Origin of the sequence: Flavobacterium pectinovorum (assembly GCF_900142715.1) — a bacterium.
GTDB lineage: Bacteria > Bacteroidota > Bacteroidia > Flavobacteriales > Flavobacteriaceae > Flavobacterium > Flavobacterium pectinovorum.
Genome location: NZ_FRBX01000003.1, coordinates 288,358 through 346,028, shown reverse-complemented (window position 1 = coordinate 346,028; position 57,671 = coordinate 288,358). Strand labels below are relative to the sequence as shown.

The 57,671-nt window shown below is 32.9% G+C and carries 51 protein-coding genes and 1 tRNA gene (2 of these 52 only partly in view); 13 read left to right on the top strand and 39 right to left on the bottom strand.

The window, feature by feature from the left end:
- From BUE22_RS12145 to BUE22_RS12125, 5 genes are all read left to right on the top strand, one after another.
- A protein-coding gene (locus BUE22_RS12145; protein WP_073395264.1) for a TatD family hydrolase crosses the window boundary here: on the top strand, window positions 1-247 show its end. Its footprint begins 554 nt before the window's first position; only the last 247 of its 801 coding nucleotides appear in the window; its start codon lies off the left edge, out of view; its stop codon occupies window positions 245-247.
- 142 nt (window positions 248-389) lie between these two features.
- Window positions 390-1,136, top strand: a complete 747-nt coding sequence (locus tag BUE22_RS12140; RefSeq protein WP_073395263.1) for a nucleotidyltransferase domain-containing protein — start codon at window positions 390-392, stop codon at window positions 1,134-1,136.
- A gap of 4 nt (window positions 1,137-1,140) precedes the next feature.
- Window positions 1,141-3,012 (top strand): hypothetical protein, encoded by a 1,872-nt coding sequence (locus BUE22_RS12135; protein ID WP_073395262.1) that lies wholly within the window; start codon window positions 1,141-1,143, stop codon window positions 3,010-3,012.
- The gene (locus tag BUE22_RS12130) at window positions 3,012-4,733 is read left to right on the top strand and encodes a hypothetical protein (RefSeq protein WP_073395261.1); all 1,722 of its coding nucleotides are present in this window, start codon (window positions 3,012-3,014) and stop codon (window positions 4,731-4,733) included. The genes BUE22_RS12135 and BUE22_RS12130 overlap by 1 nt, the downstream gene beginning before the upstream one ends.
- 5 nt (window positions 4,734-4,738) lie before the next feature.
- Window positions 4,739-5,797 carry a nucleotidyltransferase domain-containing protein gene (locus tag BUE22_RS12125; RefSeq protein ID WP_073395260.1) on the top strand — a complete coding sequence of 353 codons (1,059 nt, stop codon included), beginning with the start codon at window positions 4,739-4,741 and terminating at the stop codon, window positions 5,795-5,797.
- 140 nt (window positions 5,798-5,937) lie between these two features.
- Here the strand turns inward: BUE22_RS12125 and BUE22_RS12120 are convergent, their stop codons facing one another.
- From BUE22_RS12120 to BUE22_RS12110, 3 genes are all read right to left on the bottom strand, one after another.
- Window positions 5,938-7,266 carry an SWIM zinc finger family protein gene (locus BUE22_RS12120; protein ID WP_073395259.1) on the bottom strand — a complete coding sequence of 443 codons (1,329 nt, stop codon included), beginning with the start codon at window positions 7,264-7,266 and terminating at the stop codon, window positions 5,938-5,940.
- A gap of 5 nt (window positions 7,267-7,271) precedes the next feature.
- Window positions 7,272-10,364, bottom strand: coding sequence for a DUF6493 family protein (locus BUE22_RS12115; protein ID WP_073395258.1), 3,093 nt, complete (start codon window positions 10,362-10,364; stop codon window positions 7,272-7,274).
- 603 nt (window positions 10,365-10,967) lie between these two features.
- Complete coding sequence (locus tag BUE22_RS12110) at window positions 10,968-11,855, bottom strand: toxin-antitoxin system YwqK family antitoxin (protein WP_073395257.1); 888 nt, start codon at window positions 11,853-11,855, stop codon at window positions 10,968-10,970.
- Between the two features lie 214 nt (window positions 11,856-12,069).
- On the opposite strand from BUE22_RS12110, the gene BUE22_RS12105 reads away from it, so the two are divergent.
- On the top strand, window positions 12,070-12,699 hold the full coding sequence (locus BUE22_RS12105; protein WP_073395256.1) for a putative polyvalent protein kinase domain-containing protein: 630 nt from the start codon (window positions 12,070-12,072) through the stop codon (window positions 12,697-12,699).
- Window positions 12,700-12,755: 56 nt separating this feature from the next.
- On the opposite strand, the gene BUE22_RS12100 is transcribed toward BUE22_RS12105, so the two are convergent.
- The 5 genes from BUE22_RS12100 to BUE22_RS12080 all read right to left on the bottom strand — a co-directional run bounded on the left by BUE22_RS12100 (window position 12,756) and on the right by BUE22_RS12080 (window position 23,606).
- Window positions 12,756-14,534: an AMP-dependent synthetase/ligase gene (locus BUE22_RS12100; RefSeq protein WP_073395255.1), complete on the bottom strand. Its 1,779-nt coding sequence runs from the start codon at window positions 14,532-14,534 to the stop codon at window positions 12,756-12,758.
- Window positions 14,535-14,702: 168 nt separating this feature from the next.
- Window positions 14,703-15,134, bottom strand: a complete 432-nt coding sequence (locus tag BUE22_RS12095; protein WP_042563085.1) for a hypothetical protein — start codon at window positions 15,132-15,134, stop codon at window positions 14,703-14,705.
- 793 nt (window positions 15,135-15,927) lie between these two features.
- A complete protein-coding gene (gene purL / locus BUE22_RS12090) occupies window positions 15,928-19,593 on the bottom strand; it encodes a phosphoribosylformylglycinamidine synthase (RefSeq protein ID WP_073395254.1) in 3,666 nt (1,221 codons plus the stop codon).
- Window positions 19,594-19,950: 357 nt separating this feature from the next.
- Complete coding sequence (locus BUE22_RS12085) at window positions 19,951-21,795, bottom strand: endonuclease (protein WP_073395253.1); 1,845 nt, start codon at window positions 21,793-21,795, stop codon at window positions 19,951-19,953.
- Between the two features lie 296 nt (window positions 21,796-22,091).
- Entirely contained in the window at window positions 22,092-23,606 is a 1,515-nt protein-coding gene (locus BUE22_RS12080; protein WP_073395252.1) for a hypothetical protein, read from the bottom strand.
- 221 nt (window positions 23,607-23,827) lie between these two features.
- Between BUE22_RS12080 and BUE22_RS12075 the strand changes: the two genes are divergently transcribed.
- The 4 genes from BUE22_RS12075 (at window position 23,828) to BUE22_RS12060 (ending at window position 26,353) form a co-directional block, all read left to right on the top strand.
- Window positions 23,828-24,256: a PaaI family thioesterase gene (locus BUE22_RS12075; protein WP_073395251.1), complete on the top strand. Its 429-nt coding sequence runs from the start codon at window positions 23,828-23,830 to the stop codon at window positions 24,254-24,256.
- 2 nt (window positions 24,257-24,258) lie between these two features.
- Window positions 24,259-25,341 (top strand): chorismate-binding protein, encoded by a 1,083-nt coding sequence (locus tag BUE22_RS12070; protein WP_073395250.1) that lies wholly within the window; start codon window positions 24,259-24,261, stop codon window positions 25,339-25,341.
- Window positions 25,342-25,486: 145 nt separating this feature from the next.
- Window positions 25,487-26,203 carry a bacillithiol biosynthesis deacetylase BshB1 gene (bshB1, locus tag BUE22_RS12065; protein ID WP_073395249.1) on the top strand — a complete coding sequence of 239 codons (717 nt, stop codon included), beginning with the start codon at window positions 25,487-25,489 and terminating at the stop codon, window positions 26,201-26,203.
- A 76-nt stretch (window positions 26,204-26,279) separates the two neighbouring features.
- Window positions 26,280-26,353, top strand: a tRNA-His gene (locus tag BUE22_RS12060).
- Between the two features lie 529 nt (window positions 26,354-26,882).
- On the opposite strand, the gene ypfJ is transcribed toward BUE22_RS12060, so the two are convergent.
- From ypfJ to BUE22_RS12020, 8 genes are all read right to left on the bottom strand, one after another.
- Window positions 26,883-27,731, bottom strand: coding sequence for a KPN_02809 family neutral zinc metallopeptidase (ypfJ, locus tag BUE22_RS12055; protein ID WP_073395248.1), 849 nt, complete (start codon window positions 27,729-27,731; stop codon window positions 26,883-26,885).
- 89 nt (window positions 27,732-27,820) lie between these two features.
- The gene (locus BUE22_RS12050) at window positions 27,821-31,504 is read right to left on the bottom strand and encodes a response regulator (protein ID WP_073395247.1); all 3,684 of its coding nucleotides are present in this window, start codon (window positions 31,502-31,504) and stop codon (window positions 27,821-27,823) included.
- Window positions 31,505-31,597: 93 nt separating this feature from the next.
- Entirely contained in the window at window positions 31,598-32,386 is a 789-nt protein-coding gene (locus BUE22_RS12045; RefSeq protein WP_073395246.1) for a hypothetical protein, read from the bottom strand.
- A gap of 119 nt (window positions 32,387-32,505) precedes the next feature.
- Window positions 32,506-33,834, bottom strand: coding sequence for an aldehyde dehydrogenase (locus BUE22_RS12040; protein ID WP_073395245.1), 1,329 nt, complete (start codon window positions 33,832-33,834; stop codon window positions 32,506-32,508).
- 76 nt (window positions 33,835-33,910) lie between these two features.
- Window positions 33,911-34,600 (bottom strand): RluA family pseudouridine synthase, encoded by a 690-nt coding sequence (locus tag BUE22_RS12035; protein ID WP_073395244.1) that lies wholly within the window; start codon window positions 34,598-34,600, stop codon window positions 33,911-33,913.
- A 226-nt stretch (window positions 34,601-34,826) separates the two neighbouring features.
- Window positions 34,827-35,645: a 3-methyl-2-oxobutanoate hydroxymethyltransferase gene (panB, locus tag BUE22_RS12030; protein ID WP_073395243.1), complete on the bottom strand. Its 819-nt coding sequence runs from the start codon at window positions 35,643-35,645 to the stop codon at window positions 34,827-34,829.
- Window positions 35,646-35,700: 55 nt separating this feature from the next.
- Window positions 35,701-36,900 (bottom strand): SH3 domain-containing protein, encoded by a 1,200-nt coding sequence (locus BUE22_RS12025; protein WP_073395242.1) that lies wholly within the window; start codon window positions 36,898-36,900, stop codon window positions 35,701-35,703.
- Window positions 36,901-36,957: 57 nt separating this feature from the next.
- Window positions 36,958-38,385, bottom strand: coding sequence for an L-serine ammonia-lyase (locus BUE22_RS12020; protein ID WP_073395241.1), 1,428 nt, complete (start codon window positions 38,383-38,385; stop codon window positions 36,958-36,960).
- A gap of 320 nt (window positions 38,386-38,705) precedes the next feature.
- Here BUE22_RS12020 and BUE22_RS12015 point away from each other — a divergent pair, with 320 nt between their 5' ends.
- From BUE22_RS12015 to BUE22_RS12005, 3 genes are read left to right on the top strand one after another with little or no spacing between them, the layout of a single operon-like run.
- On the top strand, window positions 38,706-40,853 hold the full coding sequence (locus BUE22_RS12015; protein WP_073395240.1) for a cation:proton antiporter: 2,148 nt from the start codon (window positions 38,706-38,708) through the stop codon (window positions 40,851-40,853).
- Between the two features lie 19 nt (window positions 40,854-40,872).
- Window positions 40,873-41,616: a DUF2625 domain-containing protein gene (locus BUE22_RS12010; RefSeq protein WP_208611230.1), complete on the top strand. Its 744-nt coding sequence runs from the start codon at window positions 40,873-40,875 to the stop codon at window positions 41,614-41,616.
- Between the two features lie 18 nt (window positions 41,617-41,634).
- Window positions 41,635-41,997 (top strand): VOC family protein, encoded by a 363-nt coding sequence (locus BUE22_RS12005; RefSeq protein WP_073395239.1) that lies wholly within the window; start codon window positions 41,635-41,637, stop codon window positions 41,995-41,997.
- Window positions 41,998-42,109: 112 nt separating this feature from the next.
- On the opposite strand, the gene BUE22_RS12000 is transcribed toward BUE22_RS12005, so the two are convergent.
- From BUE22_RS12000 to BUE22_RS11890, 23 genes are all read right to left on the bottom strand, one after another.
- On the bottom strand, window positions 42,110-42,790 hold the full coding sequence (locus BUE22_RS12000) for a 2'-5' RNA ligase family protein (protein ID WP_073395238.1): 681 nt from the start codon (window positions 42,788-42,790) through the stop codon (window positions 42,110-42,112).
- Window positions 42,791-42,796: 6 nt separating this feature from the next.
- Window positions 42,797-43,165, bottom strand: a complete 369-nt coding sequence (locus BUE22_RS11995) for an iron chaperone (RefSeq protein ID WP_073395237.1) — start codon at window positions 43,163-43,165, stop codon at window positions 42,797-42,799.
- Window positions 43,166-43,261: 96 nt separating this feature from the next.
- Complete coding sequence (locus BUE22_RS11990; protein ID WP_042563066.1) at window positions 43,262-43,729, bottom strand: SRPBCC family protein; 468 nt, start codon at window positions 43,727-43,729, stop codon at window positions 43,262-43,264.
- 125 nt (window positions 43,730-43,854) lie between these two features.
- A complete protein-coding gene (locus tag BUE22_RS11985; RefSeq protein WP_073395236.1) occupies window positions 43,855-44,436 on the bottom strand; it encodes an LOG family protein in 582 nt (193 codons plus the stop codon).
- Between the two features lie 89 nt (window positions 44,437-44,525).
- Window positions 44,526-45,050 (bottom strand): GNAT family N-acetyltransferase, encoded by a 525-nt coding sequence (locus BUE22_RS11980; protein ID WP_073395235.1) that lies wholly within the window; start codon window positions 45,048-45,050, stop codon window positions 44,526-44,528.
- A 241-nt stretch (window positions 45,051-45,291) separates the two neighbouring features.
- Window positions 45,292-46,416 (bottom strand): lactonase family protein, encoded by a 1,125-nt coding sequence (locus BUE22_RS11975; RefSeq protein ID WP_073395234.1) that lies wholly within the window; start codon window positions 46,414-46,416, stop codon window positions 45,292-45,294.
- Between the two features lie 286 nt (window positions 46,417-46,702).
- Entirely contained in the window at window positions 46,703-47,800 is a 1,098-nt protein-coding gene (locus tag BUE22_RS11970) for an MBL fold metallo-hydrolase (protein WP_073395233.1), read from the bottom strand.
- A gap of 5 nt (window positions 47,801-47,805) precedes the next feature.
- The gene (locus tag BUE22_RS11965) at window positions 47,806-48,228 is read right to left on the bottom strand and encodes a DUF1801 domain-containing protein (protein WP_073395232.1); all 423 of its coding nucleotides are present in this window, start codon (window positions 48,226-48,228) and stop codon (window positions 47,806-47,808) included.
- A gap of 6 nt (window positions 48,229-48,234) precedes the next feature.
- Window positions 48,235-49,281 carry a serine hydrolase domain-containing protein gene (locus BUE22_RS11960; RefSeq protein WP_073395231.1) on the bottom strand — a complete coding sequence of 349 codons (1,047 nt, stop codon included), beginning with the start codon at window positions 49,279-49,281 and terminating at the stop codon, window positions 48,235-48,237.
- Between the two features lie 112 nt (window positions 49,282-49,393).
- Window positions 49,394-49,762 carry a nuclear transport factor 2 family protein gene (locus BUE22_RS11955; RefSeq protein ID WP_073395230.1) on the bottom strand — a complete coding sequence of 123 codons (369 nt, stop codon included), beginning with the start codon at window positions 49,760-49,762 and terminating at the stop codon, window positions 49,394-49,396.
- Between the two features lie 83 nt (window positions 49,763-49,845).
- Window positions 49,846-50,526, bottom strand: coding sequence for an aspartate/glutamate racemase family protein (locus BUE22_RS11950; RefSeq protein WP_073395229.1), 681 nt, complete (start codon window positions 50,524-50,526; stop codon window positions 49,846-49,848).
- A gap of 265 nt (window positions 50,527-50,791) precedes the next feature.
- Entirely contained in the window at window positions 50,792-51,280 is a 489-nt protein-coding gene (locus BUE22_RS11945; protein ID WP_073395228.1) for an SRPBCC family protein, read from the bottom strand.
- 329 nt (window positions 51,281-51,609) lie between these two features.
- Window positions 51,610-51,951, bottom strand: a complete 342-nt coding sequence (locus tag BUE22_RS11940) for a nuclear transport factor 2 family protein (RefSeq protein ID WP_073395227.1) — start codon at window positions 51,949-51,951, stop codon at window positions 51,610-51,612.
- A gap of 9 nt (window positions 51,952-51,960) precedes the next feature.
- A complete protein-coding gene (locus BUE22_RS11935; RefSeq protein WP_073395226.1) occupies window positions 51,961-52,431 on the bottom strand; it encodes a hypothetical protein in 471 nt (156 codons plus the stop codon).
- Between the two features lie 14 nt (window positions 52,432-52,445).
- Window positions 52,446-52,853 (bottom strand): hypothetical protein, encoded by a 408-nt coding sequence (locus tag BUE22_RS11930; RefSeq protein WP_073395225.1) that lies wholly within the window; start codon window positions 52,851-52,853, stop codon window positions 52,446-52,448.
- A 171-nt stretch (window positions 52,854-53,024) separates the two neighbouring features.
- Window positions 53,025-53,384 (bottom strand): DUF4180 domain-containing protein, encoded by a 360-nt coding sequence (locus BUE22_RS11925; protein ID WP_073395224.1) that lies wholly within the window; start codon window positions 53,382-53,384, stop codon window positions 53,025-53,027.
- Window positions 53,381-53,980, bottom strand: a complete 600-nt coding sequence (locus BUE22_RS11920; protein WP_073395223.1) for an NAD(P)H-dependent oxidoreductase — start codon at window positions 53,978-53,980, stop codon at window positions 53,381-53,383. Before BUE22_RS11920 ends, BUE22_RS11925 begins: the two co-directional genes overlap by 4 nt.
- A gap of 9 nt (window positions 53,981-53,989) precedes the next feature.
- The gene (locus BUE22_RS11915) at window positions 53,990-54,535 is read right to left on the bottom strand and encodes a GNAT family N-acetyltransferase (protein WP_073395222.1); all 546 of its coding nucleotides are present in this window, start codon (window positions 54,533-54,535) and stop codon (window positions 53,990-53,992) included.
- Window positions 54,536-54,636: 101 nt separating this feature from the next.
- Window positions 54,637-55,137: an SRPBCC family protein gene (locus BUE22_RS11910; RefSeq protein ID WP_073395221.1), complete on the bottom strand. Its 501-nt coding sequence runs from the start codon at window positions 55,135-55,137 to the stop codon at window positions 54,637-54,639.
- Window positions 55,134-55,454, bottom strand: a complete 321-nt coding sequence (locus BUE22_RS11905; RefSeq protein ID WP_042563051.1) for an ArsR/SmtB family transcription factor — start codon at window positions 55,452-55,454, stop codon at window positions 55,134-55,136. The genes BUE22_RS11910 and BUE22_RS11905 overlap by 4 nt, the downstream gene beginning before the upstream one ends.
- A gap of 171 nt (window positions 55,455-55,625) precedes the next feature.
- Window positions 55,626-56,300 (bottom strand): carbonic anhydrase, encoded by a 675-nt coding sequence (locus tag BUE22_RS11900; protein ID WP_073395220.1) that lies wholly within the window; start codon window positions 56,298-56,300, stop codon window positions 55,626-55,628.
- 230 nt (window positions 56,301-56,530) lie between these two features.
- On the bottom strand, window positions 56,531-57,175 hold the full coding sequence (locus tag BUE22_RS11895) for a suppressor of fused domain protein (protein ID WP_042563161.1): 645 nt from the start codon (window positions 57,173-57,175) through the stop codon (window positions 56,531-56,533).
- A gap of 209 nt (window positions 57,176-57,384) precedes the next feature.
- Window positions 57,385-57,671: the 3' portion of a TPM domain-containing protein gene (locus BUE22_RS11890; RefSeq protein WP_073395219.1), read on the bottom strand. 223 nt of this gene lie beyond the right edge of the window; the window shows 287 of its 510 coding nt (coding positions 224-510); the start codon falls outside the window, past its right edge — the gene reads right to left on this strand; the stop codon is at window positions 57,385-57,387.

The window sequence follows — 57,671 nt, the reverse complement described above, 5'->3', positions numbered from 1 at the left end:
ACGTTTCAATCATTTAAAAGAAGTGATTCAGTACGTTCCGCTTGACCGAATGATGATCGAAACCGATGCGCCATTCATGCTCCCAAAAAATACTCCAAACAATCTCCTGAAAAAATACCACGAACGCCGTTGCGAACCTGCTTTTCTGCCTTTTGTTGCGGGAACTGTGGCGCAGTTTAAAGGAGTTTCGGGGATTGTGGTTGCGGAGGAAACTACGAAGAATGCTAAGGAGTTTTTTGGGATTTAAGGTTTTTGCCACGAAGACACAAAGGCACAAACTAAAAAAAACTTTGCGTCCTAGCGCCTTAGCGGCAAAAAAAGTTGGCTTTTAAATCAGGTGTTTTTACTTGGTTTAAAGCTTTTTTGTTTATTTACATTTGAAAACAATCATGAAAGAAAAAATACTAGAAAAATTAAAAGAAATAGAGAACAGTAAAAATGTAGAAATACTTTTTGCTGTAGAATCAGGAAGTCGTGCTTGGGGATTTGCTTCTCCGGATAGCGATTATGATATTCGTTTTATATACAAACATAAACCAGAGTATTATTTATCGCTTTGGGAAAAACCAGACGTAATCGAATTCATGACCGAAGACGATCTTGACGGTTCCGGTTGGGACTTACGGAAAACCGTAAAGTTATTAGCAAAATCTAACGCACCTTTAATCGAGTGGTTGTTTTCGCCAATAGTATATTTTAAGAATGATGATTTTGCAAAGCAAATGCAGGACTTAGCCGTAGCATGTTTCTCGCCAATAGCGGTTTTACATCACTATTTAGGAACAACAAAAAATTTTATGGATGTCTGCGAAATGGATGAAGTAAAACTAAAAAGTTATTTCTACGCCTTACGAACCGCATTAGCCGGAAAATGGATTATAGAAAACAATACTTTTCCGCCTGTTGCTTTTGCTGATTTATTGCCAATTGCACCGCAAAATATACAAGAGAAAATAGTAGAATTACTAAATATAAAAGCTAATCAAGAGGAAACGTATTTACACCCAAAAGAAGTTTTAATAACTGATTTTTTGTTGGAAACAGTACAATTTAATCAGGAAAATGCGAGTAAGTTGGGAAGCGGGAAGAAGTTGAGTGAGGAGTTGGATTTGTTTTTTTTTAACGTGATAAAATAAAATTATGAAACAATTAAAACAGTTAGAAAATTTATTCAAACATATATTTCAAACTAGAGAAACTTTAATTGATTCTCTTGATTTAAAAAAATATTCTGAATTAGAAAAAAATGGGATAATTAAAGACAATACTGATGGTAAATATAAAGTTGATTTATATTCAAAAGACATATATGATTATTTGAAAAAGCTAATTACTTCAAAATTAAATATTAACTTATCTAATGAAATCTCTGAATCTTTTAAAACTATTAATAAACTTGAAGAACTTATAAAAAACGAAAATAAATATGGTAATATAATAAATGCTTACTCTGAAATATTTAATGCGTTTAAAGTTAATTATTTAGTAGAATTAGACAGAGAAGGAATAAATATTATCTCTTATTATAATGAACTCAAAAAGCAAACAAATGTTATTTATGAGTTAAGAAATTTCAATGACTTATTTTTTAAATTTCTTGTTTTAAAAGGTATTGAAATAGAACAAATTACTGAATTTTTAGAAACAAATAATGATGAAAACAGTAGGTATTATTTAAATAATTATCTTCATCTAATTGTTGAAAAACATGAAGAGTTTTCAATTCGTTTGATACAAAACATTATAGATAAATACCAAGAAGAAACATCCCATTATTTAGTAATTCTAATTACTTCGATGATTAATAAAGGTAAAATAGAATATTTAGAAAAACTAAAAGAAAGATTAATAAATAACACAAAAGAAATACTATGGGCTTATTCATTATTAAATCTAAACTCTCAATTGGTTTATGATGAACTATTTGAAATCTTACTAAAAGATAATGATACTGAATATTTATTCCATAAAACGAGAATTATTGAAAGTTTAATGAACTCTCAATTTATTACTTCTGCAGATTCTGAAACGCTTTCAAACAAATTATTTGAGTTTTTTGAAAATTCTGATGATAATGAAATAAATAGCTATTTCAATACAATTACATATGGTTTTGAAAAGTTTGAAGAACTAAAATACGAACTGTTACACGCTTACTTAAACCGAACAAAAAATTTCAAAGCAATAAGTTCATATTTTTATAATTTTAAAGAACCTAAATACTTATTTCACTTGATTGCTGTTATTTATAATAGTGGCTGGAATAGAAACTATATTAGTATTTTTGAGCAACCATTATCACATTTTTGGTCAACTTCAAGAGAAAAAACAGAAGATTTTATTATATCATTAATATCGACCAAAAAAAAAACAGGATTATTACCTATTGAAATAATAATGACTGGAAGAGAAAATCCAATGCAAATTGATTTATTAAAACTTAAAGACGAAGAAGACCAAGTTCTAGCAATAGCAATGATTTGCAATTATCCACATTCTTTTGATAAACTGTTACCGATATTAATTAGACTAAAAGATTCAAAATTTCCCAAAGTATTTGAGAACCTTCAAATGCAGTTAAGTATATTAGTTTGTGAATGTTACAACGAAATTTTAATTGAATGGTTGGAAAACTTAATCCCTAAGTCAGGAAAAAAAATATCTTTCTTGAGACCTATAAAACAATCTCTTGAATTATATAAAGAGATTAAAGAGTTAAAACACAAGAATAATGACTTAAATCCATATTACAATGAAAAGTCTTATATAGATTTTTATTATAAATTAGAAAATGAGAATAATGCTAAAATGATGGAAAGCGTAAGAAATAATCCTTCTGGACTTTCAAGCTTATTCAAAAATACTTCAATTATTAGAGGTAACAGTTGGAAATTTGAACATGAGGATAATGTAATGCCATTAGGGAAAGTTGAAACTCAAATGTATATAGATACTAGAGTATATAAAAATCCAGAATTATACGAATATCAACTTGAAAGATTTAATAAATAATGAATATTAAACCAACAATAATAAAGGAATATTTACAATCTTTAAAAGAAGATAATGAATTAGATGTAATCTTTACAATTCTACTTCAAACACTAGAATATGAAATACTATCTACCCCAAAAGAATATAAAGGATTTTCACAATACGGTAAAGATATTGTTGCGGTAAAAATTGATCCAAAAGATGGTATTAAAAAGCGTTTCTATTTTGAATTAAAAGCAGGTGATATTGACTCTCAAAAATGGAATATGCCAGATAATGGGGTACGGGATACTCTTAGAATGACTATAGATGCCGATTTTAAAACTACTTACAAAGATTTTGATAAATTACCTATTAAAGTTGTATTAGTTTTCAATGGCATGGTTAGTGAGAAAATTAGAACCTCGCTCAATGGTTTTTCACAAAAAGAGTTTATTGAGAAGGGAATTGAGTTTGAAGAATGGAATATCTTTGATTTAGCGAAATTATTATCTGAAGAAATATTCAACAAATATCTTTTAATCAATGATGAAAACATAAGGCTATATAATAGGGTTTTAGTAAATCTTAATGCAAATGAAAATGTATCAAAAGACTTTGACGATTTATTAGATAATTTATTATTCAAAAATTCATTTTCTAAAAATAAAAGTAAGCTTAACCGAAAACAAAAGCTTATATTTCAATCTGTTAACTTAATAGCTTATATAATTTATACAGAATCAAAAAATTATAATAATTTATCAATAGCAAAAAAATATCTTACTCATTTAATCTTAAAATATTGGTTTTGGATTTTAAAAAACAAATTAGAAACAAATAAAGAAATTTTAAATTTATTCAATCAGTTTTACAGTTTCTATAATTCCACTATTGAAGAATATTTAGAAAGAAATATAAACCTCTTAGAGTTGAAAGATGGATTACATTATGAAAATGGTGGCAGATATGAGCAGATAGGTTATACGGTTAGAAGTTATGATTTTAATGTTATGCTAAATTGTTATATTATCTCATCTAAAGATAGAATTCAAAAAGACCAGTATAAAGGCTACATCGATAGAATTAACAACACCTTACAAAATATAAATGTTCTGTCAAGACCTTTACTCGATATTCACTCAATCCCAATAATTGATAATATTAATCTATTAATTTATTTTGGTGATATTGAATCAGCAAAGCAATACCTACTGAATATATTAGGTTATTTAAAGTTTCTTAAAAAGAAATATAACAAATTTCCTGATGCAGCTAACAACATTGAAAGTGTTATAAAATATACAGTTACCAGTGTAAAACCTGTTCATTATATTGATTCTGTTTCACCATTATTAGCAGTGATAATGGAATATATTGCAATTTTAGATTTAGAGGAAACATATTATGATACAAGAAAATTTATTGTTGAAAACGATATTACTTTGGGTTTATTTATCCCGCATCATAGTATTAATTCAAATTCAAAACATCTAATTGAAGACACCGAAAATGATTTAGAAGAACAATTATTTTCAAGGTCAGTTAATGATGGCTATCAGATTGAAACAAGTATGTTTTCAGAATTTGACAAAGAATTATTATTTGAAGATTTTAAAAAGAAACTTTCAAAAAGAAAGGAAGAATTTCAGTTTGAATATAGGACTGACAGATGTGGATTTTCTGCACTAAGAACTATTGCACACTATTATTATAAAACACCATATTTTCCTGATCATTGGCGTAATCATGTAAATTAATTAAAATGACCATCCAAACCCTAAAATCTCAAAACCTAATCCTTTTCGAAGTTATTTCGGGAAGTAAATCTTTTGGGTTAAATACGCCAACATCAGATACCGATATCAAAGGCGTTTATTATTTGCCAAAAGAAAAATTCTTTGGATTAGATTATATTCCGCAAATAAGTAATGAGACCAATGATGAGGTTTATTACGAAATTGGTCGTTTTGTAGAATTACTGCTTAAAAATAATCCTAATATTCTTGAGATTCTAGCTTCTCCGGAAGATTGTATTTTGTACAAACATCCGTTAATGGAACATTTGCAACTAGAAGATTTTCTATCTAAACTCTGTAAAGATTCTTTTGCGGGTTATGCAGTAACGCAAATCAAAAAAGCGAGAGGTTTAAACAAGAAAATTGTAAACCCAATGCCAAAGGAAAAGAAAAGCCTTTTGGATTTTTGTTATGTTTTAAAAGGTTATGAAACCATTGCTGCAAACAGTTTCTTGACAGAAAATAATTTGAATCAGGAACAATGCGGTTTGGTGAATTTGCCCAATTCAAAAGGAATGTTTGCGTTGTTTTATGATCTGGATAAAAGTTTAGGTTATAAAGGAATTATTCAAAAAGAAAGCTCAAATGAAGTTTCACTTTCATCAATTCCTAAAAACGAAAAGCTAATTGGTTATTTGTCCTGCAATCAGGACGGATATTCTAAATATTGCAAAGAATACACCGAATATTGGAGTTGGATTGATAAACGAAACGAAGATCGTTACAATACAAATCAACAACATGGAAAAAATTACGACAGCAAAAACATGATGCACACGATCAGACTTTTGCAAACCGCAGAACAAATTCTGTCAACCGAAAAATTAAATATTCGTGTTGCTAATCGCGACGAATTATTAGACATAAAAGCAGGAAATAAGGAATATGATGATTTGCTCGAAATGGCAGATAATTTAATTATTTCAATAGAAAAACATTACGAAACATCAACTCTTCCTGAAAAGCCAAACGAAGAGAAAGTAATTCAAACTTTAATTAAAATAAGAGAGGAATTGTATCGGTAATAAAGCGTATGAGAATTAGAGAAAAACACATTGTAAAAAAAATCCGTATAAATCAGCGTTTTCGCGAAAGCGAATCCGTATAATCTGCGTCTAAAATCGCCCCAACATCAGGGCGATTTTCTTTTATATAAAAACTAATATCAGGAAACCATCATCTTAACCCCCAAAATATGTTTACAAATTCCTCGTTTACCCTGATAAGCCGTAAACCAGTCGCAAGTACATCTTTGCGAATTATTGTCGATAATTACTTTGTGTACAACGCCGGAGCCTTTTACTTTGGCTTCGATATAATCGGCTCTTCGCTCGACGATTTCGATGTCTTCGTTAGCTAATAGTTTTTTGGCATTTTTAAGTCTTGGGTTGAGCGATAAAATACGTTCGGTTTTAAAAGGGAGACGACGGTAGAAATGCGTTTTTTCGCTTAAATCATAACCCAATAATCCCATTGAGGATAAATTAGAAGTCAGATTATCCATCGTGCCAAAATCAATATCATTTTCGATAGAAAGCATCGTTGGGTCAAAAGTTTCGTTGGATTTTAATAAACTGTTTAATCCGTAAACCCATTCTATCGGTAAGTTTTCGGTCATGGTTTCGAGTACATTTCCTTCGCCAGAAAATCCGCGGTACGAATCTGGAGAAAAAGCCATTAAAAGCTGCATTTTTCCAAATTCGGCGACTATGGCACACGTTTGTTTGTCTGACGATTCGTAGATGAAAATTTTATCTACAATGGCCAGAATTCCTTCTAACAAACGCAATCTTTGAACACCGCCAATTCTAACACTATCGGCTGTAGCCAAAGTCGAAAACATAAATTTTCCGGCTCTTTTGGTTATGAAAAAATCGCCTTTTACAGACCCTTTTGGTAAACTTTGAAACAGCTGAATCGTCTGAATTTTATTCAATTCAAACTTAATATCCATATCTGCCAGATACAACTGAACACTCGTTAAACCTTTTATCCAGCGCATGGGCAAGGTTACTTTTTTCTCGGTCACTTTTGCTTTGCTCGTAATAACCTGAACATCCTGCTGACCAACGGCAAGTGTTACTTTTTCGTTTTTCTGAATTGCATTCAAAGCATTCAGCATCGGATCATTAAAATCGACATTTGTTGTTCCGTTAGCAATAAATTCTCCATCGATCGCTTCAGGTTTCATGTCCAGTCGCACATAAACGCCGTTGCAGGACGAAAACCCTTCGAAACGCAATCGCTCAGATCCTGCCGAAACAATAGGATCGCGAAGACTTGGCGGAATGGGTCCAAAACTGGAACGAACTACTTTGGCAATCGTAGTCCAGCATTTTGCAGTAACATAAGGATCAGTCAAACTTCCCCAGAAAAAACACGGAATGTTATTGACTTCTTCGATTTCGGTTTGATGTGCCAAAACCAGATTATTAATGCCTTTGGTTTTACTGTAAGTCGAAATTCCTTTATAATTATATTCTAGATCTGTCATTTTCTTTATTTTAAAATTTGCTTAATCAATGATTTAAGCGATGCATTATCTTTCCATTGTTCGAAGAAAACTATTGCTTTTGCAGATGGTTTCTGATTGGTTTTTGTTAAAACATCCAGATAGTTTTCGATGATTTTCTTGAAGTTCGTTGGCAATTTTTCCTTTAAATCAAGATTGGCAAAGAAAGAGTTGAGCAACTTCAATAAAGCATTATTATGCAAAGGCGAAACATCTTTCAGGGCAATTAATCCGTCGACTAATCTTAAAAACACGCCATATTTTTCTGTTGTGAGATATGCTATTTTATGAGCAAAAAGTTCAACATCAATAGCTTGTTTTTCGATTAACTGAATCAAAACTTCAGATGCCAGTAAGCGTAAATCTTTTTTCTCCTGAAAGAAAGTACATGCAAACAATAGCAGGCTAATATCCGAGAATCGAAATTCCGGGCGGTTTATAATCTCCAGAAACCCTTTTAACTCTGGTTTTGCTCCATCGCCAGTTACGCAATTTTGCAATAAAGTCAATGCCAGTGCATCTGAATTTTGAGGAGTAAGACTATGCCAGAAATAGGTGTTTCCTGCATAATTTAGTAAATAATCCCAACTGTTTGAGCGCTGATAAGCATCAAGACTGTACAGCAAATAATTCGGAATTTTAGAATAATTAGGCAAATCAAATTTTAGTTCGTACCAGGATGGCGTTCGCTCTTTTTCTTTGGTTTGATAATTTGTCCATTCATTCCATTTTTCTTTAAACTGAACATTCGGTTTAAAAGGAGACACCACAAACGGAATGTCTTTCAGATACGTATTTTCAAATTCAGCAAAAGTATCATTAGGATAAAAAGTTCTTGCCGCAACCGCCCAAAGCGATAATTTTCCGGTTTCTTTGGTCGTTTTTCCCATTGTTGCCAATAGTTTCGAGAACATAGAAGTCTCGTCTAATTCGATTTTGTCGTTTACGCCCAGACAAAACGATAATAAGGATTTGAGTTCGCCTTCAATTTTATCCAATAACGGAATGGCATCTTCGACATTTTCTCTCGGCATACGCGCGATTGCAATAGCAAGATCGACAGAATCAATTTCTTCGTTGGTGTTTTGATACGCAATAACCCTTTCTAACAAAACTTTTGGAGCCACCCAATACGGTTTATGACTCGGAAAAGAGAGCAGGGGTAAAGTAGAATTGGAATCTATTTTTTGCTGAACTTTCTCCAGCAAAGGCTGCATTAATAAAGTGGTATTAATCTTTGAATAATGATTGACTTTACTATTGAATTTGTTATCGATGTTGGCGATTTTAGATTGTAAAAATGCCTTCACGAAATTTTTGTGAACACTTTCAAAATAATGTTTCTGCAATTGTTTTTCATAGGGCTGCAATTGCGCTGCATAATCTGCCGGAAACAAATCCCGTTGCGAGATATAAATATTCAACAGAATTTCTGCATCTACAGTTTCATCAGAATTTATGAAATTTCCAAACTGAAAAACAACATCATTCCAATCCTTTGGCAACTGAACTTCCTCTGTAAGCAATAACTCTTTTTGAGGGTCAAATACATATTCTTCTAAAGCAGAATCATCAACAACCAGACTATCTTCATCTAAAAATTGCGTTAATCCGGATTTTATATTTCCCTGCATCATTGTTACGTACGATGACAATTTCTCTTTAAGCACTTTATCTTTTACGTTGGCAATTTTGGTAATAATTTTGGTAGCGCGTTCCTGCAAAGCCAAATCGGCAATGACATAAACATCAGCAATAATGGATGCAATTGCCGGGCTTAGTTTCGGATTTGATTTAGTTATTTTTTCTAATATTGGCAGAACGTTTTTAATGGCTGCTTTGCAATCGCTGCGCATCATTAAAGGTTCCAGCCATTCCAGGAATGATTTAGTTTTGAATTTTGGATGATCATACATTTTCTTGATCAATTCAATTCCGTAACTTGTTATTGGCGGATACGGATTGTGTAAATAAGAGAATATATTTTCCTGATGAATGATAAGTTCATCGGCTGTAACATTAAATTCTTCGATTCTTTTTCTAAAAAATGATTTCAGGTTATTGTTCCATTCTTTGGTTTGAATCAGGATGGCATTTTCGATAAAAAATGCGCGATCCATCTTTTTTTCTTCTAATAAAGATTGATAAATAACCGTCCAGGTCTGAAATTCATCATGTTTTTGAGAATCATTATCTCTAAAGAAACTATTGTGCAGAATCGTTTCATAATTAAACAATTCGGGAATATCCCTTTGATAAGTTAGTTTGTCGTTTAATGAATTATTAATGAATCTTCTGGTCTTCATCTTTGCACGCCATTCATTTGTTGCCGCAAGGGTCAAAGCGTATAATTCGGCATTATATTGCAATAAATCATGCTCTTCTAATTTACGCAGAATATGATAATTAAATCCAACCCAATCCTGTCTTTTTACTTTATCTAAAATAAAGGTATCGAGCCAATTGGGTTTTGCCCACAATAAAACATCCAGAACCGTAGGCCTTTCGTCTATTTCATTCAATAAGCTCAAAGCTTCATCCCAGGAATTGATTTCGGTTTTATCGAATAATGCAATGGCACTAAGGGTAATAATATCACTTTGTTTTTTATCGCCGCGGGTTCCCCAGCCATAATCGTGTTTGTCTTTTTTTACATAACCCGGATCTTTTGTAAGATCAGTATATGTCATAAAGTAACGCTTACTTTTCTTAATCTGTTTTTTTAAAGCCTCAATATTTCCTTTTGATTTTTCTTTTAGAAAAGGCAAAAGCAAATCAATATTTTTAGATTTTATGATAGTGTCATATTCTTCAATAACTTCATCAGATTTAGCACTTTTAGCTGTTTTTGGTTTTGAGGCAACGGCAACATCACCGGTTTCTGAATATCCTTTTTTTACTTTTTCGGCAAGTATTTTTTCTGCTGATTTCAGACATTCTTCGTCTGTAGAAAATGATTTGGTTTGAGAAGTTCCCGAAGTTCCGTTTTTGCCGTAAGTCACCGTATATTCTAATCCTGTAACTTCAATTTGCCAAAACTTATCGGAATTTCCATCGATGTATTTGAGGTATTTTTTCATATTTGTTTCTGGGCTGAATGAGAGTGCGTATATTCTCAAAAATATAAAATTATTAAGGTTTATCCGGGCTTTTCAGGGAAAATTTAGGTTAAAATTTTTAAACAATCCGATAAATATTTCAGGACTAATACTATAGAATTGTTAAATTATATTAATAAAACGCTTACATTTGCCCCGAAATGAAAATTAAAAACATACATATCAATCTGTCAGTAAGACAATATAGCGATCGTTTAGCGGGATTTTCTCCGGCTCAATGTTCAGGATGTGGTATGTATTTTAATGAATTGAAGTGTAAATTGTAGTTACAAACTCAACATAAATATATAAAAGCGTCCTTATCGGGACGCTTTTTTTGTTTTAGATCATAAAAAAGGAGAGCTCGACCTGGCTCATTTTGACCAAAAAGAAGTTTGAAATGATAAAAAATGACCCTTAACTAAAAATAATTAAAAAAATAATTGACCAAATGTTTAATGATTAAACTAAAAGTAAAACTTTGAAATTTACAATATCAAACGAGTCCTGTTGCGGGTTTCTGTAAAAATAATGATCCGTAAAAAACACACGATTGATTTGATAAAAATACTTAGTTGTTTCTAGCTAATCTCCCGTAAGAGGTACTTGTTCTATTAGTTTTCCTTTTTCGTCCCACTGCGTAAAAGTATTTTTTATTCCGTCTCGAATAATATTAACTTTTCCATTTTCATAATATCCTTTATAATAAATCTCTTCCGCATTTTCTACTTTACTTTCATATTTTAGATTCCCATTACCATAATAAGCATAAAATTTTCCATTCGGAATTCCATTTACAATATTTTCAAAATGTGAAATTTTTCCATTGTTAAAATAGCAAATGATTTTTCCATTATATCTTAAATTGTCTTTAAAAAGAATCCTTTTTCTATAAAGTCCTGAAAAAACCAAACCTCCATTTTCATTAAAATATTCTACGTTATATTCACCTTTTTTTTGTGTTTTGTGTGTATATTTTTCCATAAAGTTGCCATTGAGATAATGATAACTTTGCGATACGTTTTCTACGAATTTAAATTTTGGTTTTCCATTTGGCCAATAATCGGTTGATTCTTCTTTTTCATTATCATACTCATGTTCAAGGCTTCCATTTTCTCTAAAATTAATGTTTTTTCCTATCTGTACTCCATTATTGTCATATTTACGGACCCATTTAGGTCTTCCATTTTCGTACCAATCAATAATTGTATCATAAATTTGATTATTATTTTTAATATTGACAATTGATTTCTTTTTTCCCGATTCGTAAAACCCAACCATAATGTAATCTGATTTTTCTTTGTAAAACCGTAAAGTTTTTATTTTTTTACTTTCATAAAAAAATGTGTCGATTACATTATAATTTTCTTTATTGATTCCTATTGTATCTAATTCATTTTCAATTATTGTTTTTTTCTTACAACAAGAAAATAGTAAGCAAACTAACACTGATAATAAAATATTTTTTTTCAATTTTCTCTTTGTTTAAATTGGTTCAGATAAGTTTTTTAATTATTTAATCTTTGAAGTAATCAATAATATATTTATTTATTTATTGAATTTTTTTTAATATGATTAAATACGGTCTTGGTTGTTTTCGCGTGTTGTAAATATATGTTTTTTCTTACTTCGATTGAATAACCAATAATACTAAACTTTAAATCTTTATATTTGCATTATAAACTTCATGAAAAATGAACTACAAAATATCATTTCAGGAAAGAGCCAAGTTAGGCATGGAAATTCTATCCAAACAATCTCCCGTTACCTTAGAAAAAGCAAGAGCGCAAGCGGAACGTTTGAGTCAGGCAAGCAAATCAAAAGTGAAGAAACAGCGTTGATAAAAGAATTTTGTAATCGAAACAGTTTTTGGATTACTTATATAAATATTAATGCTTTTATCTCTTCTGGCGCTGAGCAAAAAGTTTATCTTCAAAACAAACACAAAGTAATCAAGCTAAACGATAGTATTTATTATGAGTCTTGGAAAGATTATTTCAATAATTTATTATTAAATAATTACTTTTTTCCTGATACAGCTTATCAATTAATTGGATTTTATGAACAAGATGATACACTTTATGCTGTTGTAGAACAGAAATTTGTAGAATCTAATTGTGATACGGAATTAGAAAATGTAAAGCAGTTTTTAATTTCTAATGGTTTTGTTAATACTAGAAATAACGATTATTTTAATCCAGAAGTTGGTATTATTCTTGAAGATTTACATGATGAAAATGTTCTAACTTTTGATGATAATTTATTTTTCATAGATACAGTTTTCTATCTTACAGAAGCATTTTATAAAGACCAATAAAAAAACGGCTGTCAATCGACAGCCGTTTTCAGTTGGTTTGTATTATCTTGATTTATTTAATTTTGACCGTATATTTTAGTGTAAAGATCTTTGTAGATTTCTTTGATAATTTTACGCTTAAGTTTTAAAGTAGGAGTCAGTTGTCCGCCATCGATAGACCAAACATCCGGAGTTAATTCAAAACGTTTTATCTGTTCCCAGTGTCCGAATTTTTTGTTGATTTCTTCGATTTCGTTGTCAATACGTTTTACAACTTGTTCGTTTTTCACGATTTCTTCGTTAGAATTTCCTAAAGTTACTTTATGCAATTTTGCCCATTCTTTTACGAATTCAAAGTTTGGCTGAATAAAAGCTGCAGGCATTTTTTCGCCTTCACCAATTACCATAATCTGCTCAATAAAACGAGATTGTTTCATGGCGTTTTCTATAAGCTGAGGTGCAATGTATTTTCCGCCCGAAGTCTTAAACATTTCTTTCTTACGATCGGTAATTTTAAGGAAACCTTCGCTATCAATTTCACCAATATCTCCCGTGTGGAAATATCCGTCTTTTAAAGCTTCATCTGTTTTTTCCTGATCTTTATAGTAACCTAACATTACGTTTGGTCCTTTGCAAAGAATTTCACCGTCTTCGGCAATTTTTACTTCAACGTTGCGAATTACTTTTCCAACGGTTCCAATTTTGAAACCTTTGTTTCTTTGATCGTTTACGGCAATTACCGGTGATGTTTCAGACAATCCGTAACCTTCCATAACCGGAATTTCTGCAGCAGCAAAAACTCTTGATAAACGTGGCTGTAAAGCAGCACTCCCGGAAACCATTAAATCTAATTTTCCACCCAATCCTTCTTTCCATTTGCTGAAAATAAGTTTTCTGGCAATTTTTAACTGAAATTCATACCAAAAACCATTGGCTCCGTATGGTTCGTATTTTAAACCTAAATCAATAGCCCAGAAAAATAGTTTTTTCTTAATGCCGGTTAATTCGCCGCCTTTGGCATAAATTTTATCGTAAACCTTCTCCAGAAGTCTTGGTACCGCTGTAATTACAGTTGGCTGAACTTCTTTTAAGTTATCACTAATTTTATCAATCGATTCTCCAAAATAAACCGAAACACCATAATATTGATAGATGTACAAAATCATTCTTTCAAAAATATGGCAAATAGGCAGGAAGCTCAAAGCGGTGCTTTTTCCTGCATCAAACGGAATTCTTGGCGCACTGTCTAAAACATTCGACACAATATTTTTGTGCGATAACATTACTCCTTTTGGTTTTCCTGTAGTTCCGGATGTGTAGATTATTGTGGCTAAATCATCTGTTTTAATACTGTCTTTTATAGCTTCAACTTCAGCCTGGTTGCTTTCGTCTGCGCCTAAAGTCAATAATTCAGACCAATGTTTGGCACCTGCAATTTCATCAAATGTATACACTTCTTTTAAAGTGGGTACATTCGCTTTTATGGCATTTACTTTTCGCAATACTTCGGTATCCGAAACAAAACAGTAAATACTGCCGCTGTGGTTTAATATATATTCGTAATCTTCTTCGGCAATTGTTGGGTAAATAGGAACATTTTGTGCTCCCGTTTGTAAAATACCAATATCCATGATATTCCACTCCGTACGATTATTAGAAGTAATTAAAGCAATTTTGTCATCTTTTTGAACACCCATGCGCAATAATGCTCTCGAAACAGCATTAGCTTTTGCAATATATTCCTGTGTGGATGTTTTTTCCCAAACCCCGTTTTTTTTAGTTGCCAAAGCAACCGGAAGGTTATAAGTCTCTTGTTGATAATAAGGAAAATCAAAAAGGCGTGTGATTGAAACCATGTTTAATATATTGAATTTTACTGCAAATTAAATAAAAATAAGGTATAATTTTTATTTTTATGAAATTTTATGGGAAAAATTATAGGTACTATTGAAAATGAACGAAAACGTTTTCTTTTTTGTAGCAAAATTTAGAAAAAACAAAGAAATATTTAAATTAATGCACAATTATTGTACGTTATAATCTTCATATTCTTTTACTCTTTCTCCCATCAGGAACATTCTTTTCTTAAGGAAATGTATAGAAAGCTGTGTGTAATTCCACTCTTCGCTGTCTGTAATTCTGTACCAAAAAGTATAAGATGCGCTATTAAAACCTTCCTTAAAAATGGGTGTGCCTTCGTCGGTACATTCAATTCCCCAGTTAATTTTACTTTTACTTAAATCTGCATTCTGGATAACGCCAGTTCCATCAGGGTTTAAGACCGTACTAGGCGCTTTTTGACCTATTGGTAAATAAGTTCCCGGAACGGGATAATTAAGTGTAGTTGTTATATAACGCTCATGATTTTTGTAATTAATGGCATCTACCTGAACTTGTGAATGAGATTTTGTAGCAATAAAAAATAATGCAATAAGAAGTATTCTTAGGATTTTCATTGTATGTAGGTTTTAATGTTTTTGGGTTAAAAAAGTTTTCGTGGCAGGAACTTTTTGGCGAATATAGTTCAAATTTCAATAGAAAAAGAAATCGGAAATAAATATGAATGTGTTTTTTTAAACTTTTTATTTTCAGAAGGGTTTTATTGAATAAGTAACTGATATTCTTCTGATTTTTCTGAATTATGCAGTTTATGAAACCTCAGAGTTGTTTTTTATGAAGAAATGAAAAAAGGGTGTTTTTCCCCTATAAGAAACGGGAAATTCCCTTATTAATTCTTTGAAGTAAAGAGTAGTTTTACCTCGCTAAAATTAGTAAACAGAAAAGCAAAAACAGGCAGCCATTATTCTTGAATACTGAAACTGCTTTTTATATAAAATGAGTAAGTGTGGAACTAATACTCAAATTTGTGGAGGCGTTTTATTAAAAAAAGACGCCGCCACCAGATGCAGAACCTTGGTGGACCGTTGCAGCGATTGACTCAGGCTTGTTGGTCGGAGGGCAAGAGACGTATTGTTTAGCAATACAATCGTGGAGAATCTTTTTTTGGGGGACAAGATTCGATCACTTCAGGGTTGTTTGCTTTAAGTGCATCAAATGTTGTAACAGGAGTTGCTTCGGCACCAAAAGGTTTTAAATAAAAATGCCTCAGCTAATAGGGATAGTGCTGAGGCATTTTTTTTTTTTTTGCCGCGAATTCACGAATTTATTTTAGTCAATATTAATTAGTAAAATTCGTGAATTCGTAGCAAAAAAAAACGCTCGAATTTATCGAGCATTTTTAGTAAAATATTAGTTATTCTCAATCCATTTTCTGGCGTTGATAAAAGCTTCATGCCAAGGTGTAAACTCGTCATTTCTGTCTTTTGGATAATGTGCCCAGTTCCATTGAAAAGTCGAACGCTCAATATGAGGCATTGTAACCAAATGTCTACCTGTTTTATCACACATCATGGCTACATCGTAATGAGAACCATTTGGGTTTGCAGGATATCCTTCGTAAGCGTATTTCGAAACAATGTTGTAATTTTCTTCACCCATTGGTAAATTGAATTTACCTTCTCCGTGAGAAACCCAAACTCCTAAAGTAGTTCCGGCCAATGTCGATAACATAACCGAATTGTTTTCCTGAATTTTCACAGAAGTAAAGATACTTTCGTGTTTGTTACTATCGTTATGAAGCATTTTTCCGTGCACTTCATGCTCCGGATTAATTACTTCTAATTCCATAAACAACTGGCAACCGTTACAGATTCCAACAGATAAAGTATCTTCTCTTTTGAAGAAATTATCCAAAGCTGTTTTTGCTTTTTCGTTGTATAAGAAAGCTCCGGCCCAACCTTTTGCAGAACCTAAAACATCTGAGTTAGAGAATCCTCCAACCGCACCAATAAACTGAATATCTTCAAGAGTTTCACGACCAGAAATTAAATCGGTCATGTGAACGTCTTTTACATCAAATCCAGCCAAATACATTGCATTTGCCATTTCACGCTCAGAATTACTTCCTTTTTCACGAATAATAGCTGCTTTTGGTCTTGGTTTAGAAGCATCAATTACAGGAGCCTGACCAGTAAAGTGAGCTGGGAAAGTATAATTTAAAGCTTGATTTTTATAGTTTTCAAAACGTGCTTTTGCAGTTCCGTTTTTAGATTGTTTTTGATCTAATAAATAAGAAGTTTCAAACCAAACATCTCTATACTCCGCAATATCCAAATTATATCCCGAGGCTTCGGGACCAAATTCCAAACTTGGCGTACTTTGAACTGAACCAATTTTGAAGAATTCGATATTATTTTGTTTCAATTTCGCTTCAACAGCAGCATCAGATTTTGCCTGGAAAACGATTCCGATGTTTTCAGCGAAAAGAATTTTCAATAAATCTTTTTCCGCGAAAGCGCTGAAATCAATTTTAGCTCCAAGATTCACATCAGCAAAACACAATTCTAATAGAGTTGTAATTAAACCACCGCTTCCGATATCGTGACCCGCTAAAATCTGGCTTTCGCCGATTAATTCCTGAATCGTATTAAACGCATTTTTGAAGAAAGAAGCATCTTTTATTGTCGAAGTTTCTTTTCCGATAGTATTTCTGATTTGTGCAAAAGAAGAACCTCCTAATTTGAAATCATCCTGAGACAAATTGATATAATAAATTGAATCTCCGTCTTTTTGTAAAACCGGTTCAACCACTTTCCTAATATCTGTACAGTTTCCTCCTGCAGAAATAATTACCGTTCCCGGTGCAATTACTTCGTCATTTGGATATTTTTGTTTCATCGAAAGTGAATCTTTTCCTGTCGGAATATTGATTCCCAATTCAATTGCAAATTCAGAACAGCCTTCAACAGCAGCGTATAAACGAGCGTCTTCACCTTCATTTTTACAAGCCCACATCCAGTTTGCTGATAATGAAATTCCTTTCAATCCGTCTTTAATTGGTGCCCAGATAATGTTTGATAATGATTCTGCAATAGCGTTTCTGCTTCCCGCAACCGGATCAATCAAAGCAGCAATAGGAGCGTGGCCAATAGAAGTTGCGATACCTTCTTTACCTAAATAATCCAAAGCCATAACGCCAACATTATTCAAAGGCAATTGCAAAGGTCCTGCACATTGTTGTTTAGCAACTTTTCCACCCACACAACGGTCTACTTTATTCGTTAACCAGTCTTTTGAAGCAACAGCTTCCAGACGTAAAACATCTTTTAAATAACTTTCGAAATTGGCGCCGTCGTAACTAACATCAGCATATTTTCTGTCGATAGTTTTATCGGTCATAACCGTTTTTGGAGAACTTCCAAAGAAATCTTCCAAAGCATAATCCATCGGTTTTGAACCATTTGATTTAGATTGAAAAGTAAAACGGTGATCTCCCGTTACATCTCCAACCTGATACATTGGCGAACGCTCTCTGTCGGCGATTCTTTGCAAAATATCAATATCTTTTTGACCAATAACCAATCCCATTCTTTCCTGAGATTCGTTACCAATAATTTCTTTTGCAGAAAGTGTTGGGTCTCCAACAGGCAATTTGTCTAAATCGATTAAACCTCCTGTTTCTTCCACCAATTCAGAAAGACAGTTTAAGTGTCCGCCCGCACCGTGATCGTGAATCGAGACAATTGGGTTATGGTCGCTTTCTACCAAACCACGAATCGCGTTTGCAGCACGTTTTTGCATTTCAGGATTCGAACGCTGAATGGCATTTAATTCGATTCCTGAACCAAAAGCACCAGTATCTGCAGATGAAACCGCAGCTCCACCCATTCCGATTCTATAATTTTCTCCACCCAGAATTACGATTTTATCGCCTTCTTGTGGTTTCTTTTTTATTGCCTGATCTAGTTTTCCGTAACCAATTCCACCTGCTTGCATGATTACTTTATCGTAACCAATTTTACGGTCGTTTTCTCCATGTTCGAAAGTTAAAACTGAACCTGTAATTAGCGGTTGACCGAATTTATTTCCAAAATCAGAAGCTCCGTTTGAAGCTTTGATTAAAATATCCATTGGAGTTTGGTACAACCATTTTCTTTCTTCAACAGCATTTTCCCATTTTCTGTCATCGTTTAAACGAGAATAAGATGTCATGTAAACTGCTGTTCCGGCCAATGGCAAAGAACCTTGTCCACCTGCTAAACGGTCACGAATTTCTCCTCCGGAACCTGTTGCAGCTCCGTTAAAAGGTTCAACTGTTGTTGGAAAATTATGTGTTTCTGCTTTTAAAGATAAAACCGAATCAAATTCTTTGATCTCGTAATAATCTGGTTTGTCAGCTGTTTTTGGTGCAAACTGCTGCACTTTTGGTCCTTTTACAAAAGCAACGTTGTCTTTGTATGCAGATACTATATCATTAGGATTTTCCTGTGATGTTTTTTTGATTAATTTGAAAAGAGAAGTTTCTTTTTCTTCACCATCAATAACAAAAGTTCCGTTGAAAATTTTGTGACGACAGTGCTCTGAATTTGCCTGAGAGAAAGCAAAGATTTCAGAATCAGTAAGTTTTCTTCCCAGTTTTACAGCAAGATTATCTAAGTAATCAACTTCTTCCTGGCTTAAAGCTAAACCTTCAACTTTGTTGTAAGTCGCAATATCATCGATCTCCAATATTGGTTCCGGCTGAACATTGATCGTAAAAATCTCCTGATCTAATTGATTGAATTTTTGAAAAAGCATCGGATCAAAATCTGTAAAATCTTCCGTTGCCGGAAAAAATTCTTCAATTCTGATGATGCCAGGAATACCCATATTCTGAGTAATTTCTACAGCATTTGTACTCCAGGGTGTGATCATTGTGGCACGTGGACCAACAAAAAAATCCGACAGTGCGGATTTCTCGATCTTATTGGAGTTGGCAAAAAGCCAGTTTAATTTTGAAATGTCTTGAGCCGAAATTTCGTTTTGCGTTTGTACGGCAAAAACAGTTTTGCTTTGGTTTTCAAAGAAATGGATCATTGTGATGTGTAGTTTGTTGTATTGAAGGTGCAAATTTAGTTTAAATAAATAGCAAGCGCAAATTTGAAAACAAACTCTTTTAAAGTTTTTGCCACAAAGGCGCGAAGGCGCAAAGTTTTTAGTTAAAGTAATGATTAATCGTACTGTTTGTCATCTCGACGGAGGAGAGATCACACTAGAAACTCCGCAAACTGAATCGCCAATCTTTGTAGAGTTCCGTGTGTGATCTCTCCTCCGTCGAGATGACAAACTAGACGAAAGTATTCTTGTAAAATGAAAAAAAATGCTCGCAAAGCCATCATGACTTCGCGAGCAAACTTTACTTCAATTCCTTATATCACTTATGTGGTGAGAAAATTAATTGATTATGATTTTTTTAATCAGCGTTTTAGAATCTGTAATGATTTGAACAATATAAATTCCTTTTGCCAAATGACTTACCGATATGGCTGAATCTGTAGTATTTTGTTTTTCGAAAACTTTTTGTCCTTCAAACGAAATAATTTCAATAGAATAAGTCGTATCCAAATTATCAAAACCAACATAGAAGTTTCCGTCAGAAGGATTTGGGTAAATGATAATTTCATCAGAATCAATAATTTCTTCGTCGATTGGTTTCGCGATTTTGCTTGCCAGATTATTGCAAGTGTCAGTTGCATACGAATCCCATTGCGAACTTAAATTGAAAGTTGTCGATGGAGAAGTTACAGTCGATTTTCTTCTTAAAGTAACATCAATAGCGAAGTTAGCCGTTCCGCCGCTAAAAGTTCCAATGATGTCGATTAAAACGCCATTTTTGAATAAACCTACAGCATCATTTCCATTAAACATTAATTCCGTTCCGGAAGTTGAAATATTCGCGGCACTTGTAGAATAACAGGTCGAAGAAATAGAACTGTTTACAATTACGAATTTACTTCCTGTGGTTAAAGTTCCGCTTAAAGCCAAACCAGTACTCCATGAACCCGCTCCATTGGTTTGTTTTTTAATCGTGTAAGCCGATAAGCTCACAGAACTTCCTGTATTATTCGCGATTTCCAGCGCTTTGTTATTTCCAGAACCTTCTATGTATTCAGAGAAAAGCAAATCTGTTGCATTTCCGCCTGTTCCGCTGCTGTTCGTTGTTACGGCAATTGTACTGCTTGACGCAGAAGTATTTCCGGCCGCATCTTTTGCTTTTACATAAATAGAATAACTTGTTGAAGCCGTTAATCCTGTTATTGTTGCTGATAATCCGGAAACTGTTGTTTTGAAAACGCTGTTGGCATAAACATCATAACCTGTAACGGCTACATTATCTGTAGATGCATTCCACGCAAGTGTAATTGATGTTGAAGTTTTTGATGTCGAAGCCAGACTCGTTGGAGCAGTTGGGGCCTGAGAATCTGTAGAAGAAGTTCCTCCCCAAATTTGATTCACATATTCCGGATGATCGATGTATGGATTTCTATTATTTTGACGCCCATAAATGGCATTGTTTCTCGCAATTTCTCTCGCACTTACAGGATCTTGTGCATGCCACGCCAAAAGAACATTTAAGAAAGCTGTTGTAAATACTTTATTGGCAGAACCATCAAACATTGGAAAAGAATAACCAGAAACGGTATTTTCATAACGTGTTGCAAAATAAAAATACATTCGGGCAATATCTCCTTTAAAAGCATTTACAGGTTCAAAAACAGTTCCCGAATATCCCGATACAGAACTTGATCCCAATTTGCTTCCGTTTTGAGAAGTGTAAGTTGCTGAACTCACCGTGCCATGCGGATAGTTGGAACGCATTCCGTTTACTTTTCCGTCGGTTGGCGTAATAAAATGCGCGTCGGCAACCATTGGTGACTGCTCATTAAATACAGATTGCGGAATAATATGTTCTCTGTTGTAGCAATCGCCCTCTACAGAATAATTTCCGCAGCGTTGCGTACTTCCTGTACTATAATTATAAGGATCTGTTCCCGATGGATTTTCAGAATACATGTCCAGAACAGTTCCGTCATTTTCGTAAAAATTATCAACATCAGAAGTTTGATACGTCGTGTACAAACCTGCATAACCGTTGTCAGTATGACCTTTAATAATGTTGTATAATTGTGTTTTTAAAGTGTAACCTGTTCCTGTTGCGGTGTTGTAATAACCACTTGGAATCTGCGCAAAACTGACTGTAAAAAGTAGTAGGAATAAAAAAGAGTAAATTTTTTTCATAAAATAGTTTTTAGGTTTGGTTGAAAATACTTCAAAATAAACTTTTCAATAAATTGATTATGAGAAGTTTAATTTTGTAATTGTAACAAATCTACTACTTTTATAAATACGCTGAGTTAAGGAATGATTATTTTTGGATATATTTTCTTACGGTTGTGTTTTTTTGTCACGAAGGCGCTAAGGCACAAAGTTTTTTTTTCTCATTTTTGTCATTTCGAGGAACGAGAAATCACAAACAGTACGTTTAATGGTTACTTAAAAAAAACTTAGCGTCTTAGCGCCTTCGTGGCAAATCTTTATTTTGGAAAAACATCACTCTGATAAGCGCCCAAATCTGGAGAAGAAGTTCTTGTCGCTCCAATAATATCCAACGGAATTATATACGCCTGATTTCCTTTCGCGAAAGCGGGAGAAGTATTGTCTATATTGAATTTGTTGAGATTAACATTATAAAACTTCGGATTTTCGTTTAAGATAATTTGATTATAATGTTCTGTATCTGTTTTAAACTGATAATCTGGATTTGATGAAGAACTGCTAAATTTTAATAGACAATTGTTTAATTGATATACAAAAGCTGCCGCAGTATTTTTACTCAAATTGAATTCGTTGGTACTCGAACCATAAATAATACAGTTATTGAAAGTTGCCTGAATCAACGGATTCGTTTCGGGAGTTGCGCCAGCCAAACTATTGCTTAAATTCACTGCAAAGTGTGAACTGCTTTGCCAATTATTGTAAAAAGTACAATGCGTAAAACTATAATTTCCGCCATAAACACAAGACAAACTTGCCAAACCAGAATAATTGATGACAATATTTTCACCATTAAGATGAGCATTTTGAGCTAAAATTCCATATTCGGCACAATTGTAAATTTGAGTATTTTTGATTTGAAAAGCTGTTTCATCCTGATTTTGAATTGATAAACCAATCGTTGCATTTTTCAACGTTAAATGATTGATCGAATGATTGGTGCTCTCTTTAGAAAAAATAATAGAACTCCATTGTCCGGGAACATCAGAATATTCAGGTTCCAGACGATCGCCTTCAAAAACAACTTCGTTTTCGAGTTTTTCGGTCGTTGAAACATCTCCGTTAATTTGAAGAGAAGCATTGTTGTCTACAAAAAGTCCTGAATTGGCATGAAAATGAACTCGCGCTCCGGCCTCAAAAATGACAGTTTTACTTTCCGGAACTCCTGCAAAACCATAAATTACATAAGGTTTCTGATTGTTGAAGATCAGCTCATTTCCGTTTACCGCATCATTTTCATCCAAATAAAAACCATCAACTGATTTTCCGTCAATCTCGATTTTTTCTTTTGTTCCGTCAGGATTTTGTTTCGGATAAAGAAAAACGGCATCCTGAATTAAAGTGACCAAAGCTACTTCCTGAAGATTCGAACCGCCATCAAACTGAATTTCATCGGTATATAAAAAATCGGTTGGGTTTGCATCTGTAATATCCGCCGTTGTTTCTATAAAAATATACAAACTGTCTTTGGCTAAAAGCGTTACATCATTGAAGATTTTGCCATTGTTTCCGTTCATTCCGTCAACCGTCATTCGGTATTTAGAATTCAATCCTTTTTTAAGCTGAATGGTTGGAATCGAAATATCATCTTTACTTTTATTGTACACTTTTAGTTGATACGTGCTTGAACCAATATTTTTAAAAACGGTATCTAAATAAACGGTATCTTTTGAAAACTTTAAATCTCCCGAACTGGCAACGGTATCAAAATCAGTTCGGCAGGAACTAAAAGTTATAAGCAAACCAAGAATGAAGAATGTAAAGTATTGACGCATTTTAATGAAGTTGTTTTTTTGCCACAGATTGTACAGGTTTAAATGATTTTCTATTCTTTGCTAATAAAATTTAATCTGTGTAATTTGTATCAAATATTTTTATTGTTCTGTAAAAATAACAAAAAACTTACATGTTTGAAGCTGATTTTAAATAATAGAATTGGATTTTCGAATTTGTAACTCATCTTTTCTTTAATTTTACGATTTTAAAGTCCATTTTAATGAATTATACCAAAGAACAAATATTAGAGCGCTGCAATCAGTTTACCAAAAACACCTTGATGGAGACGCTAAAAATCGAATATATTGATGCAGGCGAAGATTTTTTAGTAGCCAAAATGCCTGTAAACCCAAGCGTTCATCAACCAATGGGACTTTTACACGGAGGCGCTTCGGTTGCTTTAGCGGAGAGTGTTGGCAGTGCAGCGTCTTTCTTCTTTATTGATACAAAATTACAGGAAGTACGCGGCATCGAAATTTCGGCAAACCACTTAAAAAGTATTCGCGAAGGCTGGGTTTTTGGTACAGCACGAATTATTCATAAAGGAAGAAGTATTCATTTATGGGAAATTAAAATTACCGATGAAGAAGGAAATTTAATTTCACTTTGTAAATTGACTAATATGGTTTTAGATAAAAAAGCTAACTAATTATGAACGACTTTTTTTCTACAATCCGAAAACACCAGGAACAAAAATTGCCTTTTGTAATTTATTCTAAACCCAATTCGTCGCTTCTTTTTGCCTTTTTACAGCAAGACGATACTTTATATACAGTTACAGATTACAGCGAACAGGGATTTGTTTTTGCTTCTTTTGATGAGAAACAATTGATTTTAATTCCCGAAAAGCAATCCAAAATTATAAGTACCGAACAAAAGGAAATTAAATTTGATTTTAATGAAATTGATGATTTAGGTTTTGATCCTGAAGCAAAAACTCAATACGAAGATTTAGTTACAAAAGGAATCGACGCCATTAAAAACGAAGAATTCAAAAAAGTAGTTTTATCCCGAAATGAAAAATTGGAATTGACAGATCTTGATTTTGTGATTACTTTTCAGCGTTTGATTCATTTGTATCCAACGACTTTTTCCTATTGCTTTTTTCATCCCCAGATTGGTTTTTGGATGGGAGCAACACCAGAACAATTATTAAAAGCAAATGGAAATGTTTTTGAAACCACATCTCTTGCCGGAACTCAAAAAGCAAATCTGGAAGAAGAAATTCTTTGGCAGCAAAAAGAAAAAGACGAACAGCAATATGTTACTGATTTTATCGTAAAAAGATTGCGCGAAGTAGCGTCATCAGTTATTGTTACAGAACCTTACAGCATAAAAGCCGGATCGATCTGGCATATTAAAACCGATATTTCGGGAGTTTTAAATGATAATTCGACACTTGAAGAAGTTATCGATACCTTGCATCCAACGCCAGCAGTTTGCGGCTTGCCAAAGAAAAAAGCAAAAGCATTTATTATTGAAAATGAAAACTATGACAGAACTTTTTACACTGGTTTTCTGGGAGAATTAAACAGCAGTTTTGCGCGTAAAACAGTAAGTTCTGATTTATTCGTAAATTTACGCAGTATGCAAATTCAGGAAAAAAGCGCCATTTTATACATGGGATGCGGTATTACCAAAGAAAGCATTCCGGAGAAAGAGTGGGAGGAAAGCGTCAATAAATCGATGACGATGAAAAGAGTTTTGAATATAAAAAAGAACAGTAGTTGTTAAAAATAAAAGTTTCAGGTTTCAGGTTTCAAGTTGTTGGAACGTGAACCTGAAACGTAAAACAAAGAAAATAAAAAAGATTATTTAGTTTTCAGCCAAAGTTTAGAACTTGAAACTTAAAACCTGAAACAAAGAAAACAAAAAGCAGATGAAATTAGACATATTAGCCTTTGGCGCACATCCGGACGATGTAGAATTAGGTTGCGCAGGAACTATATTAAAAGAAGTTTCCCTTGGTAAAAAAGTGGGAATCGTTGATTTAACCCGTGGCGAATTAGGAACGCGCGGAACAGCCGAAACAAGAGACGAAGAAGCAAAAGCTGCGGCAAAAATTTTAGGCGTTTTAGTACGTGAAAATTTAGAAATGCGTGACGGTTTTTTTGTAAATGATGAAAAGCACCAGCTTGAAGTTATTAAAATGATTCGTAAATACAAACCTGAAATCGTTTTGTGCAATGCGGTTGACGATCGCCATATCGATCATGGAAAAGGAAGTAAATTAGTTTCTGACGCCTGTTTTTTATCAGGGTTAATGAAAATCGAAACTTCGATCGACGGAGAGAAACAAGAAGCCTGGAGACCCAAAGTGGTTTACCATTATATTCAGTGGAAAAACTTAGAACCTGATTTTGTTGTTGACATTACAGGTTTTGAACAAAAAAAGGTAGAGGCAGTTTTGGCTTATAAAACTCAGTTTTACGATCCGAATTCAAAAGAACCTGCAACGCCAATAACAAGCAAAAACTTTCTGGAAAGCCTAAATTACCGTGCGCAGGACTTAGGAAGGCTTGTTAACAAAGATTTTGCTGAAGGTTTTACTGTCGAAAGATGTTTGGCAGTCAATAGCTTAGAAGATTTGATGTAAAAAGTTCAATATTTTTTCAATTTTTTATTTGCGGAAGTAAACATTAGTTGTATATTTGCAACCGCTAAGCAAAATGGTGGTTGTAGCTCAGCTGGTTAGAGTAGCGGTTTGTGGTGCCGCGGGTCGCCGGTTCGAACCCGGTCAGCCACCCAGAAATTTAAAGCCTTGAAGAAATTCAAGGCTTTTTTTGTGCGCCTAATTTAAATTCTAAATTTTATCCCGAGGCTTCGGGACCAAATTCCAAAAACCAGATTCAAATTTCAAATCCCAACTCCAATTTTGAATATAGCCCGTGGTTTCAACCACGGGGACACAGGTTATGGATCTTGAAATTGAATCGTGAAAATGTATTACGGAAATGTATTGTGTTCCAATGGTTGAAACCATTGGCTATGTTTAAAAGAATAAAGAAATAAATTCCAAAAAATAAATTCCAAATTCCAATCGATTACGATTATAATCCGTGGTTTCAACCACGGGGACGCTACGATCTACAAACAAAACCGCCAATCTTTGTCAAAGTTTAAAACTTTGACAAAGATTACTCCACATAATTAAATGAACTTATATAACTTATATGGTTCAAAAACACACAACATTGGAATATTTATTTTTGTGAAACAAAAAAAGCATGACGTTTAAATCATGCTTTTAGTTGGTTAATTATATTTGGTTTGTATTATCGAATTTCCTCAAAAGTATTTCCCTGTTTAATATCGCCTGTTTTAAAGCCTTTTTTAAACCAGTACATTCTTTGTTCTGAAGTCCCATGTGTAAATGAGTCCGGAACAACCTGACCGCTCATTTTGCTTTGAATGGCGTCATCACCAACAGCATTTGCAGCACTTAAAGCTTCGTCGATATCATCAGTATCTAAATTTTTCTGATTGTAGTGTGTCCATACTCCGGCGTAGAAATCTGCTTGCAGCTCTAATGCAACCGAAAGTTTATTAGCTTCTGCTTCGCTTTTTCCTTCTTGTTCGTGATGCATTTTAGCCGAGGTTCCTAATAAGGTTTGCACGTGATGCCCAATTTCGTGTGCTATAACATACGCAATTGCAAAGTCACCACCTTTGGCACCAAATTTTGTTTTAAGCTCTTCAAAGAAACCTAAATCCATATATACTTTTTGATCTCCTGGACAATAAAATGGTCCCGATGCCGAAGAAGCTCCACCGCAAGCAGTTTGAACAGAACCTCTAAAAAGCACCAATTTTGGGTTTTTATATGTCATTCCGTTTTCTTCAAATATTTTACTCCAGATATCCTCGTTATCAGCCAGAATTACCCTGACAAAGTCCCCCATTTCCTCATCTTCCTTGCTTAATGGTGCAGCGGCTTCAGTTTGTTGTTGACCGCCTTGGACTTGCTCTAAGACATTTCCAATAGTTTGGCCTGTTTCGCCACCAAAAACATTTAATAACAAAATGATTATACCAATAACTCCACCACCAACAGCTACTTTTCCTCCAGAAAGTCCTCTTCTGTCCTCTACGTTATCACTTTGTCTTCTGCCTAGCCATTTCATATTTATTATATTAAAAGTTATTATAAATTTTGTTGTACGAATTTATATATTTTTTTGTAAAATATGTTCTATTAAAATGATTTACTTTATTATTTTATCCATTTAGATAAAGCTTCTTCCACAGTTCCGCGAATGATTGGTTTAGAAATATAATCGTTCATTCCGGCCGAAATACATTTGTTTCGCTCATCTTTCTCGGCGCCTGCCGTAACAGCAATTATCGGAATATTTTTGCCGCTTAAAGTATTTCTAATTGCTTTTGTTGCTTCATAACCATTCATAATTGGCATTTGAATATCCATAAAAACTAAATCAGGATTAATGTTTTCAATTTGATTTACAGCTTCATAGCCATTTTCACATTCAAAAATAATAGTATTTAAATTAAGGTTTTTTACAATTGTTTTTAAAAGAAGCATGTTTACTTTATTATCTTCAACAATCAAAATATTTAGTTTTTTTTGATTAGAATAATAGTTCAATGCATAATCAGGATTTCTGTTTTTTAGAATTTCCTTGTATTTTTCGTTGATACTTTTATGACTAATATTCAAATTCAAATCAAAATAAAATGTACTTCCTTTGTTGATTCTGCTTTCAAGCTGCAAACGGCTTTCCATTAAAGCCAGTAATTGATTCGAGATCGTAAGTCCCAACCCTGTTCCTCCAAATTTTCTCGTTGTAGAACTATCTTCTTGTGAAAAGGCCTTGAAAATTTTCTTCTGATTTTGCTCTAATATTCCAATTCCGGTATCAACAACAGAAAAGCGAAGAATATAATTTTCTTCTGATTTCTTTTCGATTACCGAAACATTTAGTTTTATAGATCCTTCGTTGGTAAATTTTATGGCGTTTGATAAAAGATTGATCAAAATTTGTTTCAATCGCACAATATCTGTCCAGATATATTTAGGAACATTCGGATCAACATTTAATTCAAGATCAAGATTTTTTTGGTTCGATTCAAAAATAATTAAGTCAAATACTTGTCCCAGTATCTTTTGAATATCATACAAATCAATAAAAAGTTCGAGTTTTCCGGCTTCAATTTTAGAAAAATCAAGAATATCATTGATAATTTCAAGTAATGAATGTGCCGATTGATTAATGGTTGTCATGTACTTTTCCTGAATTTCTTCAAGATTCGTTTTCATAAGCAAATGCGTAAAACCGATAATTCCATTTAACGGAGTTCGTATTTCGTGCGACATATTGGCCAGGAAATCCGATTTAGATTTATTTGCTGCTTCTGCCAGTTCTTTTGCTTTTATTGCATCTTCACTTTCCTTGATTTTTGCCTGATTTCTGTTTCGGTCCAACGCCGATGAAATATTATTGGCAAGAGTCTGGAAGATATAAATTTCATCATCAGACCATTTTCTTTCCCGCGTACAATCATCAAAACCAATAAAACCCGAAAAGTTATTATTGGCAAACAGAGGCAAAATCAATATCGATTTAATATTATTGGTAATGAGTAAATTTTTAAAGTAGGTATCTTCCAGATTTCGGGTTAAGGTGCTTAAAACTTTTTTATTTTGAGAGTGCAAGATGATTTCCTTTAAATTGTCTTCGGTAAAATTTTGCAGTTTCGTTATTTGACGTTCAATTCCTTCCCGGGTCCATTTGTATTTTTGGCTGATGGTATTGGTTTCAAAATTTTTTTCGTAATAAAAAATGTGATCTACTTTTGATGCCTTTCCAATAATTTCATAAGTTTCCTGAAACATTTTTTGCGGACTTTTGCTCAATAAAAACTTCTCTGTACAAAGCGCCAAAGCCGATAATAATTCACTTTTAAGTTCCAGTTTTTTCTCGGCCTTAAGTCTCATTTGAGAAGAAATTGCCAGTGAAATTACATCCGAAATTGTTCTCGCATAATTAATATCTTCATTATCCCATTCTCTTTTTTCCTCTGTACTTTCAAAACAGGCAACCCCTGCCAATTGTCCGTTTAAAAAAATCGGGACATCAAGCATCGATTTTATTTTGTTTTTGATGAAGTAAATTTGCTGAAATTCAGATGTTTCCAGTTTATTAAATACATCAGAAGCATTGATGATGGCTTTGCTTTTTAAGGTTTCAAAATAGATTGGATAAGATTCTTTATCGAGAATGTTTTTATCGTTTAAACTTTGATTGTCCTGGCTGAATAAATTTCGACAGGTTATGGTATCGTTTGAATATTTCCAAAAACTAACTCTGTTTGTTTTAGAAACTGTTGCCGCTTCCTGAATAATAAAATCAATTACGGTTTGCAAATCGCTGTAACAGCGAAAATCTGTTGTCGATAATTTTTTGGTCGAATTATTGTAGGCTTCGATTTTTTCGAGACGTCTTTTTTTCTCGTTTTCGATGTTTTTTATCTCCGTAATATCCCTTGCAATACCAGCGTAGCCATTTGTTTCGCCCAAATCATTTTTGCGAATAATAACCTTTTGTGAAATCCATAATTCTTCGCCGTTTTTCTTTATAACCGGAATTTCAATGGTCGGATAATTAAGTTCATTTTGTTCTAAATTCTCATAGAAATCAACAGCATTTTTGATATAATCTTCATGAATAAAATTTGAATAATGATGCGAAATCACTTCTTCTTCGGCATAACCCAAAATAGAATATCCAAATTCATTGATAAAAGTAAAATAACCATCGACATTAATCTCAAAAATAATATCGGTCGCGGTCTGAATCAGGTTTTTGTATTGATCCTGAACGATAATTTGTTCTGTAACGTCTTGCCCAATACTGATAATTAAATCATTAGAGAATTTTTTATCTTTCCATTGAATGTATTTGAATTCGCCGTTTTTACTTTTTAGTTTTCGAATGTAGAGTTTATTGTCAATATAAGTTTTGTGATAATTCTCTCTGATAAATTCCGGATCTTCAGTTAATTTCCAAAATTCCATTGCCATTACTTCGTCTGGCGAATATCCTAAAATTGTTGTTATGGTTTCACTGCTAAATAATACTTCGCCTTTTTTATTTGTGGCAATCGTTAATGAATTCCCTTTATGAACGATTTCGTTTGTAAACCTGAAATTATCTCTGTTGTTTAGTAAAACGGCATAATTTACGTGATTAATAATGAAAACAATAATGCAAAAATTGATCAGTAAAATTGATGATTTTAATGGAATTGCATGGAAAACTAAGGTTGTAATCAGGTATAAAAATACGATTGATACGAAAGTCCAATAAATTTTTATGGGTTTTAAAATACTGTAGGAGAAAAAAAACGAAAGTAGAAAAGTAATAATCGGGATAACATCATTTTGCAGATATATAATGTTACGGGCAACATAGGCAATGTAAATGAAGAAGGAAATAATGAAAATTCTCTGGGTTCGGTCCCGTAGAAATTTGATTTTATCTGTAACTAAATAAAGCAGTAAAACTGAAAATCCGATAATTACATTAAAAACTAATAAACTTCGTGGCCGAATCTTGAATATTTCATTAATAATTTCGATTACAATAATTGAAATTCCAAAGAATAAAGCATACAATTGATATTCTCTATGTGCGGTTTCGTTTTCCAGTTTTTTCTCGATGAAGTAGCCAATTTTAGCTTTAATTCTAAAAAACTGATAAATCAATAAACCTATAAAACCGAATAATGACAGCCCCAAAATGATGAGTTTGGGATTATTGTAGAAAATAATATCGGATTTAAAAACAAACCAATTTGTGGCAATCGATTTTAAGGCATCACCAAAATTGGCGATTCCTAAAATCGATGAGTTAAAAAAACTATAGTTTTCTACCATAGTATTTGGGGTATGTTTTGGTTTAGTAATAGCAATTTGGAATTTTCTGAAAAGAGTAGGTCAGGCTCTTTTTGTTCTCAGAATCTTCAGTTTTTATTCTGAATCAGATCCAATTGAATCAATTGAATTCTCTTCTTCTATATTTAATATAGCGCTATATAAAGCGTATTTTACCGAATAAGTGATAGGAATTGTAAAGGCTACGCCAATACAACAGCCAATTAAACCAATGGCAGAGCCAATGCCGGCAACAAAAAGCAAAAGGATTATTGTAAATGGTTGTTTGCTAACGATAATAATGCTTGATTTTATGGCGTCTATAGCGTTTAAATCTCCAAAAATAATTAGAGGTATTGCTAATGAGGTAAATATAGTGATTGCCAGTGCAATAAAAGTATCAACAAGAATAATTCCAACCATATTAAAGAGAACGGAAATGAAACCACTTACTAGTGAAATTAATAATGTTGAGATAAAAAGCTGTCCAAAATGACGTGATGTGTAATAGGTAAAAACTGTAGAAAATTTAAATTCTTCATCTCTGTCTGCACAATATGCCATTTTTAAAAAACCAGCAGTAAACGGACTAAAAAGTGCTGCAAAAAAAGCAATTACTACGCTGTAAATAGCCAGTACAGATGTTGATGTTTGCTCGTTTTGAAGGTTTTTTAAAAATTCTTCATTAAAATGCTGAACTCCATACAATGAAACCAAAAGCCCTCCGCCAAGAAAAAACGCTAAAATCGAAAATACCAAAAGTATTAATCCCGCATAAAGCGCTATTTTTTTATAGTTTTCGAAAGCATGGTTAAAAACAGTAGAAAAGTCTAAGAAATAGCCATTATTTTTAATGTCTTCAATTTGATCAAGTGTAGATTTCATTTTTTTTTAAGTAGAATTGTTTTATATTCCAGTGGTATTTAATTATTGAAACGTAAATATAATATTTTTAATCAAATGCGTACGAAAATCTACAAAATAGTACGAAATTGTTTTGGCATTTATATCCAGTCTAATAAGCGTTTAAGGGAAGCCAGTTTATCTTTGTAAGGTGCATAACGCATTGGTAAATCGATCCAATTGCCTTTTTTGACTACTCCTTTTTGATGTGTAAAAATGTCAAAACTCAATTGGCCGTGATAAGCACCAATTCCGCTATGGCCAACACCGCCAAAAGGCAGTCTTTTATTAGAAAAGTGAACAACAGTATCATTGATGCAACCTCCTCCAAAAGAATAAGTTGCAATTAATTTTTTAGTAAATGATTTATTTTCGCTAAAAATATAAAATGCAAGAGGTTTCTCATAACGGCTTACAACATTTTTAATTTCGGTTTCTGTTTCGTAAGTTAGAATAGGTAAAATAGGACCAAAAATTTCTTCTTTCATAACCTGACTTTCCAATCCTGGTTCTTCAATAAGTGTTGGTGCGATATAAAGCTTATTAGCATCTGTTTCTCCTCCAAAAATCACTTTTTCAGATTTAAGCATATTGGCCAGTCGCAACCAGTTTTTAGTATTTATAATTCGGGCAAAATCCGGCGATTTTTCCATTTTTTTGCCATATGCTTTTATAATTTCTTCCATCATAAAAGTGATGAAATTGATTTTCATATTTTTTTGAATCAAAATATAATCCGGTGCAATGCAAGTTTGACCGGCATTAATAAATTTTCCCCAGACAATTCTTTTTGCAGCCAATTTTAAATCGGCAGTTTCATCAATAATACACGGGTTTTTTCCGCCTAATTCGAGCGTAACCGGTGTGAGGTTTTCTGCAGCAGCTTTGGCAACGATTTTTCCAACGGCAGCGCTTCCTGTAAAGAAAATATAATCCCAGCGTTTTGCCAATAAGCTGTTTGCTGCTTCAACTCCGCCCTGAACGACATCAACATGTTTTACATGAAATGTTTTTTGTATGATTTTTGCAATTATCGAAGAAGTATTTGGAGTAAGTTCTGACGGTTTTAAAATTACTCTGTTTCCCGCTGCAACAGCAGCAATCAAAGGGCATAATGCTAGTTGAAAAGGATAATTCCACGGCGCAATTACCAACACTTTTCCGTACGGTTCTTTATAAATATAATCGGTTGAAGGAAAATTGAGAAGAGAAGGAAAAACACGTTTTGGTTTTGCCCATTTATGAATGTTTTTGATCGTGTCTTTTAGTTCCGAAATAACATAATTAGTCTCTGTTAAAACAGCTTCAAATTCGGGCTTTTTAAAATCATCATATAAAGCTTTTACAATTAAATCTTCGCTTTTCTGAATGTTATATAATAATTTTTTGAGCGTTTCTTTTCGGTATCCGATATCATTTTTATAGTCCATTTTACGATCAGCTTGTTTTTTTTGCCTATGCAAGTTAATCGATAAAATTTAAAAAAATAAGAAAATAATCATAAAATCATAATGCATTCCAAATGGTTTCGTCGGGAGTTGGTGCAACAATCGTAATATTTTCTTTTGAGACAGGATGTACAAAAACTAATTTTCTGGCATGAAGATGAATTCCGCCATCAGGATTACTTCGGTCAAAACCGTATTTTAAATCGCCTTTTATAGGTGAGCCAATTGCAGACAATTGTGCACGAATTTGATGGTGGCGACCTGTGTGAAGATTAATTTCCAGAGCTACATAATTTTGAAGTTCTTTAAAAACAGTATAATCCAGACTGGCAATTTTGCTATCGGGAACTTCTTTTAAATGTGCTTTTGAAGTATTATTTTTTTCGTTTCGTTTAAGATAATGAACCAATTTGGCAGTTGTTTCCAAAGGTTTATTCTTGACAACTGCCCAATAGGTTTTTTGTGTTTCGCGATTGCTGAACAATTCGTTCATTCGTGTTAAAGCTTTACTGGTTCTGGCAAAAACCACGATTCCGGTTGTAGGCCGGTCCAAACGGTGAATTACCCCCAGAAAAACGTCGCCAGGTTTATTGTATTTGTCTTTAATGTATTCTTTTACAACATCAGATAGAGGTTTGTCCCCCGTTTTATCACCTTGCACAATATCGCCTACGCGTTTGTTAACCACAATAATATGATTGTCTTCGTGTAATACCTGAAGGTTATTTTTATCTGAGATTATTTTCATTATTTAGACTTTCGGGGAATTTTAGATTTCTGATTTTAGATTGAAAGAATTCGGCTAAAGCCATTTTGATGAAATTAAAATTTACCTCCAGCTAAAGCAGGAGGCTATTCAATTTCCAATACCTTTGTTCTGAAGCTTCGGGATTGTTGCTTTGAGCCTTTGTACCTAAAAAAGTAACCTTAAAATCGTACCAACTTAGAATCTCAGAACCTTAGCAACTTAAAAACTAATATTGTTCATTAGAATTAGGGAAATCACTAGATTTCACATCAGCAGCATATTGACCAATTGCTTTTGTCATTTCTTCGTAAAGATTTAGGTAACGACGTAAAAATCTTGGACTAAATTCGTTGTTCATTCCCAACATATCGTGAATAACCAAAACCTGTCCGTCTACGCCGCCTCCGGCACCAATTCCGATAACAGGAATCGAAATGCTTTTTGCTACTTTTTCGGCTAAATCAGCAGGGATTTTTTCAAGAACAATACCAAAACAGCCAATTTTTTCAAGCAATTTAGCGTCTTCAATTAGTTTGTCTGCTTCTTCTTCCTCTTTGGCACGAACACTGTAAGTTCCGAATTTATAGATAGATTGTGGTGTTAAACCCAAGTGTCCCATAACCGGAATTCCTGCATTTAATATTTTTTTGATAGATTCTTTAATTTCTTTTCCTCCCTCTAATTTTACTGCATGACCACCGCTTTCTTTCATGATTCTGATGGCAGAACGTAAAGCTTCTTTCGGGTCAGACTGGTAACTTCCAAAAGGTAAATCAACTACAACCAAAGCTCTTTCGATAGCACGAACTACAGACGAAGCATGGTAAATCATTTGGTCTAAAGTAATTGGCAAAGTCGTTTCGTGGCCCGCCATAACATTTGAAGCTGAATCTCCAACCAAAATCACATCAACTCCGGCAGTATCAACGATTTTTGCCATTGTATAATCGTAGGCCGTTAGCATAGAGATTTTCTCTCCGTTGCTTTTCATTTCGATTAACGACTTTGTAGTGATTCTTTTATAATCTTTTTTTGCTACTGACATTTTGTTTTTTGTTTTTTTTGAAGATGTAAAAGTATTGAATAATTATAGATTGAAATCAGCAATAGAAGAATATTTCAATAAAAAAGAGCTTTCCGTCTTTGAATTCTATTCTAAATTCGCTGTCTTCAAATTGCAGGGAGTAGGAATGTGGTGCTTTGATAGAAGCTGTTATATAAGTGCCGTATTTTTCGATAAATGCTTTTTCAGTTATTGTGTTATCTAAAACCGAATTGGCATTCAAAATCATTTTATTATTTTCATTGATAAAAACCTTTACAATTTCAGCTTTGTTTTGTTTTTCATCAACAGAAACTTCTAAATCCGGATAATAGTAAAACAAATCACTTAAATAAACACCACATTCATCGCCTATACTGGCTGTTTTTGCAGGTTTTCCAAAGGTTTTAACCAATTCTTTTTGAGTAAGAAACAAAGATTTTGTTTTAATACCTTTCAAAATAAATTCGGTTTTTTGCGTAAAAGCAACAATTTGTTCCGGTAATTTATGTTTGTCTAATCCTTTGGCAATAGACACATTCAGTTCTGTATCAGCAATTAGTTTAGGGTCGTTCAATTGTTTAACAACTTCAGAATATCTTTGATATGCAGGAGCTAGTTTTGAATAATCGCTGTTCCAGGCCAGTTCTACAATTCGTTCGGCAACAGTTTTTCGTTCAGCAATTGCATCAGGATTCAGTTTGTCGAACTCTTTGATTAAGGTATTAAAATCAGGTCTTTTGCCAATGAATTTTCTCAGTGTAAATTTTGCATTTTCATAGTCAAAATTTCCACCAATATTCACCCATTCGTCTTGATTTTTAGGAAGATAATTTACCGGAACAGGATCTCCGGTAAACAAAATTTCTTTAATTTTTGAAGTTTTATCAGGAAGTGCCCTTGCTTTTAAACCCGCCACCAAAACAAAAAGATGATTTCCGCCATAATATTGATCACCGCCTGCCAAAACAGGATTTTCGTTATCAACAGTTTTAATGTCGGCAGCGTTTAATCTTGTTCCCACAAATTTTTCAGGAACATATCCTTCAGATAAATTATCAGCTTTTACTTTGTACCAGCCATTTTCATTTTTAGATAATAACTGAACTTCGGCACCATATTTAAAATAACCTAAAAATTCAGCAGAAGTACTTGTCGAAGTATACAATCGGGTATCTGAATTTAAAAAATAACGTTCCTGGGCTTGTAGTAAAATAGAGCAAAATAATAATGCTGCTATAAAGTGGTATTTTTTCATGTAGTATTTTTTGTCGCCACGAATTTCACGAATTTTTAATTCGTGGCAAACTTTTATTTAGCAATCCGCCATATTAACAGCAATAGCAAGCCCCCCTTCAGAGGTTTCTTTGTATTTTGAATTCATATCTTTTGCCGTTTGCCACATCGTATTGATTACTTTATCCAACGGAACTTTTGCATTTTTAGAATCGGTTTCTAAGGCCAATTCTGCAGCATTTATCGCTTTTATGGCGCCCATTGTATTTCTTTCAATACACGGAATTTGTACCAAACCACCAATTGGGTCGCAGGTTAAACCAAGATGATGTTCCATTGCAATTTCGGCAGCCATTAAAACCTGGGCAGGAGTTCCGCCCATTAATTCGCAAAGTGCTGCAGCAGCCATTGCTGACGAAACACCAATTTCGGCCTGACAACCGCCCATTGCTGCAGAAATAGTAGCTCCTTTTTTAAAGATACTTCCAATTTCTCCGGCAACCATCAAAAATTGTTTGATTTCTTTTTCGCCTGCCTTATGGTTTTCAATCACCAGATAATACATCAAAACTGCCGGAATTACACCAGCGCTTCCGTTTGTAGGTGCTGTAACCACACGGCCCAAAGAAGCATTTACTTCATTTACAGCAAGTGCAAAACAGCTTACCCATTTTAATATCTGGCGAAATTTCACTTCTGTTTTTCTGATTTCTTCCAACCACGTTTGCGGATCAGAATAATTTGATAGTCCAATTAAACCCTGATGCATATCAAAAGCTCTTCTGCGCACATTTAATCCGCCCGGAAGAATTCCTCCTGTATGACAGCCAATGTACATACATTCGAGCATACTGTTCCAAATACGCATTAATTCCGAATGAATTTCGGCTTCAGGACGCATTGATTTTTCGTTTTCATAAACAATTTCAGAAATCATTTTGTTTTCTGAAACCGTATAATTTAAAAGTTCAACCGCATTTTGAATAGGGAACGGAAAGGCACATTTTATTTCTTCTTTTATTTTGGCATTGGTACGTTCTTCTTTCACCACAAAACCACCTCCGATAGAATAAAAAGTAGATTCGTATTCAGAGTTATCAGCTTTGTAAGCCGTAAATTTTAGGCCATTGGCATGAAAAGGGAGAAAGTCTTTATTGAAAACAATGTCCTGAAGAAAGTAAAACGGAATCGTAATCTGGTTGCCCAAAACGATTTCATTTTTGGTTTCGATCGATTTGATGATTCCTGCAATATCTTCAATGGGAATATATTCGGGATCCTGACCGCTTAAACCGAGCATAACTGCTAAATCTGTAGCATGGCCTTTTCCGGTTAAGGAAAGAGAGCCGTATAAGTCGACCCTGACTCTGGTAGTTTGTTCTAAAATAGATTCGTCTTTTAACTCTTTTAAAAAACGTTCTGCGGCGCGCCACGGACCTAATGTATGGGAACTCGACGGGCCAACACCAATTTTAAGCATATCAAAAACAGAGATACATTCTTCCATTGTTCAATTTTTATTAAGACAAAGATAATTGAATAATGCAACGAACGTGAATATTTAATTGTTAATGTTGCGGTTTTGTTAAAAAAGATATTAAATTTTAATAATTTGGCAATGAAATAAATTTAATTGCTTAATATGCGGTTTTCGTAAAGAGTTCGAGGTTTTTTTAGGTATTTTTGTAATGAAACAATCACTAAAAAATCCGGTTTTTTTAACTTTTAAACAATCGGATAAATAATAACTTCTGATATGTTTTTTCAATTTTTAGAAGCCTTTTTTACGAAAAAATTGAAATACCACAAAGAAGATAAAATCACATTATGATAGAATTTTTCAAGCATTTATTACAAGAATTCGAATTACCGCTTAACAATCCAGTATTAATTTTCTCGTTGATACTTTTCATTATTCTGCTGTCTCCAATTTTACTAAAAAAAATAAACATTCCCGGAATTATAGGGCTTATAATTTCTGGTGTAGTCATTGGTCCTCACGGGCTTAATATTCTTGCCAAAAGCTCGGCAGTTGATTTGTTTTCAACCATCGGACTTTTGTATATCATGTTTATCGCCGGTCTCGAACTCGATATGAACGAATTTAAAGCCAATCAAAATAAGAGTTTATTATTCGGTTTTTTTACTTTTATTTTCCCCTTATCCATTGGTTTTCCTGTTTGTTATTATTTACTTCAATATGATTTTAATGCCAGTTTTTTAACGGCGAGTATGTTTGCCACACACACTTTGGTTGCATATCCAATTGTGAGTAAAATGGGAATCTCAAAAAATCAGGCGGTTGCCATTACTGTTGGTGGAACAATTTTAACTGATACTGCTGTTTTGATTATTCTTGCCGTAATTATGGGAAGCGCTCAGGGGAATCTAAATCAGGCTTTTTGGATAAAGTTAGGCGTTTCGCTGGCTATTTTCTCAGCCATTATGTTTTTGGTTATTCCGAGAATTGCAAAATGGTTTTTCAAGAAATTAGAAAGTGAAAAACACGCCCATTATATATTTGTACTTTCAGTCGTTTTCTTCGCCGCGTTTTTAGCCGAAGTAGCAGGAGTAGAGCCTATTATTGGTGCTTTCGTTGCCGGTTTGGCATTAAATCCGTTAATTCCGCATTCATCTGCATTGATGAACAGAATTGAGTTTATTGGTAATTCATTGTTTATTCCGTTTTTCCTGATTTCTGTGGGAATGCTTGTTGATATCAGTGTTATTTTGAGCGGACCAACAGCTTTAATTGTTGCCGGAACATTGAGTGTTGTGGCTATTTTTGGAAAATGGTTTGCGGCCTTTTTTACGCAAATTGTTTTTAAATACACAAAGACAGAAAGACAGCTTATTTTCGGATTGAGTAGTGCGCACGCTGCAGCAACTCTGGCGGTAATTTTGGTAGGTTTTAAAGCGAAAATTTTAGATGAAAATATATTAAACGGAACTATTATTTTAATTCTGATTACGTGTATTGTGGCCTCTTTTGCTACAGAAAAAGCAGCTAAAAAAATTGCCATTTGTGAAGAAGAAGTTTCGCATGAAGATACCAACAGAGATAAGATTCTGGAAGAGCATATTTTGATCCCGCTGGCAAAAACTTCTGCAACATCGAGTTTGCTGGATTTTGCACTTTTAATAAAAGATAAAAAATCTGCCAATCCGGTTACTTTGCTAACGATTGTTCCGAATAATGATCAGGCCGAAAAAAATATTTTAAGATATAGAAAAGCTGTTGATAAATTTGTAATTCAGGGTTCAGCATCTGAAGTAAAAATCAATACCATTGCCAGAATCGATCATAATCCGGCGAGTGGAATTGCGAGAACTTCAAAAGAAATCATGTCGGATATTGTGATTGTAGGCTGGCCGAGAAAAACAGGTTTCCTGGATAAAATTTTTGGAGAAAACGTAGATTCGATCATTAATAACGTAGACAAAAGTTTATTTATCTGCCGATTTGAAAAACCTTTTATTGAAGAAAAAAGATTGGTATTTATTTGCCCGCCTTTTTCAGAAAGAGGAGTTGGATTTCAGCTTTTACTTCAAAAAATCTGCCGATTATCACAGGAATTAAGTATTCCGATTGTGATTTATGCCGAATATAAAACGCATCAGTCTATTATGCAGATTGCTGCTAATTTGAAACTTAGCGCAAAATTAGGATTCAAGAGTATTTTAGATTGGGAAGATTTTGAAGCTATTTCAGATGAAATTAAACCAACTGATTTAATTGCTTTTAATTTATCAAGAAAAGGTTCTGTTTCGTATCAATCTATTTTTGATAAATTACCACAGAAATTCGAAAAATCATTTGAAGAAAATAACCTGATTTTGGTTTATCCGCAAGATGATAATAAAGTAACTTCTATGGATGCTTACGAAGATTTTACCGCTACGCCATTGACAAAAGGTCTTGAAGCTATTGAGCAGATTGGTAGAGGTTTAGGAAGTATTTTGAAGAAGGGATAATTTTTTTAGGATAGAATAAATGAAAAGAAAATTGCTGTTAATTTCGTTGATATTAATAACTTTTGTGACAACCGGACAAAATAAAATGAAAAAGGCTGAAGAACTTATAGATAAAAAAGATCCAGGCTGGGTAATTGTTGAAAGCTGGATTAAAACTGCAAAAAATAAGGTTGAGATTTTACCTGTTGATGAATTAAAAGCAAAAGAAGCATTATTTCATACCCAGGTTACAACTCGTTCCCCAATGGGAGCAATTGTTTTTATGACAGGAGGTCTTTTAATTGATGATGGCTGGATTAGAATTTTAGGTTCAGGAAATTCAAGATTTAATCGAACACTTCCGGATTGGAATAAAGGAAAATCATTTAATGAGTTTGGTGAAACGCCACCTTTTTTATTAATTGCAGATGATGCAATTGGTGGTTTTTATCTATTGAACGGAGGAGGATTAGGAACCGATGTAGGTAAAATTTATTATTTTTCTCCTGATAATCTCGAATATGAGCAACTTGATATTACGTATTCTGAATTTTTAGAATTTTGCTTTAATAATGATTTAGATAAATTTTATGAAGGTAACAGATGGAATGGATGGAGAGAAGAAGTTTCAAAATTAAAAGGTGATGAAGTTTTTAATTTTTACCCTTTTCTTTGGACAGCAGAGGGAAGTGACATTAATAAAAGTTCGAGAAAGATAATTTCAATTCAGGAACAATATAGCTTAAATTTAGATTTACGAAAACAAATTGGTTTCGAAAAGTAATTTTGAAAAACTATAAAAATGAATCACAAAATCAAATCAATACGGCCTTTTATTGGTGCTAAAGATTTCGAAATATCAAGAAGCTTTTATCGTGATTTAGGTTTTGAAGAAACAGTTTTAGAAAGTAATTTTTCTGTTTTTAAAAGTCAAGAAACGGCTTTTTATCTTCAGGATTATTATACAAAAGACTGGATCGAAAACACGATGATTTTTCTTGAAGTTGATGATGTCGATCGTTATTATGACGAACTTTTAGCCTTAAATCTTCCCGAAAAATATGAAGGTGTAAAACTTACTCCAATTCGTAATTTAGATTGGGGAAGAGAATGTTTTCTGCACGATCCGTCGGGTGTTTTATGGCATTTTGGAGAGTTTAAATAAAAAGTTTGCCACGAAGGCACAAAGGCACAAAGGTTTTTTTACAATTTGAATTAGTGAAAATTTGTGAATTGCTTCGCCTGTTCGCTGTCGCTCGGGCCGTGGCGAAAAAAACTTATATATCAAAATCGTGTAAATGAATTGTGTTATTTTCTCTCTGATACCAATCATTATAAACTAATTCTACTTTATCAACTGTAAATTCCCCAAAATTATAATCTCGGAATTTCTCTGCAACTGCAATTAATTTCTCCGGATTTTGAAGTTTTTCCTGAAAACGCATTACAGTCGAATGCGCGGTTGAAATAGCATAACGACTATCAATGCTTTGCTGTAAAGTAGATTTTTTAAAATTCTCACGAAGTTTGTTTCGTAAATTATTCAGGCTTTCATCAGCAGGAAAACCCTGAATCATTAGGGCAGAAGGCGAAGCTGTTACGCCTCGAAATTCAATTTTAATTTTGCCTAAATTAATTAAACTTTCCTGTATGACTTTGATGTAATCCTCAATTGAAATTTTATCTAAAGTAAAACCTTCATAACACGAAATAATCGACATTAGCGTAATATGAATATCAGCATCAGGATAATAATATTGTGTGGGTTCAATCGCCTTTAATTCGTTTAAAAACAACTGAATATAGGCTTTAATTTTCTCGCTTGGGCGAATGAGTAACGTAATACCAAAACGGGAATCTGAGGGATTATTGATTTGAGAATCTAATTTATAATTTCCGGCTAAAATAGCTGCTGCAGATTTTTTGTAAAGTTGATTGTAATGTTCGCTTAAATCCATTGAAAGTTATTTCTTTTTCGCTTTTTCCAGATTTTCTTTCACTCTGAATTTTACAATTTTGGTAATCAAATCAAACGGCATCGGTTTATCCAAAGGAAATTGCACAGAACCTTTTCCGGATTTATATTTCGAAAGTTCTTCTTTAAATTCTTCATGACCGCTCGGCAACGCATACAAGCCAATATGATTTTTAAAAGCGGCAAAATAAACTACAATTCCGTTTTGCTCAAAAGCCGGCATCGAATAACTGATTTTTTCTTTAGCATCCGGCGCTGCTTTCTGAATAGTCTCTCTTATTTTCTCCAGAATTTCCTGAACGTCATTTGGAAATCCGCCTATATATTCGTTGATATTTGCTGGTTTCTTCGTATCCATTTTTATATTTTGTTGTTTTAGTTTCAGGTTTCAAGTTTCAAGTTTCAGGTTCTGCGAGAACTTGAAACTTGAAACAAAATAAACTTGAAACTTTTTTTAAGCCAGACCTTTCGGGAATCTGTCTAAAACAAGATTTAGTAAAATATGGTGCTCTAAGTAAGCTTTTGCTCCGGCTAAAACTAAAGTAAAACCTTCGGTAGAATTTCGAACCTGATCGATTATTTTGTCCGTATCTCCTTTAAAACCAGAATTGGTGATGCTTACAAAAGTTTCATTTTCGTTTAATGGCGTAAAAACCCATTCAACTATAGTGCTTTCATCAGGATTTCCCCATTCGACCACAATTTTTTTATTTTCCTGCAAAACATGTGTCGTAACCATTAATGAAAATCCATACATTTCCCATGTCCATTCTGTTTTTTCATCTTGTTTCAGTTTTCCTGAACCTTTTGTAAACCAAAATTTACTGGTGATTTCGGGATCAATAAAAGCCTGAAAAACTTCTGAAACAGGTTTTCTAATCAGCATTTCGGCTTTTGCGAATTTATTATTTTCTGTTTTCATCTTTTGGAAGTTAGATGTTATTTGTGAGAAGTTATATGTTAATGAGTAAAAGTTGAAATGTAAATATAAGGCTAATTGTTTAATTTTAAAAGTAAAGCAAATCACTCATAACTCAAAAATCATAATTACAACTCCTTTTTCTCAATCCATTTTCCAACAGTTGGTGCTGTATAATTCTTCATTTGATTTAATAAATCATCAATATTATCACTTACCAAAAGCATTTTTTGATTAACATCTTTCAATAAACCTTTTTCAACCATTGTTTTGGTTAATTCAATAAGAGAATCATAAAATCCATTGATGTTTAAAATGGCGATTGGTTTTTTGTGTAAACCCAATTGTGCCCAGGTCAGCATTTCAAAAAGTTCCTCCAAAGTTCCAAAACCACCCGGAAGCGCAATAACACCTTCGCATAAATCGTTCATTTTGGTTTTTCTTTCGTGCATGCTTTCAACAAAAATCAATTCGGTAAGACCCAAATGCGCTATTTCTTTTGATCTTAAAAAATCAGGAAGAACACCAATTGCTTCTCCGCCGGCATTTAAAACCCCATCGGCTACAGCGCCCATCAAGCCTACGTTTGCACCGCCGTAAATTAATTTGATATTTTCTTTTGCCAAAGTTTGTCCGAGTAAAACGGCTTGTTCTTTGTAAATTTCTTCGGTTCCAAAACTAGATCCGCAAAAAACAGTTATGCTTTTCATTGTTTATTTGTTAAATGTTATTTGTTAGAAGTTAAAAGTAAAATGTTATTAGTGAGAATTTAAATTATTGATATTGTCAAACTCATAACTCATAACTTTTTAATTAATTCGTATTCATAATGAATTACATCAACTCCATTCATATTAAAATTGACTTCGTTTATTTTTTCTGCTCCAAGCTTTAAAACGGCTTTTTGCGAACGGAAATTTTGTTCTGCAACATGAAAAATTACCGAGCTTAAATGCTCAAAAGCGTAATCGATCATTAATTTTTTTAAAGCTTTATTATAAGGCCCGCCCCAAAATTTTCGGGTAATAAAAGTAAATCCAATTCCCACACTTGATTTTTCGGTGTTGTAGTCGTAAAATCTGGATGTTCCCATAACTTCGTTGGTTACTTTATCCAAAATTAAAAAAGCACCTTTTGAGTTTATAGCGCCATCAAAAAATGGTTTAAAAACTTCTAATTTATATCTGTCTTTTATCGGATATTGTTCCCAGATTAAAGGATCTGAAGCTGCCTCATGAAGTTCTTTAAAATGATTTTCCTGTAGCGGAATTAATTTTATAATGTCGTTTTCTAAAACTTCCGGTTGTAAATTGAATGTTGTCATGTTTTTTGTTTTTTTGCCACGAATTGCACTAATTTGCTCGAATTAAAAGTTTTTTTACAAAGTTTGTCATTTCGACGAAAGGAGAAATCACACTCGGAAATCGACAAAGATTGGCGACAAGCTTTGTAGAGTTTCTTACGAAGATCCTTCCTTCGTCAGGATGACAAAAATGATGATAAAATCCGCATTAATCCGTGTTTTCGCTTGCGAATCCGCGTCATCCGTGTTCTATTTTACGCTATCAAATCTTTTTTATTTGCACACAGGAAACATTCTCCATTTTAACTTCTTTACCCACTTTTTTAAGTAATCCTGTTATTTGATTTCTTTTAAAAACAATCACGTTTCCTGAAATAACATTTGTGGCGATCAGAAATTTTCCACTTTCATCAAGGGCAAAAATTCTGGGATGTTTTCCTAAAGTCGATTGATAACCAATGTTTGTTAAAAGTCCGTTTTCATCAATAGAAAAAATAGCAATATTGTTTTCTTTACCGCGATTTGTGGCATACAGAAATTTTCCGTCTGGCGAAATATGAATGTCAGAACTTTCAAAACCTTCTTTGATTTTATCAGAATGCGTGTTGATGCGCTGTATTTTTTGTAAAGCTCCGTTTTCATATTGATAAACGCTGATTGCGCCAGCCATTTCTTCAATACAATAACCAAATTTTTGATTTGGGTGAAAAGTAAAATGCCTTGGCCCGGCTTCTAAATCAGTTTTTGTAAACGGATTTTTGGTTTCGGTTAAAGGCTGTTTTTTCGTTTCATCAAAACCGTAACAACGAATTTTATCAGCACCTAAGTCAGGTAAAAAGAGATAATCAAATTGCGGAGAAAACACAGCCGAATGTACGTGCGATCTGGTTTGTCTTTCTTTATTAATACTTCCGTCGCTATATTGAAAATTCTGCGCAAGCGAATCGATTTTCCCATTTTCTAATAATGGATGAACCGAAACGCTTCCTTCTGTATAATTGGCATTTACGAGCCATTTCCCACTTTTATGAACCGAAACATAAACCGGATTTTCTCCGCCGCTTTTTTGTTTGTTTAAAAACGTCAGGGATTTATTTTCAGGATTAAATTCAAAACTGCTCACATTCCCGTCGTTAGGCGTTTTCGTTTCCGTACAGGCGTAAACGTACTTTCCGTTTGGAGAAACCGTTAAATATGATGGATTAATAACGTTTTTTGCTGCAGTTATCTTCGTCAGTTTTCCGTTTAAAGTATCTAATTGAAATACTTGTATCGATTCTGCTTCTTTGTTTTTGTTGTATGATCCCAGAAAAACGTAGGTGTTTTGAGAAAAAACATGAATTGCTGTGAGAAAGGATATTGCGAAAAAGAGAAATTTTAGTTTCATATTCTTTAATTATAATATTTGTTATTCTGTTAAGAGAACTCCATCTTTGTCGGGTTATTTGTCAAGATTCCTTGTTCCACAGAATGATAAAAATTGTGACAACTTTGCGTTTCAAGGGATTAAAATCCCTAGCTACAAAATAAATCATTCCTACGGAATTTTATAAAGAGTTCCGGAGGAACGTATCATATTGTAGGGATGGATTTTAATCCGTCTTTCGCAATGAAATTTGATATAATTTAAAAGTTGTTTTAGTTTTTCAAGCTAAAATCTGCAATCTAAAATTTTAATTAACTCCTTTCCACCATTGTTTAAATTCCTGTTTTTCATTTTTCAATTCGACTTTTTCTCCAATCATTGGTGTAATTAACGGAATTGGATTTTCTGAATTGGCATTCAATTCTGTTACTTTTATAAGAGGTTCATCCCAAGGATGCAATGCTAATGCAAATTTCGATGAATGCACAGGAAAAACCCTTTTTGCATTCAGATCTTTCATGGCTTTTATTACATCTTCAGGCAGATTATGAATGTATTTCCACGCCGGATTATATTGACCGTTGTCGATAAGTGCAATATCAAACGGGCCAAATTTATCTCCAATTTGTTTAAAGTGAGAATCGTAACCGCTGTCGCCGCCCAAATACATTTTAAAGTCTTTGGTTTCTAAAACAAAAGAAGTCCAAAGTGTATTACAACGCTTAATGCTTCTGCCAGAAAAATGTCTTGACGGTGTGGTATATAGCGTTAAATTCTCATCTAATGTTATTTTTTCATGCCAGTCTTTTTCGATAATATTTTCCACAGGAAATTTCCAAAATTCAAAATGAGAACCAACGCCAAGTGCGGTGATTATTTTTTTAATTTTCGGTTTCAATTGCATGATGGTTTTATAATCTAAATGGTCATAATGATCGTGCGTTATCAACAAATAATCAATTTCCGGAATATCATCTACGGTGTAAATATCAGTTCCCTGAAACGCTTTTGTAGTTCCGTAAATAGGAGAGGCGTTGCCGCTGAAAACAGGATCAATTAAAAAACGTTTTCCTGAAAGCTGAATGTAATAAGACGAATGCCCAAACCAAACCATAATATCCTGATCTAACGAAATTTCATGTAAATTGGTTTTTACAGAAGGAATGATATCAGTCGGAATTTTTCGGTCTACTTTTTTAAAGAAGAATTGCTTTAAAATATCAAAATAACCATAACCTTCTGCAAGTTCAGGCGTAAAAGAGTTATTTTCAAATTTCCCATTTTTATATTGAGGTGACTTTTGTATTAGAGCCAGTCTTTCACCGGAAGGTTTTTTTCCAAACCTTGGATGTAATAAAAAATACATAAGAACAGAAAGTAAAATAATTAATAGCGTAATGACCATGATTTTTAATTTGAGGGGTATAATGTATTTAAGTTTTTAACCGAAAGTGAAATCATTTTCTTTAGAATTTCAGGATCAATATCTGCTAGTTTTTTAAAATAAACACAAGCTTTGGCTACTTTGTGTTTGCCGAAATTAGGGAGCAGTTCTTCTTTATTTTCATCTGTTAAACAGGCATAAAAGGAAAAAGCATCTTTTCTTGGCGAAAATCCAACAAGCGGTGCATCGCCTTCGTGTCCGCTGGCATATTTGTAATGATAACTACCGAAACCAATAATACTTGGCCCCCACATTTTGGCGTCGAAACCCGTTTGTTTTTGCATTATTGTAATGAGTTCAAAAGAGTCGTTTCTTTTTGTATCATCTTCAACAGCGTTTATAAAATCGGTAACACTGGTTTCTGTTTGTGTAGTTTTATTTTTTGCCATAACGTTTTATTTTTGACGCAATAAATCGCTTTTAAGTAATATGTTTTTGATCTTAAATTCAGAAGCATAAAACAAGTCGGAATTTTCATTCATCTGGTTTTCCATAACGATCAGGCTCACATCACTTTCCGGAAAATATAAATTTACTGAAGAAAATCCATCGCCAAGTCCCGTATGTCCAATATATTTTACAGGTTCTTTTTCGATAATTCGAATGCTGTAACCGTAACCTTCTTTTTCTTTTCCAAAGAAATTATGTTGTGATTGTGCAGTCGGTTTTATGAGTAATTGATAGGATTCAGGTTTTAGAATTTTTCCTTTATGAAGATTATTGTTCCAGATTGCTAAATCGTTTACGGTCGAAATAATTCCATCAGCACCTAAATTTTCAGGTGTTATTAGCGATTCTTTGACAGACTCGTATGTGTTTTTATCATTGATGTATCCGGTAGTTAGATTTTGAATTTTGTCTGGATTATAAGCAAAAGTATTCTTCATTTGAAGTTTTTTGAAAAGTGCATTGACCACTTCGCTGTAACTTTTATTCGAAGTATGCTCAACAATTTGACCAAGAAGGCTATAGCTTGCGTTTCCGTAATGAAAATTAGTTCCGGGCTTAAATTCCAGAGGTTTATTGATGTCCACAATTCCGTGTGTATGATTTAAAAGTTGATGAACCGTAACAGAATCTGCCCAGCTTTGGGTAAGTTCAGGAAGGTATTTTTTGATTGGATCCTGTAAATTAATTTTTCCTTTCTCAACTTCTAATAAAGCCAAAACAGCGGCAATTAGTTTGCTGTTCGACATAATTTCGAATTGGCTGTTGATTGTTATAGGTTTTTTAGTTTCAAAATTAGTAAAACCATGCGCTTTATTGTACAACGTTTTTCCATTTTTAGAAATAAGAATTACACCATTAAACTTGGGGTCAGCAACTTTAATGAAACTGTCTATTTTGGTAGAATAATCATCTTTTTTTTGTGCAAACGAATTGCAGTTGGAAAGTAAAAAAGCGAAAAATAATAAAGATAAAATTCTTGAAATAGAGTTCATTTTGAAGTTAGGAGTTATTAATTATTAATTATGAGTTATCAATTATTGGGTATATTATTGCTTTAAAAACAGCTTGGTTTTCATTTGTTGACTGACACTGAAAGCTGAAAAACTAGAACATTCCGTTTTCGTTAATCGTTTCTTTTGGAATAGGCTGTCCCAAATCCCAAAGTTCGACTATTTTATCCAATTCAAATCTAAAAATATGAACAACCGCCGCGCCTAAATCTGATGAGTTTTGCTTAACATGCGAATGTACGGCAACCAGATTTTCGTCTCTTAGAATATGATGAATTGTAAAAATCTTATTTGGGTTTGTTCTGGCAGATTCTTCCATTGCCAGCATTAAAGTATCGGCATTGCCTTTGAAATAGGCATTGTGATGTTTAAAATTTTTGCCAACATAAAGTCGGAATGCTTCGTGGGAATGCCCTTTTGCAGCGAGTTTTAAAAACTCCCGTGCAATATATTTCTTAGTCATGACTTGTCAATTTAAAAGCTAACTAAGTTATGAAATTAACCTTTTTGAATTATAAAAAGAGGCAGATTTATTAGCATCTTAATTTACGATATAATAAAGTTCACGATAGCTTCAGAATGTATTTTTGTAGTATCAAAAACAGGAACCGAAAAATGAGATTGGTCTATTAATAAAGGAATTTCGGTACAGCCCAGAATAATACCTTCTGCGCCACGAGCAATGAGTTCATTGGCTATTTTGATATAGTTTTGTTTAGAATCAGGATTTATAATTCCTCTTCCTAATTCTTCCTTTAGAACATGTTGTATATAATCTCTCGTCTCTTGTTTTTCTGGTATAAGTACATTTAGGCCAAAGCTTTTTAGACGGTCTTTATAAAAATCCATTTCCATAGAAAATGAAGTTCCTAAAAGTCCAACTGTAGTAATTTTTTCTTTTGTTATAGCTTTTGCCGTTTCAGTGCCAATATGAATTAATGGTAATTTAATTTCTTTTTCAATTTCATTGGCATACAGATGTGCTGTATTCGCGCAAAGTACAATGGCATCAACACCGCTTTTTTGTAAACTTAAGCAGGCATTTAGTAAAAGTTCATACGAGTTCGACCAGGTTTTTTCCTGAATATCGCCAAAGTTCAAAGAATAAATCAGGCATTCTGCAAATTGCAATCCGCCCAGTTTTTTGTTTACGCCTTCATTTATTAATTTGTAATAATCAATTGTCGAAACCCAACTGATTCCGCCTACAAGTCCAACTTTTTTCATTTAGTAAAGTTATACATCTTCAGGCTTGATTTTACCGATAGCAACGCCTAATTTTTAAATTCTTTTTGTTATTAGGTTTATAAAAAAAATACAGAGTTCGCAAAGCTTTGTATTCATTTAGCTTTGCGAACTCTGTGTTTTCTAAAAATACTATTAGATAAAAACTTAGCGTTCTCTGCGGTAAAAATCATTAGTAAATATAAAAAATATTATACTTCTCTATGACATTTAATGTAGATCTGATTTTTTTTTAGTTGATTTAGAGTTAGTTATTTGCACTCAGTTTTCTCTCATTCTCGGTTCTGGGTTTGTCTTTGCCATTTGGCTCGCCTTTTCCTGTAGTAATTAATTTTTTTAAACTATTCTGGATGTAATTTGTCCAGGAATCTTTGCAAATGTCAAAACATTCATAATCCGGAACCAAACCAAAATGCGTAAAACGAAGCTGTGTTTTACCGTCTTTTGCTGAAATTTCAAAAGTTGGTTTTGTATTCGTCCACTCCGTTTCATCTTCTGTAAACTTGAAATAGTTATCTTCTATCAACCAGACAATTTTTTGGTTCGGAATCACTTCAGTCAATTTGACTTTACAGCGATGAATATCTTCATAATGATACTTAAATTCATCATTTTGTTTCGCTGTATTTCCCTCAATTTGTTCAGACCACCATCCGCGAACGTTGGTAACGGCATTAAAAACTTCTTCGGGAGATTGATCTACTATTATGCTTGTGGTAAAATCTTTTGCACTCATTTTGTGTAGTTTAGAAAGTTATATAACAAATATACTTTCTAAAAATCAATAACTTAGGGTTGTTATGAGACAAGTTAAAGGGCGATTTAAGACAGATTTGTAATTTTAGATTTTAGAGTTCAGATTGTAGATTCTAGATTTTTGGAATTTGGAATTTGGAATTTAAATTTTGGAATTTGAGTTTAACTTTTCAGGAGCAGAAATATCATTTTCATCAGAACCACCCGTCCCGCTGTCCGCTATATCTTTTCCCTGCTAAAGGAGCAGGAAAAAGGATACCACTCCCATCGGGGCTAGATTAGAAGTTTTGTTTTTATAAGAAATAAAGTTTACTCTCTTATAATATCCATTCTGCTTATTTTTTGACCTTCTATTTCAAAAATAACCACTTGCTCTTTTTTTTCATTGTTTCCATTTCGTCCGGAAACATATTCATGAATTATAGCTTTATTACCAAAAAAGATGGTTTTTATAATTTCGGCATTCAAATCAGGAGATTGTTCGAATAGTTTGATAAACATTTCTTCACATTCTTTTTTGTTATTTATTGCCAAGGAGTGATCTAAAAAGTTGTAGATTTTTGTATCGTCCGTATATAAAGCTATCATGCTTTTTATATCTCTGTTGTTAAAAGCTAACATTTGCAGGTCGATGATTTCTTGTATTGTCATTTTGTAAAATTAAGTATTAATTTTTCTGAATAGTCCAATCAATAAATTGACGATATAAACGGGCATTCCGATGAAAATAATAAGCAACAATTCTGAAATTAAAGTCATATTAATTAATCGATAGTTATCATCAAAATAAAAATAATATCTTACAAATGTTTTATTATAATATACAATTGCCTGATAAAAAATAAAACTACCTATTAAAATGACTGAATGAATGATGGTTAAAGATGTAATAAGATGTTTTTTGTATACTTTCAGAACTAACCAGTACCCAAGTCCGTTTAAAAAGTAAAATAGAGAGAATAAAACTGCTCCATAAAAATGAGCTATTACAAAATAAGTGTCATGTACATTAATATCAAAAGTGTTATCAGGATTATTAATACCAGATAGTCCAATTAATAAAATTAGTGTCGCAACAATCCAAAATAAGTCATAGACTTTTATTTTCTTCAAAACCTTGGTTAATTTCATCAATTTTAAATGCTTTATTTTTTAATCCACATAGTATCAATTACTGATACATTAGAACTATATGTACATTCATAAATATAATAATCATTTGTTACTTCGAGTATTTCAGTTGTCAAAATATCATTGTTTCGAATCTTTTTTATAGAGTCCGGAACTTGAAAATTTGAGGAAAGTATTTTTAATTCATAATGACAATCATCTATCCAATGGACACTTGATTTGTGATAATAGTTTGTTCCTAACTGACGTTCAATTTGAATAGAATCTTTTCTGTTGACTGAAACAACAATCTTATTATGTTTCCAGAAAAAATGGCCATTTTTAATCTGTTTACAATCTTTGCTTATATCTTTTTTACAAGAAAAAATAAAAAGTACTGTTACTAAAAGTAAAAATCGAATTCCGGTTTGTTTGTTTATCATGATTGAATTAGAAATGTATATAAAATGGTAACTTTTCGATTCTTTATTTTACTGAATTTATTTGGTGTATTAGTTTAGAACTTATTTAAACGCAAATACAAATTTAACTTTTACTTCGGCGATAATTCCAAACCCGACAGGTTTTTAAAACCTGTCGGGTTTGTCGTGAAATTAATTAGAAAATCGTTGTAAACCTTCCTCCAAAGTGTTCACAAAGTTAATTTGTCTGTTTTTATTACTTTCAAATATAAAGTCCTTCACACTTTTACTTTCATATTTTTCAAACTCTCCAATAATTGCCAAACGTATTCTGAAATTAGAAAATTTTTGAAGTATTTCGCCCGCAATTCCGGTTTTTAAATCAAAGAAAAGAGGAGTTATATTTTTTTCATAAAGAATAATTCCGTCAAAGTCCTGATAATAAATGTCGGCAACTAATTGGGAACCGTCTTCAATAGATTTAATTATAATGTTTTCAGCAATAACTTCGGCAATTTTTGTATTGTTTATAGTATGCGTTTCTATTATCATTTCTTTACGTAATTTTTGATTCTTTCGATGATACCTTCAATTTGTATAAAATGTTTTGCCATAACTTTTTCCAATTCAAGAGTTCCGCCCAAAATCAACATTTCTTTATCCTCAAATCTTTTTCCTAAACGATCGTCGAGCATTATGGTTTGCATACTTTGCGCCATATTTATTTCTTCAAGAAATTCATTTGGATGTCCGGCGGTGCAAATCACAAGTCCAATCGGAATTGTTTTCATTTTTTTTGAAGTTTCATTTTGTCCGTAAGCATATCCAACCGAGTAAACGCGGTCGAACCAGCCTTTTAATTTTGCCGGACAATCGCTCCACCAAACCGGATATAGAAAAATAATACAATCTGCTTTTTCAATTTTATCCTGTTCTGCTAAAACATCAGCAGAAATGGGAAGATTGGTTTTTGCAAATCCTTCTCTTTCATATTCTTCTGCAGACATATCGCTTTGAAAATTCATAGCATATAAATCAGAAATTTGAAGAGTCCAGTTTTGTTTGTTTATTTCATTTTTCAGTTTTTGCAGAATCTGAAATGTATATGATTTTTCACTTGGATGGCTGTAAACAATTAGAATGTTCATACTTAATTTTCATTTGTTATTATATTCTGATTTTAGCATGGCATACTGAAATTCGCTTCCCCATTTTCCTTTAAAGAAAATATTTTCGACAAAATGGCCTTCTTTTTTAAAACCTAAACTTTCCAGAAGTTTTATCGAAGCTTTATTTTCAGCATCAACAATTTCTACAACACGATGAAAATCTTCAATAGAAAAAAGAAAATCCAGAATCGTTTTCATCGTTTCTTTTGCATATCCTTTTTGCTGAAATTCATGCGAAATTGTAATCCCGATCTGAGCAATTCTAACATCATAATCGTCGAGTTTAATAGCGCAATCGCCAATTAATCTGTTAGTTTCGATATCTTCTATTGCGTATTGAACCCATTCGCCGGCTTTGCCAAATTGCATATCTTTTTGAGAATCTATAAAATCTTTGCATTGCCCGATTGTCATGATGTCAAAACCTTGATATTTGGTAATTTCCGGATTTGATCGGTAGGAAAAGAAATCATTTAAATCTGAATCTTTTAAATTTCTAATACAGATTCTATTGCTAATACTATTTAGATGCATTTGGTTTTCGATTAGTTATTAAAATAGCGCCTAATTTTGAATTCAAATTTAGGCGCTATTATTTAAAACGAAAATACAAATAAAAGTGATTGTTTTTCTTGTTATTTTTTGGCTTCGAATATTTTATCCAATCCTTCCATTGCGATTGTAAATCCTTCTTTGAAGCCCATTTCGATGATTTTTTCTAAATCTGAAAGGTTTTCATGTTTGATAGCAATGTTAACAAAGGTAGAGCCATTTTGCTCGTCGAAACTTACATCCCAGTCAGAACGTGGAAAATCTACATTTAAATTACCTTCGCTATCGCAAAATGCATCCAGATATTTAAAATTTGTTTTAGGCGTTATCGAAGTAAAATCTGCCAAAGCCCAATGTTCTTCGCCTTCAGGTCCAACCATGGCATATAATCTTTGTCCGCCTTCTTTAAAATTCATTTTTTTAGTTCTGGATTTCCATGGGGCAGGAGCCCACCATTGATCCAGAATTTCAGGTTCTGTCCATGAAGACCAAACATCAGAAATTGGCGCATTAAATTCTCGTTTTACATTAACCGTGCTATTTTCCTTATCTACAGAAAAGTTCATTAAAAGATTTGATTTCATTTTTTTAAAGATTTTAGATTAATTAATACTTGATCTAATTGATTAAAACGGTTTTCCCAATGTTCTTTAAATTGTTCGAGCCATTTATCAATTTCTTTCATTTTGTCAATTTTTAATTGGTAATAAATTTCTCTTCCGGCCTTGTGCTGTTCTAATAATTCACATTCATTAAGAATTTTAATATGTTTAGAAACCGCCTGCCGTGTAGTATCAAATTGTTCTGCAATTGCATTTGGCGTAAGAGCCTGACTAGTAACTAAAACTAAAATAGCTCTGCGTGTCGGGTCGGCAATGGCCTGGAATATATCTCGTTTCATGGAAAAGGAAGTTAATTACGCAATCATTAGGTTGCAAATATAAGCAACCTTTTGGTTTCGAGAAAGTATTTTATAACTTTTTTAATTTTAATAAATAAAATAGCCGAAAAACTTAAATAAAGTAACACTATTATTTAGGTTTTTCGGCAGATTTATTAGCGATGTACTTTTTTACAATTGGGAAACTTTTCCTGTATGAACATCATATCGCATTGATACAATTTTAATATTATGTTCTTTTACAATTGGATTATCCTGTATCAATTTTGTCGAATGTTTGATATTGGCATCAATTGCTCCAAGATAATTAGTTGCCTTAGGTTTTGTTTTATCAGCCTCAATTTCTTCATTTTCCTGAGAAATAGTTTCTACAATATTATCAATGTGATTAAAGTGCTTTTTATATGAACCATCTTTGTCATTAATATAAGCCTTAATTGCTCCACATTCTGTATGACCTAATATAACAACCATTTTTGTGTCCAGATGTTCTATGGCATATTCAATACTGCCCATATCAATATCAGAAATTAGATTTCCTGCATTTCTTATAACAAATAAGTCTCCAATTCCCTGATCAAATACAATTTCTGGCGAAACTCTGCTGTCTGAACAAGTTATAACAACCGCAAATGGCTTTTGCCCATCTTGATTATCTAAAACAGATTGTTTGTTTTGATGTGGATGAATTGATTTTTCGTCTAAAAATCTTTGATTTCCCTGAGTTAATCTTGCTAAAGGTTCTAAATTTTTGTTACTTTCAATAGATTCAGTGTTTAGATCATTTTTCTTGCATCCTGCTATCGAAAGTGCAAGAAAGGCCAGTGCTAAAATTTTTGTTTTCATTTTTTCTTTTGCTTTATAATTTGAAATACAATACTTGTTAAAATTTATTTAGCAAAGATAATTTTTATAATAAAGCCACAATATCTTTTGAATATTATTTAACTGTTTTTTCTAGTTAAATGTTTTTAATCTGAAGGATAATTTAATCTCAAATAACATAAGATGATTAAATAATATAAAAAAATCCTGTTTGTTTAACAAACAGGATTTGACTTATTTTAAGGATTGAATTACTTTCTGGTTAGATCAGTAATCAGTAAAGGATTGTTTTCTTTTAATTTGGCAACTAATTCTTCCACTTTTTCCGGATGTTCTTTTAAGTTTTCATATTCTGCAGAAGTTATTCCGACTATTTGTAAAAATGAAACCTCACCATGCGGTGTTTGCTTTTTTGGAATTTCAGGATCTGATACAAATAACAATGCAGTAATATCAGTTTCTGTATCTAGTCTTATAGGGCCATTTGCAGGCATATAATGATATTCTTCAAACCAATTACCACTGTCAAATACATATTTGGCAATATTTTGCAGCAACGCAATTACCCAGCTTGGATTTCCATTATCTTCTTCAAACGGCTTGAGCCTAAACGTAATTTCAAATCCCCATTTGCTAAACTCGCTGTCTAATTTTTCTTCGTTATAATATAATTCAGAGAAACCATAAGTTACAAAATGATAGTGATCAGTTTGTTTTTTGCTTTCATAAAAACTTACTCCGTCAAGCGGATGTTCTCCTCCAAGCATATAGCTGATTGCGGGAGCAAAATGTTTTGGTTCCTGACCAGGATAAAGAGTTTCAAATTCTTTATCTATTGATAACCACCCAACAGCGTCGTCATCTGAAAATTCTTTTTTGTACTCTTCTAATGTCATGCCTATCTGTTTTATCATTAATGAATGACAATATATAGTTTTTTGAAATAAAAAATTATATTTTTTATTTGATTTTTGCTGTAATTATTTTGTCATTTTTGAAATGTAAATTTTATCATATAAGGATCGGATTTCCTGAAATAATAGGTAAAAAAAATCCGACTTGCTCTCGCAAATCGGATTTGATATTTGATTTAAAAATTAGAATATTATTCCAGCTTTTTTATTAATTCACTTACAGCGCTTTCTAAACCTTTATAATAATCTCCTTTTTTAAATTCCGGTACGGCAAAACTGCTAATTATTTCTTTTGTCTGATCGTCACTTAGTTTGTAGCGTATAGAATCTTCTCCTAAAATTTGAATCTGTCTTAATTCTTTACTTAAAAGTATTAAAATTGTAGGCTGCATTTTTAAACTACTGTTGAGGTATTTATCTAAATTTTGAGAATATTCATATAAATCTGTATAAGGTTTTATAGAAGAAGTAGTTACAA

What these genes read in the sequence shown, in the direction of transcription:
- BUE22_RS11980 (WP_073395235.1), bottom strand. Translation starts at nt 45,050, where the DNA reads ATGACAACATTCAATTTACAACCGGAAGTTTTAGAAAACGACATTATA.
- BUE22_RS12095 (WP_042563085.1), bottom strand. Translation starts at nt 15,134, where the DNA reads ATGAAAATCCTAAGAATACTTCTTATTGCATTATTTTTTATTGCTACA.
- BUE22_RS12140 (WP_073395263.1), top strand. Translation starts at nt 390, where the DNA reads ATGAAAGAAAAAATACTAGAAAAATTAAAAGAAATAGAGAACAGTAAA.
- BUE22_RS11925 (WP_073395224.1), bottom strand. Translation starts at nt 53,384, where the DNA reads ATGATAATAGAAACGCATACTATAAACAATACAAAAATTGCCGAAGTT.
- BUE22_RS11970 (WP_073395233.1), bottom strand. Translation starts at nt 47,800, where the DNA reads ATGGTCATTACGCTATTAATTATTTTACTTTCTGTTCTTATGTATTTT.
- BUE22_RS11955 (WP_073395230.1), bottom strand. Translation starts at nt 49,762, where the DNA reads ATGACTAAGAAATATATTGCACGGGAGTTTTTAAAACTCGCTGCAAAA.
- BUE22_RS12005 (WP_073395239.1), top strand. Translation starts at nt 41,635, where the DNA reads ATGAATCACAAAATCAAATCAATACGGCCTTTTATTGGTGCTAAAGAT.
- BUE22_RS11965 (WP_073395232.1), bottom strand. Translation starts at nt 48,228, where the DNA reads ATGGCAAAAAATAAAACTACACAAACAGAAACCAGTGTTACCGATTTT.
- BUE22_RS12100 (WP_073395255.1), bottom strand. Translation starts at nt 14,534, where the DNA reads ATGGTTTCAATCACACGCCTTTTTGATTTTCCTTATTATCAACAAGAG.
- panB (WP_073395243.1), bottom strand. Translation starts at nt 35,645, where the DNA reads ATGTCAGTAGCAAAAAAAGATTATAAAAGAATCACTACAAAGTCGTTA.
- BUE22_RS12075 (WP_073395251.1), top strand. Translation starts at nt 23,828, where the DNA reads ATGAATTATACCAAAGAACAAATATTAGAGCGCTGCAATCAGTTTACC.
- BUE22_RS12080 (WP_073395252.1), bottom strand. Translation starts at nt 23,606, where the DNA reads ATGCGTCAATACTTTACATTCTTCATTCTTGGTTTGCTTATAACTTTT.
- BUE22_RS11895 (WP_042563161.1), bottom strand. Translation starts at nt 57,175, where the DNA reads ATGACATTAGAAGAGTACAAAAAAGAATTTTCAGATGACGACGCTGTT.
- BUE22_RS12115 (WP_073395258.1), bottom strand. Translation starts at nt 10,364, where the DNA reads ATGAAAAAATACCTCAAATACATCGATGGAAATTCCGATAAGTTTTGG.
- BUE22_RS11900 (WP_073395220.1), bottom strand. Translation starts at nt 56,300, where the DNA reads ATGAAAACAAAAATTTTAGCACTGGCCTTTCTTGCACTTTCGATAGCA.
- BUE22_RS11975 (WP_073395234.1), bottom strand. Translation starts at nt 46,416, where the DNA reads ATGAAACTAAAATTTCTCTTTTTCGCAATATCCTTTCTCACAGCAATT.
- BUE22_RS11990 (WP_042563066.1), bottom strand. Translation starts at nt 43,729, where the DNA reads ATGAAAACAGAAAATAATAAATTCGCAAAAGCCGAAATGCTGATTAGA.
- BUE22_RS12000 (WP_073395238.1), bottom strand. Translation starts at nt 42,790, where the DNA reads ATGGATTTAAGCGAACATTACAATCAACTTTACAAAAAATCTGCAGCA.
- BUE22_RS11905 (WP_042563051.1), bottom strand. Translation starts at nt 55,454, where the DNA reads ATGAAACGAGATATATTCCAGGCCATTGCCGACCCGACACGCAGAGCT.
- BUE22_RS12085 (WP_073395253.1), bottom strand. Translation starts at nt 21,795, where the DNA reads ATGAAAAAAATTTACTCTTTTTTATTCCTACTACTTTTTACAGTCAGT.
- BUE22_RS11915 (WP_073395222.1), bottom strand. Translation starts at nt 54,535, where the DNA reads ATGCATCTAAATAGTATTAGCAATAGAATCTGTATTAGAAATTTAAAA.
- BUE22_RS12135 (WP_073395262.1), top strand. Translation starts at nt 1,141, where the DNA reads ATGAAACAATTAAAACAGTTAGAAAATTTATTCAAACATATATTTCAA.
- BUE22_RS12130 (WP_073395261.1), top strand. Translation starts at nt 3,012, where the DNA reads ATGAATATTAAACCAACAATAATAAAGGAATATTTACAATCTTTAAAA.
- BUE22_RS12045 (WP_073395246.1), bottom strand. Translation starts at nt 32,386, where the DNA reads ATGAAATCTACACTTGATCAAATTGAAGACATTAAAAATAATGGCTAT.
- BUE22_RS12070 (WP_073395250.1), top strand. Translation starts at nt 24,259, where the DNA reads ATGAACGACTTTTTTTCTACAATCCGAAAACACCAGGAACAAAAATTG.
- BUE22_RS12015 (WP_073395240.1), top strand. Translation starts at nt 38,706, where the DNA reads ATGATAGAATTTTTCAAGCATTTATTACAAGAATTCGAATTACCGCTT.
- purL (WP_073395254.1), bottom strand. Translation starts at nt 19,593, where the DNA reads ATGATCCATTTCTTTGAAAACCAAAGCAAAACTGTTTTTGCCGTACAA.
- BUE22_RS12040 (WP_073395245.1), bottom strand. Translation starts at nt 33,834, where the DNA reads ATGGACTATAAAAATGATATCGGATACCGAAAAGAAACGCTCAAAAAA.
- BUE22_RS12025 (WP_073395242.1), bottom strand. Translation starts at nt 36,900, where the DNA reads ATGAAAAAATACCACTTTATAGCAGCATTATTATTTTGCTCTATTTTA.
- BUE22_RS12105 (WP_073395256.1), top strand. Translation starts at nt 12,070, where the DNA reads ATGAAAAATGAACTACAAAATATCATTTCAGGAAAGAGCCAAGTTAGG.
- BUE22_RS11940 (WP_073395227.1), bottom strand. Translation starts at nt 51,951, where the DNA reads ATGACAATACAAGAAATCATCGACCTGCAAATGTTAGCTTTTAACAAC.
- BUE22_RS11910 (WP_073395221.1), bottom strand. Translation starts at nt 55,137, where the DNA reads ATGAAATCAAATCTTTTAATGAACTTTTCTGTAGATAAGGAAAATAGC.
- BUE22_RS11950 (WP_073395229.1), bottom strand. Translation starts at nt 50,526, where the DNA reads ATGAAAAAAGTTGGACTTGTAGGCGGAATCAGTTGGGTTTCGACAATT.
- ypfJ (WP_073395248.1), bottom strand. Translation starts at nt 27,731, where the DNA reads ATGAAATGGCTAGGCAGAAGACAAAGTGATAACGTAGAGGACAGAAGA.
- BUE22_RS11930 (WP_073395225.1), bottom strand. Translation starts at nt 52,853, where the DNA reads ATGATAAACAAACAAACCGGAATTCGATTTTTACTTTTAGTAACAGTA.
- BUE22_RS12050 (WP_073395247.1), bottom strand. Translation starts at nt 31,504, where the DNA reads ATGGTAGAAAACTATAGTTTTTTTAACTCATCGATTTTAGGAATCGCC.
- BUE22_RS11985 (WP_073395236.1), bottom strand. Translation starts at nt 44,436, where the DNA reads ATGAAAAGCATAACTGTTTTTTGCGGATCTAGTTTTGGAACCGAAGAA.
- BUE22_RS11945 (WP_073395228.1), bottom strand. Translation starts at nt 51,280, where the DNA reads ATGAGTGCAAAAGATTTTACCACAAGCATAATAGTAGATCAATCTCCC.
- BUE22_RS12125 (WP_073395260.1), top strand. Translation starts at nt 4,739, where the DNA reads ATGACCATCCAAACCCTAAAATCTCAAAACCTAATCCTTTTCGAAGTT.
- BUE22_RS11995 (WP_073395237.1), bottom strand. Translation starts at nt 43,165, where the DNA reads ATGGATACGAAGAAACCAGCAAATATCAACGAATATATAGGCGGATTT.
- BUE22_RS12120 (WP_073395259.1), bottom strand. Translation starts at nt 7,266, where the DNA reads ATGACAGATCTAGAATATAATTATAAAGGAATTTCGACTTACAGTAAA.
- BUE22_RS12010 (WP_208611230.1), top strand. Translation starts at nt 40,873, where the DNA reads ATGAAAAGAAAATTGCTGTTAATTTCGTTGATATTAATAACTTTTGTG.
- BUE22_RS11960 (WP_073395231.1), bottom strand. Translation starts at nt 49,281, where the DNA reads ATGAACTCTATTTCAAGAATTTTATCTTTATTATTTTTCGCTTTTTTA.
- bshB1 (WP_073395249.1), top strand. Translation starts at nt 25,487, where the DNA reads ATGAAATTAGACATATTAGCCTTTGGCGCACATCCGGACGATGTAGAA.
- BUE22_RS12020 (WP_073395241.1), bottom strand. Translation starts at nt 38,385, where the DNA reads ATGGAAGAATGTATCTCTGTTTTTGATATGCTTAAAATTGGTGTTGGC.
- BUE22_RS11935 (WP_073395226.1), bottom strand. Translation starts at nt 52,431, where the DNA reads ATGAAATTAACCAAGGTTTTGAAGAAAATAAAAGTCTATGACTTATTT.
- BUE22_RS12035 (WP_073395244.1), bottom strand. Translation starts at nt 34,600, where the DNA reads ATGAAAATAATCTCAGATAAAAATAACCTTCAGGTATTACACGAAGAC.
- BUE22_RS11920 (WP_073395223.1), bottom strand. Translation starts at nt 53,980, where the DNA reads ATGAACATTCTAATTGTTTACAGCCATCCAAGTGAAAAATCATATACA.